The organism is Streptomyces platensis (assembly GCF_008704855.1).
Taxonomy (GTDB): domain Bacteria; phylum Actinomycetota; class Actinomycetes; order Streptomycetales; family Streptomycetaceae; genus Streptomyces; species Streptomyces platensis.
Genome location: NZ_CP023691.1, coordinates 3,553,978 through 3,609,979, shown reverse-complemented (window position 1 = coordinate 3,609,979; position 56,002 = coordinate 3,553,978). Strand labels below are relative to the sequence as shown.

Here is a 56,002-nt window from a genome sequence, read left to right as displayed (position 1 = left end):
GGGCCGGCACCACGCCGACGAGGTGCACCCGGTGGCCCCGCTCGCTGAACAGCCGCGCCATCTGGTGCGACCAACTGGTGATGCCACCCAGCTCGTTGACGCTGTTGGACACGAAGAAGATGTCCCGCGGCTCGGCTGCGTTCGACTTGGTCATCAACGGCTCCACTGGGCGAAGAACTGATCGACGATGCTCCGGGCGGCGTCGCCCCGGTCGTATTCGCCGAACTTGGCGACGAATTCCCTGCGGCTCTTCGCGTATTCCAGTGCCTGCGACTCGAACGACTTGATCGTCTCGTGGAAATCGTCCTCGGTGCGGACCACCGGACCCGGTGCGTGCTCCAGCAGATCGAAGTAGGTGCCGCGGCCCTCGTGCACATACTCGTCGTAGTCGTAGGTGAAGAACACCAGGGGACGGTCGAGCAGCGCATAGTCGAACATCACTGACGAATAGTCGGTGATCAGCCCGTCCGCCAGCTCCAGCAGTGGCGTCACATCGTGGCGCGCCGATACGTCGATGACCCGGCCCTGCACGGTCGGTGGCAGCACCACATGATTGAGGTAGTGCGAACGCACCAGGAGGACATAGCGGTCGCCGAACTGATCGGCGAAACGCTCCACGTCGAAGGGCAATTCGAAGCGCCCGTGCCGGCCGCCCGCCTTGCGGAACGTCGGCGCGTAAAGGAGTACGGTCCGGTCCTCCGGAATGCCCAACTCCGCGGCCAGCGGCCCGCGTTCACGCACCCCTCGCTCGGCCTCCCGCTCCCGCGCGTGCACCAGTGCGTCATTGCGCGGGTATCCCGACCGCAGCAGCGTCTTCTCCTGGAGCCGGAAAGCCTTGGCCAGGGTGTGTACATCGTGCTCGGAGCGGACCAGGAAGCGGTCGAAGCGGTCCAGCGAGCGCTGCTGCTCCTCCTGCTGCCGGCGGGTCTGCGCCTTCAGCGCCGGCTGGTCGAAGCCCATGTTCTTCAGCGCCGAGCCGTGCCAGGTCTGGAGGTAGGTGGTCTCCGGGCGCTTGGTGAGCTTGAGCGGGTAGCTCTGGTTGTCCACCCAGAACTCGGCCTGCGCCAGCGCCTTGAGATACGGCAGCGACCAGCGCCGTACGAGCGTGACGTCCTTGGGGAAGTCCTGCGGGGACCCGGCGTACGACCAGATCGCCTCGAACTCCAGGCCCTGCCGCCGCATCTCCTCGTAGAGGGCGCGCGGGCTGTCGCTGTACTGCTTGCCCAGGTGGCTCTCGAAGACCACCGTGCGCTTCTTGATCGGCAGCCGGCAGAACACCTCGTGGTAGGCGCGGAGCTTGTTGTCGCCGGAGGTGACCTTCTGGCGCAGCGCCTTCGCCTTGCGGAAGCCGGTCTTGGCCAGCGTCCCCGGCTTGCCGCGCACCCCGCGGTTGATCAGCTCCTGGACGCGCTCGGCGTTGCGGCCTTCGCTGACCAGGCGGAACGCCAGATGCCCCTTGGCCGAGACATGCGGTGCGAGGTGGTCGGCGACCATCCGCGTCAGCCGCGGCCGCACCGGCAGCGGCTCGGACAGCCCGGTGTCGGCGACGGTGAGCCGGGTCGTGGTGCGCACCCCGTCCACGTCCAGCCGCAGCCGTACGTCCCAGATGGTGTCGACGATGCCCAGCGGGCGCAGCTTCGCGGTGAGGTCCGCGGTGGCCTCCCAGTGGACGGTGTCGCCCTCGTGGCGCAGCTCCCGCACCGGGAACTGGAAGGACTGGAGGCTGCGCCGCCGGGCGCTGAACTCCAGCTGGCCCTTGAGGCGGGCGCCGGGCGGGATGACGCCGAGCGGATTGGTGATCCGGCCGGCCAGCGAGACCGCCTTGCCGGACGCGCTGAAGCGGGTGAGCTGGTTGCGCAGGAACAGCTGGTTGACCGGCTTCTCGTGGTAGCCGATGTCGGTCACGTCCAGGATCTCGCGCCCGAAGGTGTCGTCGAGGTGGCCGTCGCACCAGTAGATCCGGCCGTCGTGCTCGGTGAGCGGCGAGGAGACCTTGTCGCGGTTGATGAGGGTGTCGACCGCCGGGATCAGGTTCTCCCAGTCACCCTGCTGGAGCAGGTAGGCGCAGATGGCCTGGATCGGCTGGACCCGTTCGTACGCCTCGGGGGCGATGCTCGCGAGGTATTCCCGGGAGAGCTCGGAGAATTCCTGCCGATAGGAATCGTCGCGGAACGGCAGATCCCGCAGGTGCAGCACCAGATCGTGCTTGAGGAATTTCACGTCCTTGGCGAGCTTCAGCTCGTCCAGCCCGCGTTCCGCCAGCAATGCGTCGATGCGCCGGTGGATCTCCAGCCGGTGCGTGTAGTTGGTCATTTCGTGGCGCCGGTTCGTCACCGACTTCACGGCGGCCCGTTCGTATACGTGCCAGAAATAGACCTGATTGGGAATCAGCGTGATGCGGCGCGCCGCCAGATATGCATCGGCGATAAACATCAGGTCCTCGTAGAACATCCCCTTGGGGAATCGGAGATTGTTCTCGACAAGGAAGTCCCGGCGATAGCACTTGTTGGTGGAAAGGGTGTCCCAGACGAACAGGTCCGGCAATTCCGTGACGGATTCCAGTGTGCGGGTCGTGGAGTACAGCCAGGCGTACCACTCGTCGCGCTTCTGATTGCGGGTGTCCTTGTGCAGCCGGACGCACAGACCGGAAACAATATCCGAGCCGGATTCCTCGGCGGCCTCCAGCATATTGCGGCACGCATTGACTTCCAGGACGTCATCGCTGTCCAGGAACATGACGTAGCGGCCTTCGGTGTGCTCGATGCCGACGTTCCGCGGCTCGCCTCCCGCACCGCTGTTCTCCGGCAGCTGGAAGGCTCTGACCCGTCCGGGGTGATCGGCCGCGAGCCGCTGCGCCACTTCGAAAGAACGGTCGGTGCTGCAATCGTCGACGATCACCACCTCGACGTCCCGGAGCGTTTGGTCCAGCACGGACTGAACCGCGGTCGGCAACCGGTCGGCGTCGTTGTAGACGATGACGACTACTGAGACGTCAGGCACAGGCACCTCAACCCTCTTTCGCTGCTGTTTCCCGCCAGAATAGCCCTATCTGTACCCTCGGATTACAACCGATCGCGCCCATAGCGCTACGGACAGTGAGGCGCGGGTGCATCGAGAAGGGGCACTCCGGGGTCGGATCTTGACCATGCGTCAGCCCTGCGGAACCAGCCACCAGGGCAAGCTCCGGCCGGCAGGGAAGACGGCCCCTCCCGCGAATCGGTTGCCTGCCGGTCCGGTGGCGTCCGTTGCGATCAGACATTTATCGGATTCCGTTCGGCGGCAGCGGGAAGAAGCCCCGGGCGGAGCAGAAGGAAAATCCCAGTTCGAACCGTCGGCAGCGGATGACGGCAACGGACGATGACAACAGGACGACAACAGGACGACAAGAGGACGACAACAAGACGGCAAGGTGGTGGCCGGAGATCGAATACCCGGAATGTCCGGGACGGGGCCGGGAGGTGTGACGGTGCGAGCGCGGTCCGCCGCGGCGGCGCGACGCGGTCCGCATCCTGCTCCGGGCACGTCTGCGCCCTCCCGCACGTCCTCCTCATGGCGGATGTGCCGTCCCGGGTTCAGGGAAAGATCCTGCTCAAGAACTAGCGACGCGCCTTTGCCAAGCCATTACGCTTGCCGTCAAGGCCGCGCAGGGCGGCCATGGAGGAGTGAGATGAGGAGCAGCAACCCGGTCTTCTCGCGACGGGGGTTCAGCCGCGACACCGGCTACGCGGGCTTCAACGCACCGCCGCAGGCCGGGGCCGCCGCGAACCCGTACGCCGGAGCGAACCCCTACGCGCAGGGCGGCAACCCCTACGCGGACCCGACCAACCCGTACGCCCAGGGCCAGGCCCCCACCCAGGCGCCGCCGCAGTACACCCCGCAGACCCGCCCGATGACGATGGACGATGTCGTCGCGCGCACGGGCATGACGCTCGGCACGGTCATCGCGGGCGCCACCGTCGGCTGGCTGTTCCTGACCCAGAGCCTCGGCTTCGCCATCGGGGCCGGTCTGGTCGCGATGGTGCTGGCGCTGGTGCAGTCCTTCAAGCGGAAGCCGTCGCCCGCGCTGATCCTGGGCTACGCGGCCCTGGAGGGCCTCTTCCTCGGTGCGCTGAGCGGCTACCTCAACGGCCTGCCGAACATGAACGGCGCCCCCATGCAGGCGGTGCTGGGCACGATGGCGGTGTTCGTCGCCATGCTGGTCGCCTACAAGACGCGGATCGTGCGGGTCACCGCGCGCTTCACCCGCTTCGTGATGATCGCGGCGCTGGGCTTCGTCCTGCTGTCGCTGGTCAATGTGCTGTTCATGGCGTTCGCCGGCGGTGAGGGTCTGGGCTTCCGCAGTGGCGGCCTGGGCATCGTTTTCGGCATCGTCGGTGTGGTCCTCGGCGCGCTCTTCCTGGCGCTGGACTTCAAGCAGGTCGAGGACGGCATCGCCTACGGCGCTCCGCGCGAGGAGTCCTGGCTGGCCGCGTTCGGTCTGACGCTGACCCTGGTGTGGATCTACATGGAGATGCTGCGGCTGATCTCGATCCTCCGGGGCGACTGACGCCCCACGACGCCGGTGCCCCGTGCGCCGGCGCAACCGTCGAAGGGCCCGCGGGCGAACTGCCCGCGGGCCCTTCGACGTGCGGAGTGCCGGATGAGGGGAATGTTCTGAGCCGGACCGGCACGGAGCCCGGCAGCGTGGATCAGAACTTGCGCGCGGCGCGCCTGAGATCGTATTCGTGGACGATTGCCTTGGCGTGGCCGTAGGCGAGGTTGTGCTCGCCGCGGAGCCAGCTGACCTTCTCATCGAAGCGGAAGAGGGCGGGGCCCTCGTCAACGGTACGGAGCCAGTCGGAGATTTCCCGGCCGGTGCAGTGCGGGATACGGGAGAGCATGTTCCGGTGGGTCTCTTCGGAGAAGAGCTGAGACATCGGCGCCTCCGGACGCGGTCGATGCTGGTTCTTGAGGCCACCGTGCCTGAGCGTTCGGGCGTTGGCAACCACCCGGGAGTGGCGCATAGGCTCACGACGTGCTTGACGTGACCCCCTTGCAGACCGCCGTGGATGCCCTCGCCGACCGCCTCCGATCGCTGCCCCAGAGCACGCTCGGCCAGGGCGCCGCAGCCGAAGCGCTCGCACTGGCGCGGCAGTTGGCGACCCGGGCGCAGCTGATCGAGCGGCCGGGGGAGCCGCCGTACGAGCTGCCGGACGCCGGGATGTTCGCGGCGGGCGACCAACTGGCGGTGGCTGGGCACGATCTTGTCGAGGCACTGCGGGCCGCGGCGGCGCACCCGGCCGACGGCACGGCGAACTCTGACGCGAAAGTGGCCCCCGCCGACGAACTGGCGGAGGCCGTGCGATGCGTGCGGGCGGTGGCGGACCGCTACTAGGCCTGTCGGCCGGGCCCGCCGTGCCCGGTCAGAGTGAGGCGATGACGCGGTCCGCGAGGATGTAGACGCTCTCCTCGCGGGTCTCGCCCCAGGAGAAGGTCAGCGCGTACGCCCCCGAGATGCCGGAGCCGCCCAGCAGTACGGGGGTGCGCCCCGCGTGCAGTGCGTCGGCCACGCGCTCCGCGGTCTCGCGCTGCCCGGGGGTCAGGCAGAGCGTGGTGCCGTCGGCGAAGACGTAGACGTCCAGGGTGCCCAGGGGGCCGGGGCGGACGTCCGCGAGCGGGGTGGCGTCCTGCGCCAGTTCCTCCAGGCGGGCCACCGTGCGCTCATGATCACTGATCACCGGGGACGGGGAGAAGTCCGGGTGCGAGGGGTGGCGCCGGCGCGCGGCGGCCAGCTCGGCGGACTCGGTCTCCTCGACCGGCTCCAACTCCGGCGCGTCCAGGGCTTCCAGCGCCTCCATGGACTCCAGGGAATCCATCGCCTCCAGGGCGTCCGGGCCCAGCAGCGGCTCCAGACCGGCCAGATCCGCCTGGCGGGGCAGGAACGGCTGGATGTCGAGCCGGTCGGACTCCGGGCGCTCGAACGGCTCGCGATGGTCCGCGCGGGGGTCCAGCAGTCCCTCGTCGCCGAGGCCGACGAGCCCGCCGAGCAGGGACGGGGCGTCGGCGGCGTCCCGGGCCTCCTGCGCGGCCCAGAAGGCGCGCGCCTCGGCCAGTTCGCGCTCCCGCTCCTCGGCCAGCGCGTCCGCGACGGCGGCACGTATGTCCGCGAGCGGTGTCTCGGCGGCCGGGACGGTGCGGGCGGCCGGGATGGCCGCGGTGGCCGGATGCGCCGCCGCGGCGCCGGCCGCGGTGTCCTGACGGGCGGCGAGGAGGTCGGCGCGCAGCTCGGCGATCTGGCGGCGCAGGGCGCGGGCGGTGTGCAGGGCGGCGGCGCCCAGCGCGACGGCGGCGGCCGCGGCCACCAGCACGACGAGGGTGTTCACGGTCATGCCGAAACCTCGCTTCGCTCGGCCCCGCATCCGCGGGGCGCGCCCCCTTCGTTGGTTTGCTCGCTGGGCTCGCTCACGCCGAAACCTCTCTGTTCGGTGCCGCATGGGCGAGACGCGCACCTCTCGACCCGCTCGGGGCGCTCGCTCATGCGTCCTCCCCACTTCGCTCGGCGGCCCTGTTCCCAGGGGCCGCGCATCGGTACCCGGACTTCCCCCGGCCGTCCGGCCGGGCGACCCCCTTGATGCGCTCGCTCGGGATCACGCCTGGTAGTGGCTCGGTCACCGGCGTACTCCCGTTAGCAGATTGTTCTCCGACTTCCTACATCAGCCTGCCGGTGGTCGGCGACCGCACCTCGTGCCCTATGTCCCGAAATGGAGGGGAGTCAGGGCGCTGTATGGGCCAGTGCCCCCCTGCTGACCTGCAAGAACGCTGCTCCCCCGGGGCGTTGGTCACAATCCTGGGGGAGATTGGGTCGCGATCTCGTTAACGAGTGGCGCAGGTCACGCCGTGTCGCCGCCCGTGTCCATACGAGCGCGAAGGGTGTGCGCGGGGCGGAAGTTGGTCCGTTTTCCCGCGCACACCCGTGGAGTGCCGTCGCGGTGGCAGCCGGGAGCCGGCCGCCACCGTCCGCTGAGGCTCAGCTCAGCCGCTCGTGCCTGTGGTCGCGCTGAGCTTCGCCTCCGCTGCGGGCGGATGCCGGGCGCTCGTTCCTCGCACCCGGCCTCCACCCTTCGCTACGACTCAGCTCAGCCGCTCGATGACCATCGCCATGCCCTGGCCGCCGCCCACGCACATCGTCTCCAGGCCGAACTGCTTGTCGTGCCACTGGAGGGAGTTGATCAGGGTGGTGGTGATGCGGGCGCCGGTCATGCCGAAGGGGTGGCCGACGGCGATCGCGCCGCCGTTGACGTTCAGCCGGTCCAGGTCGATGCCCAAGTCCCGGTAGGACGGGATGACCTGGGCGGCGAACGCCTCGTTGATCTCGACCAGGTCGATGTCGGAGACCGAGAGACCGGCCCGGCGCAGCGCCTGCTTGCTGGCCTCGACCGGGCCGTAGCCCATGATCTCGGGGGAGAGGCCGGAGACGCCGGTGGAGACGATCCGGGCCAGCGGGGTCAGGCCCAGCTCGCGCGCCTTGGTGTCGGACATGATCACCAGCGCCGCGGCGCCGTCGTTCAGCGGGCAGCAGTTGCCGGCGGTCACCAGGCCGTCGGGGCGGAAGACCGGCTTGAGGCCGGAGACGCCCTCGACGGTGACGCCCGCGCGCGGGCCGTCGTCCTTGGAGACGACTGTGCCGTCCGGCAGCGTCACCGGGGTGATCTCCCGCTCCCAGAAGCCGTCGTTGATCGCCTTCTCGGCGAGGTTCTGGGACCGGACGCCGAACTCGTCCATGTCCTGGCGGGTGATGCCCTTGAGGCGGGCGAGGTTCTCCGCGGTCTGGCCCATCGCGATGTAGGCGTCCGGGATCAGGCCGTCCTCGCGCGGGTCGTGCCAGTCGGCGCCCTCCTGCTCGGCGCGGGCCGCGGTACGGGCCTCGGCGTCGGCGAAGAGCGGGTTGTGGGTGTCCGGCAGGCCGTCGGAGCTGCCCTTGATGCTGCGCGAGACGGTCTCGACACCGGCCGAGATGAAGACATCGCCCTCACCGGCCTTGATGGCGTGCAGCGCCATGCGGGTCGTCTGGAGCGAGGAGGAACAGTAACGGGTGATGGTGCACCCCGGGAGGTGGTCCATCCCCATCTGGACGGCCACGATGCGGCCGAGGTTGTGGCCCTGCTCGCCGCCGGGAAGGCCACAGCCGAGCATCAGGTCGTCGATGTCCCTGGGGTCCAGCTCGGGGACCTTGGCGAGCGCGGTCTCGATGATCTTCGCGGTCAGGTCGTCCGGCCGCAGGTCCTTCAGTGAGCCCTTGAAGGCGCGGCCGATCGGGGAGCGGGCGGCTGAGACGATCACGGCTTCGGGCATCACACGGCTCCAGGTGCGCGGGAAATGGGCGGACTGTGAGGGAAGTTACCTGCACGTACTGCTGAGGTCACGGGGTGCGTGCTGTGATGCGGGCCTCTTTTCTAAGCGGGCGCTTATGGAAACGGGGCGGGGCCGCCGGGTATTCCCGTACGGCCCCGCCCCGTTCCCCCGCGCCCCGCTCACCGCCGCTCCGGCGCCCGCTCGCTCACGGGGTGACGGACGACGGTCCGGTCCTCTCCGCCGTGGGCAGCTGACGGCGCCTGCGGTGCTTGAGCAGCGCCCAGGGGGCGCGGGAGGCGGTGACCTCCGTGCCGCCCTCGGAAGCCGCCTCGGCGGCCGCCTGCTCGACCGGCAGCAGGCCCTCGCCCCGGGCGGGCTCCGGGCGCTCCTCCTCCGGCCACAGCCCCAGCGAGGCGCACAGCGTCGGCAGCACGGCCATCGCGGCGGTGGCGTAGCCCTCGGCCGACGGGTGGTAGTTGTCCGGCCCGAACAGCTCCCGCGGCCGCGCCTCGAACTCGGGGCCGAGCAGATCGCCGAGGGAGACCGTACGGCCGCCGCTCTCGATCACCCCGATGGTCTGGGCGGCGGCCAGCTGCCGGGAGAGCCGCCGGGCCACCCAGCGCAGCGGCTGGTAGACCGGCTCGACGCTGCCCAGATCAGGGCAGGTGCCGACGACCACCTCGCAGCCCGCCGCGCGCAGCCGGCGCACCGCCTCGGCGAGATGGCGCACGGACTGTGCGGGCGGCATCCGGTGGGTGACGTCATTGGCGCCGATCATGATGACGCAGACGTCCGGGACCTCGGTACCGACCGCCAGCATCAGCTCCACCTGGCGCTCCAGGTCGTCGGACTGCGCGCCGGGCAGCGCCACATTGCGGAAGTCGACCGGCAGCTCGGAGAGCGCGGCCAGACCGGAGGCGAGCAGGGCGCCGGGTGTCTGGGAGGCGCGGTGCACCCCCTGGCCCGCGGCGGTGGAGTCGCCGAGGAAGCCCAGGCGCAGCGGCGGGCGGTCGGTGCGGTGGCCGAAGGCGGCGCCGTAGCGGCCGTCGGCGCACGGCGGGATGTCGCTGGAGCCGCCGACCGTCCGGCGGGCCAGCCGCACCTCGGTCAGCAGCACCCCGACGGTGGCGACGCCGAGCAGCCCGACCCCGCCGCCGCCGAACGCGGCAGCGGTGGCGATCCGCCGGGCCACTCTCGCCCTGGACATCGTCATCGGCATGGGCCGAAGCACCTCCCCGTACAGTGCGGGCGCGCCGCGGCCCAGGGCCGGACGCGCTCTTGAAACGGCAAGAACTCCTACAACAGGGTGTTGCCCGTTCCCGCACGGAACGCAACGCGTCCTTCCTCTAACGGACCCGGGCAATAGGCTGGCCGCACCGGCGCAGGAGAGCGTGCCCCCGACCGCGGAGACCACCGTGCAGTTTTACGATTCGATGATTGAGCTTGTCGGCAACACCCCGCTCGTGCGGCTCAACAACGTCACCCGAGGAATCCAGGCCACCGTCCTGGCGAAGGTCGAGTACTTCAACCCCGGCGGGTCGGTCAAGGACCGGATCGCCGTGCGGATGATCGAGGCCGCCGAGCAGTCGGGTGAGCTGAAGCCCGGCGGCACCATCGTCGAGCCCACCTCCGGCAACACCGGTGTGGGCCTGGCGATCGTCGCCCAGCAAAAGGGCTACAAGTGCATCTTCGTCTGCCCGGACAAGGTGTCCACGGACAAGATCAATGTGCTGCGGGCCTACGGTGCCGAGGTGGTGGTCTGCCCGACCGCCGTGGACCCCGAGCACCCGGACTCGTACTACAACGTCTCGGACCGGCTGGTCCGTGAGACGCCCGGTGCCTGGAAGCCCGACCAGTACAGCAACCCGAACAACCCGCGCTCCCACTACGAGACCACCGGTCCCGAGCTGTGGGAGCAGACGGGCGGGCGGATCACCCACTTCGTGGCGGGTGTCGGCACCGGCGGCACGATCAGCGGCACCGGCCGCTATCTGAAGGACGCCAGCGAGGGCCGGGTCAGGGTCATCGGCGCCGACCCGGAGGGCTCGGTCTACAGCGGCGGCTCCGGGCGCCCGTATCTGATCGAGGGTGTCGGCGAGGACTTCTGGCCGACCGCCTACGACCGTACGGTCGCGGACGAGATCGTCGCGGTCTCGGACAAGGACGCCTTCCAGATGACCCGGCGGCTGGCCAAGGAGGAGGGCCTGCTGGTCGGCGGCTCCTGCGGAATGGCCGTCGTGGGTGCGCTGGAGGTCGCGGCGAAGCTCGGCCCGGACGATGTGGTCGTCGTGCTGCTGCCGGACAGCGGCCGCGGCTACCTTTCCAAGATCTTCAACGATGAGTGGATGGCCGACTACGGCTTCCTGGAGGAGGGCGGCGCCGCCGCCCGCGTCGGCGAGGTGCTCCAGCACAAGGAGGGCGCGCTGCCCTCGCTGGTGCACATGCACCCGGAGGAGACCGTCGGCGAGGCGATCGAGGTGCTGCGCGAGTACGGCGTCTCGCAGATGCCGATCGTCAAGCCGGGCGCCGGACACCCCGATGTGATGGCCGCCGAGGTCGTCGGCTCGGTCGTCGAGCGCGAGCTGCTGGACGCGCTGTTCACCCAGCGCGCCTCGCTGACCGACCCGCTGGAGAAGCACATGTGCCCGCCGCTGCCGCAGGTCGGCTCGGGCGAGCCGGTCGCCGACCTGATGGCGGTGCTGGAGACGGCGGACGCCGCGATCGTTCTCGTCGAGGGCAAGCCGAAGGGCGTGGTGAGCCGGCAGGACCTGCTGGCCTATCTGGCGCGCGAGGCCGGCAAGTAGCAGGAGGTCCCGGCGGCCGTCCCCTGTGGCGGGCGCCGGGTCGCCCGGCCGCGGACGGCCCTGGGCGCCTGTCGCGGCGTCAAGTGGCCGTCAGGAAACGGGCTGCAGCCGCAAGGTGTACGCAGGCGTCATGTGCTCGCAGCACGCGCTTAACACTCGTCGGGCAGATTGAAGATGTACGGCGAACGGACCTCCGGAGCGGCTCCCGGACCTCCACTCTCGCCGCCCGGACGCGACGGCCGGCCCTGACCCGGACGCGCGTCCCTTGCGGGGACCGCCGTCGTCCCGCCCCCGGCCCCGGCCGGGGTGCGGCGGTCCCCGCAACACTCCCCGGCCCGCCCTCCCAGGGCTCAGTTCCGCGCGCCGTCGCGACGGTCCGTACGCGCACGCAGCGCGGGCCACCGGACGGCGCCGTGCACCGCGTTGACGCCGACGATGCCGGCCCAGGTCACCAGCAGGCCCGGCAGCCCGGTGTGCACCGCCGCGACCGTGGACAGCGGGATGGCCAGCACCAGCGAGAAGGCGGCGACCCCGAACCGTTCCCAGAACTCCCGGCCGGGGCCCGCGCTGCGGGGCGGCAGGGTGCCGCGCGCCACCTGGATCTGCTGCTCGGCCAGTTGCCGCCGCACCCGCCGGTCGACGTTCGCGTCCAGCTTCTCCAGGAAGGACTCCAGCAGCTCCGACTCGTACTCCGGGCCCAGCTCCTTGCGCGTCTGGAGGGTCGCGTCGAGTTCTTTCCGCAGATCGGGGTCGTGTGTCGCCATGCTGCCGAGATTACGGGCCGCGGGCGGGCGGCGCGCTGGGGTTAACCCCCCGATCCGGCGGGGGAGGGCTCCTCTTGGAGCGGGCCGGGTGCCATCGTGCGCGCGGTGTCGCGGCGGGCGGCGAGCCAGTACAGGACGGCCGGTACGGCGAGGCCGACGAGCCAGGAGATGTCGGCGCCGCCGAGCGGTGCCACCAGCGGGCCGGTGTAGAAGTGCGTGGCCAGGAACGGGAGCTGGGCGAGCACCCCGAGGACATAGACCGTCAGGGCCCGGACGTTCCAGGCGCCGTAGCGGCCGGCCGGGTCGCTGAGCGCCGGGATGTCGTAACGCTCCTTGGAGATCAGGTAGTAGTCGACGAGGTTGATCGCCGACCAGGGCGTGAAGAACGTCAGCAGGAAGAGCAGGAAGTCCTTGAAGGACGTCAGGAAGGAGTCCTTGCCCAGGAGCGCGACGGCGGTGCCGGCCACCATGATCCCGGCGATGTAGGCGGAGCGGCCGCGGGGCGACAGGGTGCGCTGGCCGCGGAAGCCGCTGACGCTGGTGACCAGCGACATGAAGCCGCCGTAGGTGTTGAGGATGTTGATGGTGAGCTTGCCGAGGGCGATGACGAAGTAGAGGCACGAGGCGATCAGTCCGGCGCCGCCCAGGCCCACGATGTAGGTGACCTCGTGGCCCACGAACGCGGCCGGCGCGGCGGCGGCCGCCAGCGCGCCGAACGTCATCGACCACTGCGAGCCGAGCACCGAGCCGGACAGCGTCCACCAGAAGGTGGCGCGTGCCGAGGTGTGCCGCGGGAGGTAGCGCGAGTAGTCGGCGACGTACGGGCCGAACGCCAGCTGCCAGGAGGCCGAGAGCGAGACGGCGAGCAGGAAGACCGGCAGCCCGAAGCGGTGGTCGGCGAGCAGCGCGCCGAGGTCGGCGCGCTGCACCAGCCGGATGCCGAGGTAGACGAAGGCCAGCGCGCAGACCAGGCCGGCGATCTTGCCGAGGGTGTGGATGAGGCGGTAGCCGACGGCCGCGGCGACGGCGGTGACCGCGGCGAAGAGCACGATCCCCGGTGTCTCGCCGAGGTGGGTCAGCTCGCCGACCGCCTGCCCGGCCAGGACGCTGCCGCTGGCGAAGAAGCCGATGTACATCACGATGACCAGCGCCAGCGGGACCACCGCCCCGCGCACCCCGAACTGGGCCCGGGAGGTGATCATCTGCGGCAGTCCGAGCCGCGGCCCCTGCGCCGAGTGCAGGGCCATCACCGCCCCGCCCAGGAGGTTGCCGAGCAGCAGCCCGATCAGCGACCAGAAGGCGTTCGCCCCGAAGACGACGGCCAGCGCGCCGGTGATGACGGCGGTGATCTGGAGGTTGGCGCCCAGCCAGAGGGTGAACTGGCTGACCGCGCTGCCGTGCCGTTCGTCGTCGGGGACGACGTCGATGGAGCGCTGTTCGACCACACCTGCCATGAGTCCGCCTCGGGTCGTGCCTGTATGGATTCATGCAGGATCGACGCCGATGAATGGAAGGTCAATAGGTGGGATCGATTGCCGCGGTTAATTGCTGGTAACGGCCGGGGCGGCGGTCGGCTCAGGCGGCCGCCGCCGCGTCCATCGGCCGCAGCTCATCGGCGTACGAGACCGACACCCGCCGCATCAGCCCGTCCTCGGTGATGTCGTACTGGCCCAGGCGCCACAGCGGGGGCGAGTAGGCGTGCACCGACACCGCGTCGTCGGTCGCGCCGGTGAGGCGGTGGATGTGGTCCGGCCCGAAGCAGAACGAGGAGCCCGCGCCGACCGGGGTGGCCAGATGCTCGCCGCCGATCCGCGGGTTGGACTCGGTCAGGACACCCTGGACGACGCGCACCGCCCCCGAGGAGAGGTCGTGGTCGTGCCAGCCGGTGTCGTTCTGCCGGGTCCAGCACAGCAGCCAGACGTCCACGAACTCGTCGCGGTGCAGCGAGGCGTAGTGCCGCTCCGTGTCGGAGAAGGCGACCTCCTCGCGCCACAGCTCCGGGCGCGCGGCCAGCTCGTCGACCAGGGCCTGGAGCTCGCGTTTGTCGAGGTTGCGCTCGGGCAGTGCGGTGAACGGCTGCTCGCCGTCGGGGACCTCACGGGCAGTGTCGGCCTGGGAGGCGGTGTCCGTCATGGGCGGGCTCCTTTCGTCGGGCCCAGCAGGCGGGCCGGGTTGGCATGGCGCAGGGCGTGGACGGCGGCGTCCGCGCCGAGGTCGGGGAGGACGGGGGCGGCATACGGGCGGTCGCTGCCGCTGACCACCACGTCGATGCCGACGGCCCGTACGAGCGCGTCCACCGCGCGGGTTCCGTAGGACGAGGTCTCGTAGAAGGCGCGGTAGTCCACCCGGCCGCGGTCCCGGCCGCCGCCGCGGGCGACCAGCCGCTCCCCGTGCAGTGGCGCCAGACCGGCCAGCGCGGCGAAGCAGACTCGCAGATGCGGGTGGCGCGGCCGGCCGAAGGCGCGGAAGGCGAACCAGGAGGCGTGCATCTGCTGGACGTACGGGACCAGGGCGGGCCACCAGGCGGGCGCGGTGGGCTCGGCGGCCGAAAGGGGCCGCGCAGCGTCGGCCCGGGGCGGTGGCGGGCGATGGGCGGGCGCCGCCCCGGGGTGCACGAACAGCGGTTTGTCCTGCTCGGCGGCGACGTCCAGCAGCGGTGCGCAGCGGTCCCAGCCCGCGGCGTCGAGGAGTGCGGTGGCGGGGAGCTGGAGGCCCACGCAGCCGCGCGCCAGCTCGCGCCGCAGCGCCTCCGGGTCCGGCTCGGGGGCGGAGAGGCAGGCCGAGGCCCAGACTCCGAAGGGGGCGGGCAGGTCCAGCGCGCCGTCGTGGAACGCGCTGAGCAGCGGGGCGGCCTCCGTGGGCGGCAGATATTCGATGCCCAGCGGACTGGAGAGCGAGACCAGGGCGAGGTCCAGGCCGTCGGCGCGGGCGAGCCGGGTGCGGGCCGCGATGTCGTGGTCGGCGGGGTCGACGGCGTACGGCGGCTCACCGGGCAGATGCAGTGTCCAGCCGTCGAGCCGGGGTGGCGCGGTGCGGGACCGCAGCAGGGCGAGGAACTCGGGCGGCCAGATGTGCTGGTGGACGTCGGTGGCCACGGGCCTCCCTCCGGACGGCGCGGTCGGACGGACCGCCGGGCGGACGGTCGGGTGGGCGGACGGCGTACGCGGAACGACCGCCGGCCCCACCCCTGAACCGCTTCACTTAACCGATTAACTGATGCGCTTAAGTGAAGCGGTTAACAGCTTCCGCTGTCAAGGCCGTGCCTGAGCCGCCGGGCCGTGGGCCCCACCGGGAAGGCCGGATCGTGGCCGGGCGCGGCGCCCTCCTTGGGTAGGCTTCCGGACATGGCCAGGCCCAATAAGCGCACCACCCTCCGCGAGGTGGCCGAGGCCACCGGACTCTCCACCGCAGCCGTCTCCTACGCACTGCGCGGCAAGCATGTCTCCAAGGAGACCGAGGAGCGGGTGCGCAGGGCCGCCGCCGAGCTCGGCTATGAGGCCGACCCGATCGCCCGCGCCCTCGCCAGCGGCCGTACGAGCACCGTCGGGGTGCTCGCCGGTGACCTTCAGGACCTGTGGCAGCAGCAGCTGATGGCGGCCATAGGGCGCGAGCTGCTGGCCGGTGACCGCTATGCGCTGATCCTCGACGCGGGCGGCGACCCCGAGCGCGAACTGGCCCTCGCCAAGCAGCTGCGCGACCAGCGGGTGGACGGTCTGCTGGTCTCGCCCGTCGACCCTTCCGCCGAGGGCTGGTCGAAGATCGCCGACGCGGTGCCCGTGGTCTCCATCGGTGACGCGCTGAGCCGGGCCCGTACGGCGGGCGAGGTGCTCTTCGACAACCGGGCGGGCATCGACGCCGTCCTCGACTACCTCCGCGGGCTGGGCCACCGCCGGATCACCGTGCTGACCCCCACCGGCCCCTCCACCCCCGACCGCCCCGCCGACGTCTATGTCCGCGAGGCCGCCGACCGTCTCGGGATCGAGGCCGAAGTCCTGCCCTGCCCCCAGGAGTTGGACGCGGCGACCGCGATGGCCCGCCGTGTCCTGGCGAACAGTCCGGACGGCCGCCGCCCGGCCGGTGCGCTCGCCCCGCCCACCGCCGTCTTCTGCTTCTCCGACTCCATCGCCTACGGCGTCTACGCGGCCGCCGCCGAGGCCTCCCTCACCGTCGGCCGCGACCTCTCCGTCGTCGGCTTCGACGACCACCCCGTCTCCCGGGTCCTCACCCCGCCCCTGACCACCGTCGACTGGGGCCTGGCCGAGATCGCCAAGGAGGCCGCCCGCCTCGCCGTCGCCGCCATCGAGGGCCGCCGCGTCCGCCGCAAGCGCATCCTGTGCGCCCCCCGCCTCTCGGAACGGGGGTCGGCGGCGGAGCCGGGGCGGGGGTGAACAGGCGGGGTGGGCGCCCGTATTGCGCCCTGCTCATGCGCAGTGCGCCAACGACAAAATCAGTGATTACGTGGTGTCCGTTGGGATAGGCGGGTGCATAGCCGGTGCCGAGACGGGGTGTGCGCCAGGTGCAACGGCGGGGGCTTTCGGAGGTCTGGTCTCCGGCGCGGTGTGTCGCTTTCCGATTGCTGAGGCGAGCGGGAGGTATGGCCGGGCAGTGCGGGAAACGACGATGATCAAGAAGCGATGACCAGGAAGCGATGACGGGCAGGAAATGAGAAAGGCACTGATCGCCGGAATTCTCGCGGTCGTGGTCGTTTTTGCGCTCACGCACACCGTGTTCTCCGGATGGGCGGAACCCGCGCTGCTGCTGCTGAGCGTGCTGGCCGGTGCGGTCGTCGGAGGGGTGCTCCGGGGCGTGCAGCTGCGCAGATGACCGGAGGTGGGCCCGACGGGCCGGGGCGACGCGTCCCGGCCCGTCCGGAGCCCGCCCCCGGCCTCCCGTCTCCGGCTGCACGGTGCCGGGCCGGGGAGCAGACTGGTGCCGGGCGCTCCGGTACGGTCGGGGCGTGTGTACCGGTGGTCGGCCGATGGGCGGATGGGCGGGTCCTCGATGAAGCGGTCCTCGACGAGCGAAGCCGCGGCGGTGGGTGAAGCCGTGGCGGGCGACGGTGTCGCGGCGGCTGAGGGTGCCGGGCGGGGCGTGCCGCAGGGGGAGCCGGCGGACCGGCTGGAGGCGCACCGTACCGAACTGACCGGCTACTGCTACCGGATGCTGGGGTCGGCGTTCGAGGCCGAGGACGCCGTGCAGGAGACGATGGTGCGGGCCTGGCGGAGCTACGACCGGTTCGAGGGGCGCTCTTCACTGCGGTCCTGGCTCTACCGGATCGCCACGAATGTCTGCCTGGATCTGCTCAAGGGCAGCGGGCGCCGGGCCCGGCCGATGGATCTCGCCTCCCCGTCGAGCGTGGACGGCCCGATCGGTACGGGGCTGCCCGAGACGACTTGGATCGGGCCCGTCCCGGACCAGCGGGTGCTGGCGTCCGCCGGGGATCCGGCGGAGACCGCCGTCGCCCGGGAGTCGATCCGGCTCGCCTTCATCTCCGCGCTCCAGCGGCTGGCGCCCCGGCAGCGGGCGGTGCTGATCCTGCGGGAGGTGCTCAGCTGGTCGGCGAGCGAGGTCGCGGAGCTGCTGGGCAGTTCGGTCGCGTCGGTCAACAGCGCGCTGCAGCGGGCCCGGGCCACCCTCGCCGCGTCCGGTGACCACGCCGCCGACACCCCGCCGCCGTTGGACGACGCCCAGCAGGCGCTGCTGCGGCGCTATGTCGACGCCTTCGAGCGGTACGACATGGACGCGCTCACCGCCGTGCTGCACGAGGACTCCACGCTGTCCATGCCGCCGTACGCCCTGTGGCTGCGCGGCCGCGCCGACATCCTGAAGTGGCTGGGCGGGCCGGGCGAGGGCTGCGAGGGGTCGCATCTGGTGCCGGTCCGGGCGAACGGCGGGCCGGCGTTCGGGCAGTACCGCGCGGACGGTCTGCCCTGGGCGATCCAGGTCATCGAGATGGCGGACGGCCGGGTCACCGCACTCCAGTCCTTCCTGGACACCGAGCGGCTGTTCCCGCTGTTCGGCCTTCCGCCGCGTTACGGCGGCCCCGGGGTCAGTCCAGCTTCTGCTTCTTGAGCCAGGCCTCGGCCACCCGGTCCGGGTCCTGCTTCTCCTTGTCGACGAGGCGGTTGAGCTCGGTGAGGTGGGCGGTGGTGAGGGTGTTGCCCAGACGGGCCAGCGCCTTGCGGACCTTGGAGTCGGCCTTGCGGGCGGCGATCAGCGGCACGATGTGCTGGGCGGGGATGAGGTGCTTGGGGTCCTGGAGCAGCACCCAGCCGTTCTCCGCGGTGTCGACATCGGTGGTGAAGACATTGGCGACATCGATGTCGCCCTTCTTCAGGGCGCCCTTGACCAGCGGACCGGACGAGTCCAGCGCCTTGAACTCCTTGAATTCCACGCCGTACTGCTCCTTGAGGCCGACGAGCCCGACGACCCGCTTCTTCATCTCGGCGGCGGCGCCGAAGACCAGCTTGCCGTTGACCTTGCGCAGATCGGCGAGCGTCTTCAGCCCGTAGTGGTCGGCGGTCTCCCGGGTCACGGCGAAGGTGTCGCGGTCCTCGGCGGCGGCGTAGGGGAGGACTTCGAGGCCGTTCGGCAATACGGTGGCCAGCGCGTTCTGCATCGCGCCGGCCTCGGTCTCGGTGGCCTTCTTGTCGAGGTAGAGCAGCAGGCTGCCCTGGTATTCGGGGAGCAGGTCGATATCGCCGGAGCGCAGTGCGGGGACCACGATCTCGCGGGAGCCGAGGTTGGGCTTGACGGTGGTCTTGACCCCGGCGGCGTTCAGCACACCCGCGTAGAGGTAGCCGAGGATCTGGTTCTCGGTGAAGTTGGCGGTGCCGATGGTCAGGCCGCCGCTGCTGCTGCCGCTGTCGCCGCCGACGCCGTCCCCCTTGAGGGAGGTGATGCCGGAGGAGCAGGCGGCCAGCAGCGGGGCCGAGGCGCCGGCGAGGAGCGTGGTCAGGACGGTACGACGGTTCATGGGCGGGACTCCTCGGGACGTACGGAGGGGACGGGGCGGCGGATGCTCAGCGGGCGGCGGCGGGGCGGCCGCGGAACAGCAGCCGCGTCAGTCCGCCCAGCGCCAGGTCGGCGGCGACGGCGAGCACGGCCACCAGGACCGCACCCCCGAGGACCTGCACCAGGTCGCGCTGCGCCAGGCCGTCGAAGACATAGCGGCCCAGCCCGCCGAAGCTGACATAGGCGGCGATGGTGGCGGTGGCGACGACCTGCACGGTCGCCAGCCGTACGCCGGTCATGATCAGCGGGAGCGCGAGCGGGAGTTCGACCTGCCAGAGGACCTGGCGGCCGCGCAGCCCCACCCCCTTGGCCGCGTCCTTGACCTCGGGGTCGACGGCGGCCATGCCCGCGTACGTATTGGTGATGATCACGGGCACGGCGAGCGCGACCAGCGACACATACACCGGCCAGACGCTCAGCCCGCCCGCCAGGAACACCAGGGTGACCAGGCCGACGGTGGGCAGCGCCCGGCCGAAGGAGGAGAGGTTCACGGCGAGGAAGGCGCCGCGGCCGGTGTGCCCGATGAGCAGGCCGACCGGCAGCGCGATCACGGCCGCGGCGAGAGTGGCGAGGAGCGAGTACTCCAGGTGCTCCAGGACGCGGGTGGCGATGCCCTCGGGGCCGGACCACTGGGCCGGGCTGGTGAGCCAGGCGGCGAGGTTCTTCAGGAGTTCGAGCATCGGCGCGTCACGCTGCCTTCCGCCACTTGAAGGAGCGCTGCCGGGAGGTGGTGCCGCGCCGCCAGGGGGTGCACAGCCACTGGACGGTCACCAGCAGCGCGTCGGCGACCAGGGCGAGCAGCAGGGTCAGGGCCACACCGGCGATGACCGGGGTGGGGTAGTTGCGCTGGAAGCCGTCGGTGAAGAGCTGGCCGAGGCCGCCGTAGCCGATGTAACTGGCCACGCTGACCAGGGAGATCGACATGACGGTGGCGACCCGTACGCCCGCCATGATCACCGGGAGGGCGAGCGGCAGCTCGACGGTGAGCAGTGTGCGCAGCGGCCGGGTCCCCATCGCCTGGGATGCCTCGCGGGCCTTGGCCGGGACCGCGTCCAGGCCCTCGACGGTGTTCCGCACCAGCACGACCAGGGTGTACGCGGTCAGACCGACGATCGCGGTGGTGCGGGTCAGCCCGGTGACCGGCAGCAGCAGGACGAAGAAGGCCAGGGACGGGATGGTGTAGAGGATGTTGGACGCACCGAGGACGAAGCCGCGCAGCGGCCGTACCCGGTGTGCGAGGACCGCCAGCGGCAGTGCGATCAGCAGGCCGAGGAGGACCGCGGGGACGGCGGTGGCGAGGTGGTCCGCGGTGAGCCGGGCCATCTCGTCGGCGTGGTCGGGGAACCAGCCCCACTCGATGGTCATGCGGAGGGCTCCGGGGCGGAGGCGGTCTTGAGGGGCGCGGCGTCCTCGGAGGCGGGCGGCTCCGGGGCGGACTCCGTGGCGGCCGCCGCGCGGCCCGCCTCCGCGTGGCTGCGGCCGGCCCGTTCGTGGATGGCGTCGCGGGAGGTGAGGCCGGTCAGCACCCCGTCGGCGGTGACCCGGGCGACCGCGGCGGCGGGGGAGGAGACGGCCTCGTTGAGCGCGGAGAGGAGCGAGTCGGTGTCGCGCAGCGGCCGTACGGCCTCCAGGGGGGCCTCGCCGGCGGTGCCCCCGGCGGGCAGCGCGTCGGTGTCCAGCCAGCCCAGCGGTTCGCCGCGCGGGGAGGTCACCAGGCGCCAGCGGTCGCCGTCGCGGGATATGCCGCCGACCGGCTCGTCCGCGCGTATCGCCCCGCCGGGCGCGTACGGCACGTCCGCGAGGCCGGTGAGCGAGAGCAGTTTGAGACCGCGCTCGGCGCCCAGGAAGTCGGCGACGAAGTCATCGGCCGGACGGGCCAGCAGCTCGGCGGGCGCGGCGCACTGGACGAGCCGGCCGCCGGTGCGGAAGACCGCGATCCGGTCGCCCAGCCGGACCGCCTCGTCGATGTCGTGGGTGACGAAGACGACGGTCTTGCGCAGCTCCTCCTGGAGCCGCAGCAGCTCGTTCTGGAGCTGGGTGCGGACGACGGGGTCGACCGCGCCGAACGGCTCGTCCATCAACAGGACGGGCGGGTCCGCGGCGAGCGCACGGGCCACGCCGACGCGCTGCTGCTGGCCGCCGGAGAGCTGGTGCGGATAGCGCTTGCCGGCGTCGGTGGGCAGGCCGACCAGCTCCAGCAGTTCGGCGGCGCGGGCGCGGGCCTTGCGCCTGCCCCAGCCCAGCAGCAGCGGGACCGTCGCGATGTTGTCCAGGATCGTACGGTGAGGGAAGAGGCCGGACTGCTGGATGACGTAGCCGATGCCGCGGCGCAGCTCGGCGGCGTCCGCCTCCAGGATGTCGCGGCCGCCGACGCTGATCGTGCCGGAGGTGGGCTCGACCATGCGGTTGACCATCCGCAGGGTGGTCGTCTTGCCGCATCCCGACGAGCCGACGAGGACGGTGACGCCGCCCTCGGGCAGGTCCAGGGACAGCTCGTCCACGGCGGTGGTGCCATTCGGGTATCGCTTGCTGACTGCGTCGAACTTGATCATCCGCTGCCCCTTGCCCGGCCTGCATATGGTCATGCAGAGTCTTAGGCGCGTGAATAGAAGTCAATAGGTGGGAGCGCATCGCCTGTTACCCCGCCTTTTACTTCGGTCACCGTACGGAACGAGGTGTCGGACTTCCATTCATAAAAGGCATTAAAAGAGGGAGTTGAGCCCCTTGGTTTCTCACATGCTGGACAACGGCCGACGCATCACGCTCGACGGCAGCACTCTGCGCACCACCGATATCGCCGCCCTCGCCGAACGCACCGCACACCCCACGGCGCCCGACCCCAAGGCCTTCGCCCGCGCCGGGGAGTCCTGGGAAACCGCCCGCCGCCTCGCCGCCACCGGCCGGGTCTACGGGCGCAGCACCGGCGTCGGCGCCAACCGCACCCAGGACGTCGGGGCCGCCGACGCCGACCACGGACTGCGGCTGCTGCGCAGCCACGCCGGCGCGATCGGCGACCCGCTGCCCGGCCGCGAGGTCCGGGCCATGCTCGCGGTACGCGCCAACCAGCTGCTGGCGGGCGGCGCGGGCCTGAACCCCGCCGTCATCACCTCCCTGCTCGCCGCCCTGGACGCCGGCGCCCACCCCGTCGTCAACGAACACGGCGCCGTCGGCACCGGCGACCTGGCCGCGCTCGCCCAGACCGGCCTCGCGCTGGCCGGCGAACACCCCTGGCACTGCGAGCCCGGTGGCCGGGCCCCCGCCCCCATCGCCCTCGACAACAACGACGCCCTCGCCCTGATCAGCAGCAACGCACTCACCTTCGGCCAGTCCGCGCTCGCCCTCGACGAACTGCGCCGGCTGCTGGCCGCCTCGCTCCCGATCGCCGCGCTCTCCCTCCTCGCGGTCGGCGGCTCCTACGAACCCTTCGCCGAACCGGTCATGCTCGCCCGCCCGCACCCCGGCTCCACGGCCGCCGCCGCCCGGCTGCGCACCCTCTCCGGCATTCCGACCCGCCCCACCGCGCCCCTCGGCCGCATCCAGGACCCGTACGGCTTCCGCTGTCTGCCGCAGATCCACGGCCCGGCACTGGACGCCGCCGACACCCTGGACGGGGTGCTGACCGTCGAGGTGAACGCCGCCGCCGAGAACCCCCTGATCAGCATCGAGGACCAGGCCGCCTACCACCACGGCAACTTCTACGCCGCGCACGCCGCGCTCGCCCTGGACACCTTCCGGCTGGCCGTGCTCCAGACCGCCCGGCTGTCCACCGCCCGGCTCGCCGCGCTCTCCGAGCCCGACCTCACCCGGCTGCGGCCGTTCCTGGGCGACGCGGCGCCCGCCAGCTCCGGCGTGATGATCCTCGAATACGCGGCCGGCGCGGCGCTCGGCGAGATGCGCGCGGTCTCCCACCCGGCCTCCCTCGGCCACGCCGTCCTCTCCCGCGGCGTCGAGGAACAGGCCAGCTTCGCCTCCCTCGGCGCCCGCCAGGCCCTGCGCGCCTGCACCTACTACCGCCAGATCCTCGCCTGCGAACTGGTCGCCGCCATACGCGCCTTGCGCATGCGCTCCCTGGAACCCGACCCGGGCCTGCCCCTCGCCACCGCCTTCTCACTCGCCGCCGAGGCCCTCGACCCGCGGATGGAGGACCGCCCGCTGACTGATGATGTGGCGGTGGCGATGGGGTTGCTGGACGGGATGGCGGGGGTGTGAGGGGGCTTTGGCTGGAGCTGTGCGGGGTTGGCGTTTTCCGGAGAGGTGAGGGGGACGTGGGTGGGAGCTGTGCGGGGTCGGGTGGGGACGTGAGGGGCTCGGACGTGGTCCCGCACGGCCGGACCGCACCGCGGCCGCCGGCGCCCGGGGCGTCCCCGTACGGCCGGATCGCGTGGCGTAGCCCGGACCGGAGCGGGCCAGGAATTCCGTACAGTCGGTCGACACAGGACAAGGCCCCCGACCGGGCCGGGAAGAAGAGGCGATGAGCGGGGACGCGGACAACGGCGGCGGCATCGGCGGAGCGGCCGGCGACGGGCCGCGGGACCGGGCCGGTACGACGCGGGGCACGCGGGCCGTCGCGGGCACGGGCGCGGACGCCGGGCGGGAGAGTGGTGTGGGCGCCGGGAGGAACGCGGGTGCGGATGCCGGGCGGGATGCCGGTGCGGGCGCCGGGCGGGATGCCGGCGCGGCCCCTGGTGTGCAGGCCGGTGCGGATACCGGTACGGACACCGGCACCGCCGCCCGGCTCCAGAAGCTCTTCGAGGGCCACCGGCTGACCCCCACCCAGCGCCGGATCGCCCACTGCATGGTGCGCCGGGCCGCCGACGCGCCCTTCCTCTCCAGCGTCGAACTGGCCGAACTGGCCGGTGTCAGCCAGCCGTCCGTCACCCGCTTCGCCGTCGCCCTCGGCTTCGACGGCTATCCGGCGCTCCGCCGCCATCTGCGCGAGGTCGCCCCCACGGACAAGCCCGATGACACCGGCTCCTACAACGAGTACCAGCAGGCGGTGCAGGCCGAGATCGACAACCTCCGCCATCTCGCCGCCGCCCTCGCCGACCCGTCGCCGGTGATCGAGGCCGGCCGCCTCTTCGCCGCCTCCCGCCCGCTCCCCGTCCTCGGCCTGCGCGCCGCCACCGCCCAGGCCGCCGGCTTCAGCTATTTCGCCCGCAAGGTCCACCCCGACGTCCGGCTGCTCGACGAGGGCGGCACCATGCTCACCGACCGCATCGACGCCGCCGTACGCGCCGGGGCGAGCGCCCTCCTCTGCTTCGCGCTGCCCCGCCACCCCCGCGAGGTCGTCGACGCGCTGGAGTACGCCCGCACGGCCGGTCTGACCGTCGTCACTGTCGCCGACAGCGCCTTCGCCCCCGTCGCCCACCACACCGACCTGCTCCTCCCGGCCCCGGTCGGCACCGGCCTGGCCTTCGACACGGCCTGCGCCCCCATGCTCCTGGGCCGCGTCCTCCTGGAGGCCATGTGCGACGCCCTGCCCGACGCCCAGGCCCGCCTGGAACAGTTCGACGCGAGGGCGGCGGCCCGGGGGTTGTTCGTGGAGTGAGGCAAGGGGGTGGGCGGGGCGGGGCTCACCCGTTTCGGTGGCGTCCCGTGGGGTGTGGGTGTTTTCCCCGCTCCCTGACGTTGCCGGGTACGCCGCTTCCGGAAGCTGCTCCGGAACGCCGCTCCCGGACAACCGCTGCCGGTCGGCCTGTGCCCGGCGTCGGCCTCTGGCCTCGGTCCCCGGGCCCTCGCTCCCAGGCTCTCGGCTCTCGTTCCCGCCTCCCGGCGGCGGCCCTTGGCCGTGGCTCTCTACCGCCCCCCGCCGCCGGTGGCGGTTCGGCTACGGCCGGCCGAGGTCGTCGAGGGCTGCCGCGTGGTCCGAGCCGCTCTCCGTCGTGAGTTCCTCCAGCGTCTGCGGGGTGCGGATGGTCGCGAAGCGGATGGCGCCGTCGGAGTCCGGGGCGTAGCCGTAAATCCCGGGGCGGGGGAGGGAGTTGTAGGCGAAGTGGGTGGAGAAGTAGTACGCGCCGGTGTCGAGGAGGGCGGCGTGGTCGCCGGCCTCCAGGAGGGGGAGCGGCCGGTTCTCGGCGACCAGGTCACCCGCGAAGCAGCACGGCCCCGCGATGTCCTGGCCGACCGGAGCACCCGTCTTGGGGCGCCCCTCGGCGTCGTAGCCGGCGACCCGGATCGGCCAGGCCTCGGGGACGAAGACCGTACGGGTGGCGACCTGCGCGCCGGCATGGGTGACCGCGATCGGCCGGCCGCCGGCCGACTTCGCGTACTCGACGCGGGCGAGGACCGTGCCGTGCTTGGCCAGCAGTGAACGGCCGAACTCGGTGACCAGGCCGTAGCGTCCGGACAGCAGCCCGGGCACGGCTGCGTGCAGCAGCGCGGCGTACTCGCGGTAGGTCGGCGTCCGGGCGTCCGAGGAGAAATTCACCGGCAGACCGCCGCCGATGTCGAGGGTGTCGATCTGGCGCCGGCCGGCCTTCTCGTTGATCTCTTCGGCCAGCAGGTACAGGGCCCGTACGCCCGCGGCCATCAGCTCCAGCGGCATGCCCTGGGAGCCGACATGGGCGTGCAGCCGGGTCAGCCACGGGCGGGCGAGGAAGGCGTTGACGACCCACTCGCGGGCGCCCTCGTCGCGCAGTGCGACACCGAACTTGGAGGTGTCGGTGGCGGTACTCATCGCCCCGATGGTGCCGCCGCCGATCTGCGGATTGACCCGCACGCCGATGGGCGCGGAGCTCGGTGCGGAGGCCATCAGCGCGTCGATCCGCGCCAGTTCCTCGGGGTTGTCGGCGTTGACGGCGATCCCGAGGGCCAGCGCCTCCCGCAGCTCGGCGAGGGTCTTGGCGGGTGAGTCCAGGACGGTCCGCGCGACCGGCACCCCGGCGGCACGCGCCAGCGCCAGCTCACCGGGACTGGCCACCTCGCAGCCCAGCCCTTCCTGCGCGAGCAGCTTCAGTACGGGTACGAGCGAGGCCGCCTTCACCGCGAAGGCGTGCAGGACCGGGGTGCCCGGCGCGGTGAACTCCTCGAACGCCGCGCGGAGTTCACCCGCCGAACGCCGGATCCCGGCAATATCCAGCAGCCCGGCCACGGGCTCCCCCGCCCCCACCAGCCCCCGCGCAACGGCTGCCTCTACGGCTCGGTCCCGGTCCGTGAACGTCATGACTCAACTCCATCATTGGCTGGGGGTACGACGCCAACGCACACCGGTGGCATGGCAGCGGTGGCGGAGAAGGCGCTGGTCAGGCCACCTCCGGGTCCGATCGTGGGGCCGCTCTGACACCGGCTTCGGGCTTGGATCTGCCTCGCCAGGGCCCGCTCCCGGGCCGCCCGGCCCTCAGCCCGCCCGGCCTCGGGACCGCGCTGGGGCCGCCCCCGATCCCGGGCCTGGGCGGGCATCCCTCCCTCAGACCCCCCGCCCCCCGCTCAGCGACGCCTTGCGGTGGCGTTCGGCGAGGCGGGAGCCGGATTCGCGGCGGGCGGCGCGGCGGAGAAGGGGGATGGCGAGGAGGAAGCCGAGGACGGCCCAGGCGGTGAGTATCAGGGCCACGGTCGGGAGTTCCCAGGAGCCGGCTGGTTCCGCGGCGCGGGCGGCGTCCGGCAGGAGGGCCGAGCGCAGGCCCTGCGCCATCCACTTCAGCGGAAAGACGGAGGCGATCTTCTGGACCATCTCGGGCAGCGCGCTGAGCGGGAACATCGCCCCGGAGGTGATCAGCAGCGCCATGACGGGCAGCATGATCAGGGCAAGCGCCTCACGCGGGTTCGGGAGTACGGCGCCGATGGCCGCTCCCAGCGGCACGACGGCGAGCAGTCCGAGCACACTGACCCACAGCAGCGTCAGCCAGCCTCCCGGCCCGTGCGGCAGTGGGCCGTCCACCAGCAGTGCGGCCGTTCCCAGCAGCAGGACCAGCGTGCCGAACGCCATCGCGACCACCAGCAGCGACTTGGCGACGAGATAGGCCGGTATGCCGCCGGGCGTGGCACGCAGCCGCAGCAGTGCGCCCTCCTCGCGCTCGGTCACCAGGATCTGCGGGAGGTTGACCAGCCCGATCTGGAACAGCAGATAGGCGGCGAAGCCCGAGAGCGTCAGATGGGCCATCGGGACCTGGGTACCGGGCACCTTGTCGCCGAGGTAGCCGGCGAGCACCAGGGCCACGACGACGTTGACCAGATGGCCGCTCAACTCCTTGGGGTTGCGCAGGAGATGGCGCAGCTCGATGCCGCCGCGCAGGACGCCGGCGCGCCAGTAACGGCGGCGGGGGTGCGGGGCGGCGGCCTCCCGGGGCGCCGTCGCGGTCGGGCGGGCCGGGCCGGTAGCGCCCGCCGGGGGAGTGGTCCGCGTGGTGCCGGCCCCCTCGGTCGTGTCCGTCGTCGCTGTCGTGTCCGTCCCGGCTGTCACGTCGGTCCCCCTCATGCGGCTCGCTTCTCCCCGTCCGAGGCCCCGGCCTCGCTCGCGTCCGTGGTCCCGGCGCCGTCCCCGGCGTCCCGGTGGACCATGTGCAGATAGGTGTCCTCCAGCGTCGGCCGCCGGACCTCCAGGTCGGCGACCGGTCCCCCCGTCTCCCGGTGGAGTTCCCAGACCAGCTGGGACGGGTCCTCGGTACGTTCGCGCCGGGCCGTACCGTCGGGTGCCGTCCAGCGGACCTCGGCCTGGGCGGCGGCCCTGCGGGCCAGTTCCGACGGGGTGCCGTGGGCCCGGATCCGGCCGTTGACCAGCATCGCTATACGGTCGGCCAGCCGCTCGGCCTCGGCCAGATCGTGCGTGGTGAGCAGGATCGTGACGCCCTCGTCGCGGGCGAGCCGTTCGACCAGATCGTGGAAGTCGCGCCGGGCCTCGGGGTCGAAGCCGGTCGTCGGCTCGTCCAGGAAGAGGAGTTCGGGGCGGCCGACGATGGCGAGTGCGACGTCCAGACGGCGGCGCTGGCCGCCGGAGAGCCGGTCGACCTGCTGGCGGGCCTGCTCGGTGAGGCCCACCAGGGCGAGGAGTTCGGCCGGGTCGCGCGGCCGCGGGTAGTACGTGGCGAAGTGCGTCAGCAGCTCGGCGACCTGCCAGCGGCGGTGGTCGCGCCAGGACTGGAGCACCAGCCCGATGCGCGCCCGCCAGGCGTCGTCGCCGCGTGCCGGGTCCGTGCCCAGGACGGCGACCTCGCCGGCGGAGCGCTGCCGGAAGCCCTCCAGGATCTCGACGGTGGTGGTCTTCCCGGCACCGTTGGGGCCGAGCAGCGCGAAGATCTCGCCGCGGTGGATGTCCAGGTCGATGCCGTGCAGGACGTGTGCGCTGCCGTACGACATGCGCAAGTCGCGTACCCGGATGACGGGTTGGGGGGTGTCGGAGCCCGTAGGTGCCGGAGCCGTCACGGCCTGGCCTGCGGGCTGGTGGTCGGTCGTCGTCATCGGCCCGCCTTCGCGTGGTGTTGCCGTTGCTGGGTGGCTGATGCCGTCGTGCCGGCGTCTTCCGGCGTCTGCCCGGCAGCAGCGGCGGGCCCGGCGCCCTCGACGATGGCCCGGAGCGCGGCCACATGTCCCTCGAAGGCGGTCCGGCCGCGGCCCGTCAGCCGTACCTTGGTGCGGCGTTTGCGGCCGCCGCCCTCCTTGCGGATCTCCAGATATCCGGCCTCTTCCAGGGTGTGCAGCTGCTTGGAGAGCGCGGAGTCGCTGAGCGAGAGGCTGTCGCGGATGAAGGGGAAGTCGGCCCATTCCGTGGCGGCGAGCAGCGCCACCACGGACAGCCGGGTGGAGGGGTGGATCAGTTCGTCGAAGCCGCTCGGGGTGGTCATCGGACCGCCTTCTCGTGGCTGGCTCGCCCGGCCCGGTCGCGGAGCGTGCTGACCGCCCAGCGGTTCGCCGGGCCGACGAAGAGCAGGAAGGTGGCCGCCGAGAGGGTGGCCTGGATCAGGCTGCCGAACGGCAGCGCCAGCCACTCGACCAGACGGCCGGAGAGCAGGATGGCAACGAGAGTCACCACCATGCCCGCGAAGAAGGTCGCGAACGACCGCCAGCTGTGGCGTGAGCGGTGCAGCCGGATCCGCGTGCGGCGGTTGTAGACCACCGCCAGGGTGCCCAGTACGGCGATATAGGCGGTCAGCGTCAGCCAGAACGCCCACCTGGGCAGATCCAGGCCGGAGACGGCGAGGAACATCCACATGATGGCGGCGGTGGTGTACGTCGCCCCGGTGTCGCCCTGGGCGGTTCTCTCGATTTCGTCGTACACCCGCTCCTGCGGCACCCGGATGCGCTGTAGATCCTGCCAGGCCTGTTCGGCATCCACGGTCGTGGTCATGGTCATCGCCTCCCCAAGGCGGTCGAGCTTTCCCCGTTTACTTGCCCACTAGGAAAGTTAGCGCAGACTTTCCCAGTGGGCAAGTCAAAAATCGCGGACGGCTTGGCCGGTTCGCATGGCTCGCCGCGTGTGGCTCGCCGCGCCCTGTTGACTAGCGCTATTCATCGACCCCAGTATGTGAATAGCTCAATCCAATCGATGTCAGGGAGGCACGGCCCATGTCGGGACCGCGACCCGTGCGGGCACCGCGCGGTACGGAGCTGAGTGCTCGGGGATGGCAGCAGGAAGCCGCGCTGCGCATGCTGCAGAACAACCTCGATCCGGAGGTGGCCGAACACCCGGACCAGCTCGTCGTCTACGGCGGCACCGGCAAGGCCGCCCGTGACTGGCGCTCCTTCGACGCGATGGTGCGCACGCTCACCACGCTCAAGCAGGACGAGACGATGCTCGTCCAGTCCGGCCGGCCGGTCGGCGTGATGCAGACGCACGAATGGGCCCCGCGGGTGCTCATCGCCAACTCCAACCTCGTCGGCGACTGGGCCAACTGGGAGGAGTTCCGCCGCCTGGAGGCCCTCGGCCTGACCATGTACGGGCAGATGACCGCCGGTTCGTGGATCTACATCGGCACCCAGGGCATCCTCCAGGGCACCTACGAGACCTTCGCCGCCGTCGCCGCCAAGAAGTTCCACGGCACACTGGCCGGCACGATCACCCTCACCGCCGGCCTCGGCGGCATGGGCGGCGCCCAGCCGCTCGCCGTCACCATGAACGACGGCGTCGCCATCTGCATCGACGTCGACCCGCGCGCCATCGAGCGCCGGATCGAGCACCGCTACCTGGACGTGAAGGCGGACAGTCTCCAGCACGCGCTCCAGCTGGCCGTCGAGGCCCGTGACCAGCGCAAGCCGCTGTCCATCGGTCTGCTCGGCAACGCCGCCGAGCTGCTGCCGCAGATGCTCGCCGAGGGCGCGCCGATCGACATCGTCACCGACCAGACCAGCGCCCATGACCCGCTGGCCTACCTTCCGGTCGGCATCGACTTCGACGACATGGCCGCCTACGCGGCGGAGAAGCCCGCCGACTTCACCCAGCGGGCGCGCGAGTCGATGGCCCGGCATGTCGAGGCCATGGTCGGCTTCATGGACGCCGGCGCCGAGGTCTTCGACTACGGCAACTCGATCCGCGGCGAGGCCCAACTCGCCGGATACGGGCGGGCCTTCGACTTCCCCGGCTTCGTCCCCGCCTACATCCGGCCCCTGTTCGCCGAGGGCAAGGGGCCGTTCCGCTGGGCCGCGCTGTCCGGCGACGCCCGGGACATCGCCGCCACCGACAAGGCGATCCTGGACCTCTTCCCGGAGAACGAGTCGCTGGCCCGCTGGATGAAGATGGCCGGGGAGCGGGTCCACTTCCAGGGCCTGCCCGCCCGGATCTGCTGGCTCGGCTACGGCGAGCGCGACAAGGCCGGTGAGCGCTTCAACGAGATGGTCGCCGACGGCACCCTGCGCGCCCCGCTGGCCATCGGCCGCGACCACCTCGACTGCGGCTCCGTCGCCTCGCCCTACCGTGAGACCGAGGCCATGAAGGACGGCTCGGACGCGATCGCCGACTGGCCGCTGCTCAACGCCATGGTCAACGTCGCCTCCGGCGCCTCCTGGGTCTCGCTGCACCACGGCGGCGGTGTCGGCATGGGCCGCTCGATCCACGCCGGGCAGGTCACCGTCGCCGACGGCACCCCGCTGGCCGGCGAAAAGATCCGCCGGGTGCTCACCAACGACCCCGGCATGGGCGTCATCCGGCATGTCGACGCGGGCTACGAGCGCGCCGACGAGGTGGCCGCCGAGCGCGGCGTCCGCATCCCGATGCGCGAGGGCGAAGGCGAGGGCGCGTGACCTCCTCGTTCCACGAGATGTGGGAGGAGCTGCGGCCCCTCGGCCGCGACTCCTCCTCCGGGGGCTACCGCCGCTACGCCTGGACCGGCGCCGACGCCGACTGCCGCGCGTGGTTCCGGGCCCAGGCCGAGGCCCGCGGGCTCAGCTACGAACTGGACCGCAACGGCAACCAGTGGGCCTGGCTCGGCGCCACCGGCTACCAGGACGTGGCTCCCGGCGACGCCGTCGTCACCGGCTCCCACCTGGACTCCGTACCGGACGGCGGCGCCTACGACGGCCCGCTGGGTGTCGTCTCCTCCTTCGCTGCGCTGGACGAACTGCGCAGCCGGGGAGCGGAGTTCGGCAAGCCGCTGGCCATCGTCAACTTCGGCGACGAGGAAGGCGCCCGCTTCGGTCTGGCCTGCGTCGGCTCCCGGCTCGCCGCCGGGGCGCTGACCACCGAGGCCGCCCACCAGCTGCGGGACGGCGACGGCACCACCCTCCCGCAGGCCATGGAGCGCGCCGGATACGACCCCGAGGCCATCGGCCCGGACCCCGAACGGCTCGCGCGGATCGGCGCGTTCGTCGAACTCCACGTCGAGCAGGGCCGCGCCCTGGACCTGTCCGGCGATGCGGTCGGCATCGCCTCCGCCATCTGGCCGCACGGCCGCTGGCGGTTCGACTTCCACGGCGAGGCCAACCACGCCGGCACCACCCGTCTCGACGACCGCCGGGACCCGATGCTCAGCTATGCCGCGACCGTGCTCGCCGCCCGCGAACAGGCCCGGCTGGCCGGGGCCCTGGCCACCTTCGGGAAGATCAGCGTGGAGCCGAACGGCGTCAACGCCATCCCCTCGCTGGTCCGCGGCTGGCTGGACTCCCGCGCCGCCGACCAGGAGACCCTCGACACGGTGATCACCGGTATCGAGCGGGCGGCCGCCGAGCGCGCCGCCCGCGACGGGGTGGACCTGACCGTCGTCCGGGAATCCTTCACCCCCGTCGTGGAGTTCCAGCACGCCCTGAGGGACGAGCTGAGCGCGATCCTCGGCAAGACGGGGGAGCGGGCCGTGCCCGTCCTGGGCACCGGCGCCGGGCACGACGCCGGTATTTTGTCCGGCACCGTCCCCACCGCGATGCTCTTCGTCCGCAACCCCACCGGGGTCTCGCACTCGCCCGCCGAAGCGGCCGACGAGGACGACTGCGTCGCCGGGGTCACCGCACTCGCCGACGTACTGGAGGGGCTGGCGTGCCACTGACGCCGCAGGCAACACCGACGACGTACTGGCTCGAACACGCCTGGCTCGGCACCCATGTCGAGCCGGGCGTGGCCGTGGACACCGCGGACGGGCGGATCACCGCCGTCCGCACCGGCGTGGACACCCCGCCGCCCGGCGCCACCGCGCTGCGCGGCCTGACCCTCCCCGGCCTCGCCAACGCCCACTCGCACGCCTTCCACCGCGCCCTGCGCGGCACTGTCCAGGTCGGCACCGGGACCTTCTGGACCTGGCGCGAGATCATGTACAGCGTCGCCGACCGGCTGACCCCCGACACCTATTTCGCCCTCGCCCGCGCCGCCTACGCCGAGATGGCGCTGGCCGGCATCACCTGCGTCGGCGAATTCCACTATCTGCACCACGCGCCCGGCGGCACCCGCTACAGCGACCCCAACGCCATGGGTGAGGCGCTGCTCGCCGCCGCCGCCGAGGCCGGTATCCGCATCACCCTCCTCGACACCGCCTATCTCTCGGCCGGCTTCGGGGCCGCGCCCAACCACCACCAGCTGCGCTTCTCCGACGGCACCGCCGACCGCTGGGCCGAGCGCGCCGACGCACTCAAGGAGCGCCCGCACGCCCGCATCGGCGCCGCGATCCACTCCGTACGCGCCGTCCCCGCCGGGCAGCTCGGCACCGTCGCGGACTGGGCCCGCGCACGGCAGGCCCCCTTGCACGTCCACCTCTCGGAGCAGACCGCCGAGAACGACGCCTGCCGCGACGCCCACGGCGTCACCCCCACCCGGCTGCTGGCCGACCACGGCGCGCTGGGCCCCCGCACCACCGCCGTGCACGCCACCCACCTCACCGATGAGGACATCGCGCTCCTCGGCGGCTCCCACACGGGCGTGTGTATGTGCCCCACCACCGAACGCGACCTCGCCGACGGCATCGGCCCGGCCGTCCGCGTCCAGCAGCAGGGCAGCCCGCTCTCCCTCGGCAGCGACAGCCACGCCGTCATCGACCTGCTCGAAGAGGCCCGCGCCATGGAGCTCGACGAACGGCTGCGCACCCGCACCCGCGGGCACTGGACGGCCGCCGCCCTGCTGCGCGCCGCGACCGCCGACGGTCACGCCGCCCTGGGCTGGGACGACGCCGGAACGATCGAGGCCGGGTCGCTCGCCGACCTCACCACGATCGCACTGGACTCCGTACGCACCGCCGGGCCACCGCCCCGGCTGGCCGCCGAGACGGCAGTATTCGCCGCCTCCGCGGCGGACGTACGACACACCATCGTCGGCGGGCGGCAGATCGTCCGGGACGGTGTGCACACTCTTGTCCCCGACGTACCCACCGCCCTCGCCGCATCCATCGCCGCCGTACGCGGCTGAAGGAGAACACCCCCGCGATGACGACGACCTCCGCGCCCACCACCGCCATCACCCACATCGCCCAGCTCGTCACCAACGACCCCTCCCTCGGCGAAGGCCCCCTCGGTCTGATCCAGGACGCGGCGGTCGTCATCGACGGCGACCGCATCGCCTGGGTCGGTCCCTCCAGCAAAGCACCCGCCACCGACAACGCCGTCGACGCCGGCGGCCGGGCAGGCATCCCCGGTTTCGTCGACTCCCACTCCCACCTGGTCTTCGCCGGTGACCGTACCGCGGAGTTCAACGCCCGGATGTCCGGCCGCCCTTACTCCGCCGGCGGCATCCGCACCACCGTCGCCGCCACCCGCGCCGCCACCGACGAGGCCCTGCACGCGAACATCGCCCGCTACCTCGCCGAGGCGCTCCGCCAGGGCACCACCACCCAGGAGACCAAGTCCGGCTACGGGCTCACCGTCGACGACGAGGCACGCGCACTGCGCATCGCCGCCGAGCACACCGACGAGGTCACCTTCCTCGGCGCGCACATCGTCCCGCCCGACTACGCCGACGACCCGGCCGGCTATGTCGACCTGGTCACCGGCCCGATGCTGGACGCCTGCGCCCCGCACGCCCGCTGGGTCGACGTCTTCTGCGAGAAGGGCGCCTTCGACGGCGACCAGGCCCGCGCCGTCCTCATGGCGGGCCAGGCCAAGGGCCTGGTGCCGCGGGTGCACGCCAACCAGCTCGGCCACGGCCCCGGCGTCCAGCTCGCCGTCGAACTCGGCGCCGCCTCCGCCGACCACTGCACCCACCTCAGCGCGGCCGACATCGACGCCCTCGCGCAGTCCGACACCGTCGCCACCCTGCTGCCGGGCGCCGAGTTCTCCACCCGCGCCCAGTGGCCCGACGCCCGCCCGCTCCTGGACGCCGGCGCCACCGTCGCGCTGTCCACGGACTGCAACCCCGGCTCGTCCTTCACGAGTTCGATGCCGTTCTGCATCGCGCTGGCCGTCCGCGACATGGGAATGACCCCCGACGAGGCCGTGTGGGCGGCGACCGCGGGCGGCGCCCGCGCACTGCGCCGCACGGACGTCGGCCGGATCACCCCCGGCGCCCGCGCCGACCTCGCCCTCCTGGACGCGCCCTCGCACGTCCACCTCGCCTACCGGCCGGGCGTCCCGCTCGTATCGGCCGTGTGGCGCAAGGGAGTTCGCGTCTGACGCCCGCACCGCCCGTATGACGTCCGCCCCGGCTCCACCGAGCCGGGGCGGACGTCGTGCAGGCACCAGCAAAGGAGGGCCCGTCCCGAGTACCCCGGGGCAGGCCCTCCTCTGCGCGGGCGACTGCCGGCCGCGTGGGCCGGCAGGGACCGCGGTCCCTCACTCGTCGATCATCAGCCCCTTGCGGAGCCGGACGAGGGTGCGGGAGAGCAGACGGGAGACGTGCATCTGGGAGATGCCCAGCTCCTCGCCGATCTCGGACTGCGTCATATTGGCGACGAAGCGCAGCGAGAGGATCTTGCGGTCACGCGGCGGCAGTTCGGCGATCAGCGGCTTGAGGGACTCCACGTACTCGATGCCCTCGAGCCCGTGGTCCTCGTAACCGATGCGGTCCGCCAGCGCGCCTTCGCTGTCGTCCTCCTCGGGCTGGGCGTCCAGCGAGCTCGCGGTGTACGCGTTGCTCGCGGCCATCCCCTCGACGACCTCGTCACGGCTGATGTCGAGGCGCGCGGCGAGTTCGTGCACCGTGGGGGCGCGGTCCAGCTTCTGCGCGAGTTCGTCGCCGGCCTTGGCGAGGTCCAGACGCAGTTCCTGAAGCCGCCTCGGTACCCGCACCGACCAGCTGGTGTCGCGGAAGAAGCGCTTGATCTCGCCGACGATGGTCGGCATCGCGAACGTCGGGAACTCGACGCCACGGCTGAGTTCGAAGCGGTCGATCGCCTTGATCAGGCCGATCGTGCCGACCTGGACGATGTCCTCCATGGGCTCGCTGCGGGAGCGGAACCGGGAGGCCGCGAACTTCACCAGCGCGAGGTTGAGCTCGACCAGGGTGTTGCGGACGTACGCGAATTCGTGGGTGCCTTCCTCGAGCGTTTCGAGTCGCTCGAAGAGGGTCTTGGACAGAGCCCTCGCGTCCACCGGGCCCACCTCGTCGAACGGCGGGATCTCGGGCAGATCATCGATCTCAGTCAGTCCTGCCAGATCTGATTCGGCAGGCAGCGGCTGGGAAGGGATCTGTCCGGTCGGGTCGGACGGGGGTGTCGACGATGCGGGCTGCCGGGTGTCGTCGGTGCGCAATTCGTCGAGCCGGGGTGACATGGTCTCCTCCATCGTTCTCGGCATATGGCTGCCGATGCCTCTACGCGAAGCTGCGGTGTGCGGCGCCTCCAAAGCCGGCCGTTTCGAATGTGTGCTTCTACGCCTACCTGGCTTTGGCTGAAGATGGCAAGTGCGTGTTGTCCGTATATTGAGCAATATGCGGATTGTTCGGCTACCGAGAGGCGTCGGGAAGGCGTAGGGTTCGACGGAGCGCAGTCGGTAAGCAAACAGTCGTCTAGACAGCAAGAGGGGTGCGCGCGCATGGACCGCGGGACGGTCGGCAGTGCAAGCCGGGGCCGGCTTCACGTCGAGATCCGCCATCACGGCGCCAGCGCGGTGGTGACGGTCTCCGGTGAGCTGGATCACCATACGGCTGATCTGTTGCGTGAGTCACTGGAAGGCTGTGTGGACGACGGCTATGCACGCCTGGTGGTGGACTGCTCACCCCTTGAGTTCATGGACTCCACCGGTCTCAACGTGCTCCTCGGCGCGCGCCTGAAGGCGGAGGCCGAGGGGGGCGGGGTGCATTTGGCGGGGATGCAGCCGGTGGTGGCCCGGGTCTTCGAGATCACGGGCGCGGAGGCGGTCTTCACGGTGCACGACTCGCTCGACGCGGCGCTGGCCGACTGACGTGACGGCGGAGCCCGGAACGTTGCATTCCGGGCACGTAGTACGTGTCACAACTTCCGTACCCAAGAAGTGGGTGTTCTCACCGCCCGGTCGGGCAGGAGACATCTGAATCCTTGAATCAGTCAGTATCTGTTTTCCGTGAACAGGCGAATCGGTGAGGTGAAGCGCTGATGAGCACCACCCGGCCGTACCCGCCGGGCGATCTCGGCCCGGAGCCGGGCGGCGCCGGCGCTTCCGCCGCCCCGGCAGCAGCCCCCCCGGCGGGCCAGATCCGCCGGCTGCGCCTGGCGGGCGCCCGAGGGGCCGTGGCGCGCGGCCGTGACTTCGCCCGGCAGGCCCTGCACGACTGGGGCTGGCTGCCGGCGGCCGGCGCGGACCGGCGGGCCGCGGCGGAGGATGTGCTGCTCGTCGTCTCGGAGCTGGTCACCAACGCCTGTCTGCATGCCGAGGGGCCCGAGGAGCTGCGGCTGCGCTGCACCGGCAAAGTGCTGCGCCTGGAGGTCAGTGACCTCGGGGCCGGCCAGCCCGCGCCGCGCAGCCCCCACCGTCCGGGCCGCCCGGGTGGTCACGGCATGTTCATCGTGCAGCGGCTGTGTCTGGACTGGGGCGTGGTGCGCCACGCCGACGGTGCGGGCAAGACCGTATGGGCGGAGCTCGCCGCGCCGTCCTGAAGGGGCGGCTTCGCCGGGGGAGAGTTGAGCGCGGGCCGGTGGGCCCGCGCTTCGTCGTGTGCGGAATCTTCCGTTCGGCGCCCCCGGGCCGCCGCGCTCCAGGCCGGATTTCCCCGCCGCCCCGGCTCCGGGCCGATCGGGGCTGCGCATTGCCTTCCCTCGGCAAGGTCCCCGGCGTACCTTGAGCGGCCAATCTGATGTGCCGTCAGTTGCATCCGGCGGTGCGCTCACGGGAGAAGGGGAACCGAGGTGGCCCGCTTCTACGAACAGCACGGCAGGCGCCCGGGCCGGGCGGCCGGTCTCGCGGTGGCCGTGGCGATGGCGGCGGGGTCCGCGGTGATGCTCACCGCACCGGCCGCCCATGCCCAGGTCGTCGACGTCAACTACCAGTGCAAAACGCCGATCGGCAACAAGGGCGCGGTCTCGCCCATCGACATCAAGAGCACTGCCACCAGCGGCGCGTACAAGCTCGTCATGTCCTTCCAGAAGGGCGTCTCCTCCAGCCCGGTCGAGCTGGGCAAGGGCGCCATGAAGCCGACCGCGCTGATCCAGCTGGGCGGGGCGGAGAGCGGTACGGTGCCGGTCTCCGGGCCGCCGAACGACCAGGCCATTCCAGCCAACACCCCCATCAAGATCAGTGACTTGAGCGGCACCTATACGCCCAAGGGCAGCGGCAAGGTCACTTTCACGGCGTCCACCCTCACCATCAAGGCGCTGGGCACCACCACGACCTGTACGCCCAGCAACCATCCCCGGCCCGCGCTGACCCTGGACGTGAAGGGGTCCGGCGGCGCCTCGGGGAGCACCGGCGGTTCCGCCACCGGCGGCGGCTCCGCCGGCGGGCAGCTGCCGCAGACCGGACCCGCGGACTCCGCCGTCGCGCTGGGCACCCTCGGCGGCACGGTGCTGCTGGCCGGTGCGGCCGGGGCGCTCTGGCTGACCCGCCGTCACCAGCGGGTGTGACCCGCCGCGCGGGAGGCCAGGACCCGCGCGGTGCCCCGCCGTGCCCCGTACGCCCCGCTTCCCCGGCCGGCACGGGGAGGCACCCCCTCGCACCAGGAGCCGCCGATGCCGTTCCGTACCCGCACAGCGGTCAGCGGTGCGATCCTCGCGACCGCCGCCGTGCTGCTGTGCCCCGCCGCGGCCGCGGCCCGGCCGGCCGCCGCACCGGGGGCGACGCCGGGCTGGTCCGCCGCGCCCGCGCCCGCCGACGGGGCCGCACCCAGCGCCCGGGACCGCCCGTACTTCTACCTGGCGGGCGCGCCGGGCACCGTCATGAACGACCGGGTGTCCCTGCGCAACCCCGGCGGCCGGGCCGTCACGGTACGGCTGCGCGGCTCCGGCGGATGGCTCGCGTTCGCCGCCAAGGAGGTGACGGTTCCGCCGCGCACCCGGGCGACCGTCCCGTTCACGGTGACCGTGCCGCCGGACGCGGCCCCCGGTGAGCACTCCGCCGCGCTGGTCGCGACCGCGGGCGGCACGGGGCGCGGGGCGGCCGGGCGGGACACCGTACCGGTGCATCTGCGGGTGACCGGGCCGGTGCTGGCCGCGCTGACCGTGGAGAACGTGGCGGTGCGCGGCCGGGGCGGGGCGGCGGTCATCCGGTACACGCTGGTCAACCGCGGCAACACGGTGCTCACCCCGCGGCTCGCGGTGCGCGCCGACGGGTTCTTCGGCCCGGTGCTGCGGCGGGCCGCCCGCACCCTGCCGGACCGGCTGGCCCCCGGGCAGAGTGCCGATCTGACAGAGACCTGGACCGATCCGCCCGGGCTGGACGCGGTGAAGGTGCGGCTCACGGTGACCGCGGACGGCGGTGCGCACGGGTCCGCCACCGCCTCGTACTCCGCGCTCCCCTGGGGCGTCGTCGCCGGGCCGGCGTTCCTCCTGGCGGGCGTGGGTGGCCTGGTGGCCGTCCGCCGCCGCCGCCGACGGCGTGCCAAGGGGACGGGCGAGGGACGGGGCGGCGAACCCGTGTGCAGCGGGGACGGCGCGGCGCGGCCGCCCGCAGGGGAAGCGGCGGGCCCGGCAGCGGAGTTGGCGAGCAGCGGATCAGGAGCGCGCGCGTGAACGGCGAGACGGGTACGGGCAGGTCGACGGGCAGCGGCGGGGCCCGTGCGGGGACGCTCCGGGCGGCGCGCGCGGCGGAGCGTGCCGTTCGGCGGGGGAGACGGCGGGCCGCGGCCGCGCTGGTGCTGTGTCTGGCCCTCGCGCCCGCCCTGCTGCCGGCCGCGGCCGCGCAGGCCGCTCCGTACGCCGCCGCCCACGCCCGGTATGCCTCAGCCCAAGTCCCGTATGCCTTTGCCCCGTACGTCACCGCCGCCGACGGCAAACCCACCGTCCGGCTCTCCGCCAAGGAGGCGGGCAAGGGCGGCAGCGTCACCGTCACCGGCCGCGGCTGGCGGCCCAAGGCGCTGCTCACGCTGCTGATCTGCGGACAGAACATGATCGGCGGCACCAACGCCTGTGCCAACGGCGACGGGCGTGCCGTCACCACGGATGCGCACGGAGCGTTCCGCCGGAAGCTTCCGGTCGCCGAACCGCCCAAGCCCTGTCCCTGTGTGGTGCATGTGGCGACCGTGACCGGTGCGGCGGCCGACGCGGAGGCGCCGTTCACCGTGGCCGGCCACCCGGTGGCGCCGCTGCCCAAGGAGCCCACCGGTGGCCGGCTGGCGGTCGTCGCCCAGCCCCGGCTGACGGGCAGCAGCAACCTGCTGACCTGGTTCGGCGCCCCGGCGCAGCGCGAGTTGCGGGTCACCGTCGGCAATCTCGGCCCGGTGCCGGCCAAGGACCCGGTCTTCCAGGTCGGCACCTCCCACGGCGTCTTCGCGCCCCGATGGGCGGAGCAGCAATGGCGGGGGACCGTCCCCGCCGGGAAGAAGGCCGAGGTCAGGCTGCCGGTCGAGCTGCCGGCCGGCGCGCACGGGGACTATCTGGTCTCCCTCAAATACGGCGGCAAGGTCCTGGTCGAGCAGCCCTGGGGGGTCGGCAGGCCCTGGGGCGTGACGCTGTTCTGGGTGCTGCTCTGCGTGGTGGTCCCGACGGCGGTGTTCCGCATCGGGATGGCCGTCGTGGACCGGGTCCGCCCGCACCTGCCGGGCCGGGACCACGGGCGCTCCGCGGGCCGGCCGCGGCCGGCCGGACGCACCCACGCCGCCGGCCGGCCGCCCGGCGCGGCCGGAAAACGCATCAGGAACCGAACCGCGCGGGAGCGCACCGGAGACGGCACCGGTACGCCGGACGACTCCGCCGCGCTGCCGTGGTTCACCCCGGACACCGCACCGTCCACCACCACATCAACCGAACGACCGACGTCGAAAGGTTCTGCGTGATGAGGCAACGGAGGAGAGCCGCGGTGGCCGCGACGGCCGCGCTGGTGCTCGCGGGTGCGGGCATCATGACCGCGGCCGGGACCGCCCAGGCCGCGGAGGTGTCGTACAAGACGGAGTGTCTGCCGCCGCCGATATCCGGGCTGCCGCCGATCCAGGGCACCACGAAGGTGGCGGTCAGCGCGCCGGCGACGGCGAAGGTCGGCGAGGAGATCGAGGTGGTCTGGAAGACCGTCGAGGGGGCCTCCAAGAACCCCGACATCCTCGATCTGGGGGAGAACACCGTCCAGCCGACCGGCACGATCAAGGTGGCCGGGGCCCAGACCGGCGATCTGGCGATGCAGGGGCCGCGGAAGAATCCGCCGATCCCCAAGGGCGGCGCGATGAAGCTGTCCGACATGAAGGGCAAGCTCAAGCTGGCGAAGCCGGGTGAGGTCACCCTGACGCCCGGCTTCTACAACATCAACGTCAACCAGCCGATCTCGACGGACACCAAGTGCTCGCCGAAGGAGACGGTGCAGCCCGCGGTGACCATCAAGGTGACCGACGGCGGGGGCGGTTCCGGCGGCACGACCGGCGGCGGCACGTCCGGGACCACGTCGGGCACCACCGGCGGCAGCACGACGGGGACGACCGGCGGCACCACCACGGGCGGCGGTTCGGCGGGGACGTCCTCCGGGGGCGGCACCGACGGCGGTACGTCCGCCGGCTCGTCCGGCGGTTCGACCTCCGGCGGCTCCGGCGGCGACCCCGACGGCACCGCCTACCAGGGCAAGGAGATCGAGGTCCCCTACGCCTGCAAGACGCCGATCGGGGACAAGAAGGCGACCTCGCCGGTCCGGATCAACGCCGTGAAGAAGGGCGGCGGTTACGACCTGACGGTCAAGTTCAGCAAGTCCGTCATGGACAGCCCGGCGGACATCCCCAAGGGCTCGGTCAAGCCGTCGATGGCCGTCAAGGTCGGCGGCGCGGACAAGGGGTCGGTGAAGGTCGAGGGGCCGACGAACGCCGGGCCCATCAAGTCGGGCCAGCCGATCGAGATCCCTGATCTGAAGGGCACCTACAAGCCGGGGGCCACCGGCAAGGCCACGCTCACCCCGGGCGTGCTCACCGTCAACGCCCTCGGGACGACCACCACCTGCACCCCGGAGAAGGACCCGGGCGTCTCGCTCGCCCTGGACACCTCGGCGCAGCCGGGCGGTACGTCCGGCGGTTCGGCGGGCGGTGCCGGCGGCGCGGCGGCCTCCGGCGGCAGCGCCGGACCGGCCGGTGTCTCGGGCGGCAGCAGCGGCGGCCTCGCCGAGACCGGTGCGAGCGACCACGGCGCGCTCACCGCGCTCGGCCTCGTCGCCGGCACCGTGATCCTGCTGGGCGGCGCGGTGTTCACGTTCCTGCCGCGGCGCCGGACGCAGGTCCGCTGACCCGGTACGTCCACGGCACACACGAAGGGGGCGTCGCACCGGTGGTGCGACGCCCCCTTCCGTTGTGCGGGGCCGGCAGGCGTCAGTTGACGCTGCCCATCATCTGCTTGACCCGCTTGCGGGACGTCCAGATGCCGACGCCGGCGAGGACCGCGAGGCAGGCCTCGACGGCGACCGAGAACGAGGTGTTCAGGTCGACGTTCAGCTGCGGCGAGGTCAGCAGACCCGCCACCGAGTCGCCCGCGGTGACCGCGAGGAACCAGACACCCATCATCTGGGAGCCGTACTTGGCGGGCGCCATCTTCGTGGTGACCGACAGGCCGACCGGGGAGAGGCACAGCTCACCGACGGTCTGGACGAAGTAGATCGCCACCAGCCACATCGGGCTGACCTTGCCGCCGTTGGCGGCGGTGTCGATCAGCGGGATGAGGAAGACGCCGAACGAGACGCCGATCAGCGCGAGGCTGGACGCGAACTTGACGGCGGTGCTCGGCTCCTTGCCGCGCTTGTTCAGCCACAGCCACGCCGAGGCCACCAGCGGGGCCAGCGCCATGATGAAGATCGGGTTCAGCGACTGGTACCAGGACGTCGGGAAGTGGAAGCCCAGCAGGTCGTTCGTGGTGGAGTTCTCACCGAAGATCGACAGCGTCGAGCCGTTCTGGTCGTAGATCATCCAGAAGATGGCGGCGACCACGAAGAACCAGATGTAGCCCGAGAGCTTGGACTGTTCGAGGTCCGTGAGCTCCTTGTCGCGCTTCATACGGGCCAGCACCGCGATCGGGATGACCAGACCGGCGATGGTGATCGGCATCAGCGCCCAGTTGGCGAAGTTCCCGGTCAGCGCGAGCACGGTGTAGAACACGGCCGCGACGATCAGCCAGATCAGGCCCTTGCGCAGTGCGGAAGCCCGCTCCTGGGGCGTCGCGGGCTGGGCGACGACGTTGCTCTCCGCGCTCAGATGGCGGGTGCCGAGCAGGAACTGGGCGAGGCCGAGCGCCATGCCGACGGCGGCAAGCGTGAACCCGAAGTGCCAGTTGACCTTCTCGCCGACGGTGCCGATGCTCAGCGGGGCCAGGAAGGCGCCGAGGTTGATGCCGATGTAGAAGAGCGTGAAGCCACCGTCACGGCGCGGGTCCTCCGGGCCGTCATAGAGGTGGCCGACCATCGTGGAGATGTTCGCCTTCAGCAGGCCGGAGCCCAGCGCGACCAGTATGAGACCGGCGAAGAAGCTCGCCGAGGTGGGCAGGGCCAGCGTGATGTGGCCCGCGATGACCACTCCGGCGCCGATGGCGACCGTCTTGCGCGGTCCCCAGAAGCGGTCGGCCATCCAACCGCCCGGCATGGCGAGCAGATAGACCATCGCCATGTACACGGAGTAGATCGCGGTGGCCGTGGTGGCCGGCATATGCATGCCGCCGGGCGCGATCAGATACAGCGGGAGGAGTGCTTTCATGCCGTAGAAGCTGAAGCGCTCCCACATCTCGGTCATGAAGAGAGTGGCCAGTCCGCGGGGGTGGCCGAAGAAGGTTTTGCCGCCCTGCGCAGGGTTCCCCTGCTGAGCAGCGTCCTTCGTCAGGCTGGACGCCATGGATGCTTCCTTGCTGCTACGGGACGCGTTCGCACGGCGATACGCGCCCGGGTGGGGGGGTGACCGGCACCGGGTAGTCCCGCCCGCCTCCACGTCCGGGAGGTTCGGCACCCTCAGGGCCGGCAGGACGGTCATACCCCAGAATCCACGCCCCCGTGGGGCAAGCGCGCCGGACCCGGTCGGCAGGTCGATCACTGTGTGACGGGGCCGTTGGTGGCGGTCCCGGACACAACGAGGGACCGATGACGTCAGTTGAGAGTCAAAGGTCCCGGAATGTGCGACGGACGTTCATCCACCATACGACTCGTTCTGTCAGGGAGGGGCTGCGTGAGACAACGGTCACACCGCCGAGGGGAACCATCTGCGCCGGCCGTTCGCTCACGCGCTCTCGCGCGCGCCCGAGGCTTGTGCAGCTCAGGGCCCTATCGGTGCAGGAACGGTCCGTCGTCGGCCATCCGCGCTGGTCCGCCCCTCGGCGCCGGTACATCGGACTACCATCGGGCCATGACCCGTGTACTGCTCGCCGAGGATGACGCGTCCATCTCGGAGCCGCTCGCCCGCGCACTGCGCCGCGAGGGTTACGAAGTCGAGGTGCGCGAGGACGGCCCGACCGCCCTCGACGCCGGTCTCCAGGGGAACATCGACCTCGTCGTCCTGGACCTGGGGCTGCCCGGGATGGACGGCCTGGAGGTCGCCCGTCGGCTGCGCAACGAAGGCCACTCCTTCCCCATCCTGGTGCTGACCGCCCGCGCCGACGAGGTGGACACCGTGGTGGGCCTGGACGCCGGCGCCGACGACTACGTCACCAAGCCCTTCCGGCTCGCCGAACTCCTCGCCCGCGTACGGGCCCTGCTGCGCCGCGGCTCCACCGCCGAGCCCCAGCAGCCGCCGGCCACCCACGGGGTGCGGATCGATGTCGAGTCGCACCGCGCCTGGATGGGCGAGGAGGAACTCCAGCTCACGGCGAAGGAGTTCGACCTGCTGCGGGTCCTGGTGCGGGACGCCGGCCGGGTCGTCACCCGTGACCAGCTGATGCGCGAGGTCTGGGACACCACCTGGTGGTCCTCCACCAAGACGCTCGACATGCATATCTCCTGGCTGCGCAAGAAGCTCGGGGACGATGCCGCCAACCCCCGCTACATCGCCACCGTCCGCGGTGTCGGCTTCCGCTTCGAAAAAAGCTGAAAAGAGCCGCTGACCCGTGCGCCGCCGCCTGATCAACTCCACGCTCGCCGTGGTGCTCGTCGTGATCGCCGTCTTCGGTGTCTCGCTCGTCATCGTCGAGACCCGCACCATCGAGGCCGGTGCGCAGGAGAGCGTCGCGTCCGAGGCGATCCGGCTCGTCGGGATAGTGGAGAGCCGGCTGGGCAGCGGCGAGAAGATCACCCCGGACATCCTCTCCGAGCAGATCACCGCCAAGCGGTACGCGCGGATCTCGGTGCCCGGCAAGACGCCGATCGAGATCGGGAAGCGGCCCTCGGGCGATGTCATCGAGTCCCGGGTGCGCGGCGACCGCGGTGAGTCCGTCGCGGTCCAGGAGTCCCGCTCCATGGTCAGCGCGGAGATCGGCCGGACGCTGCTGGTCATTCTCGCCGTGGCACTGCTGGCGATCATCGCGGCGGTGATCCTGGCCGTCCGCCAGGGCCGCCGGCTGACCGCGCCGCTCACCGACCTCGCGGAGACCGCCGAGCGGCTGGGCTCCGGCGACCCCCGCCCGCGCCACCGCCGCTACGGCGTCCAGGAACTGGACCGGGTCGCCGATGTGCTGGACGCCAGCGCGGAGCGGATCGCCCGGATGCTGACCGCCGAGCGGCGGCTGGCCGCGGACGCCTCCCACCAGCTGCGGACGCCGCTGACCGCGCTGTCCATGCGGCTGGAGGAGATCACCCTCACCGACGATCCGGACACCGTGAAGGAAGAGGCCACCATCGCGCTGGCGCAGGTGGAGCGGCTGACGGATGTGGTCCAGCGGCTGCTGACCAACTCCCGGGACCCGCGCAGCGGCTCGGCGGTCGCCTTCGACCTGGACGAGGTGGTCAAGCAGCAGATCGAGGAGTGGCGGCCGGCCTACCGCAGCGCGGGACGGGCCATCGTGCGCTCCGGCAAGAAGGGGCTGCGGGCCGTCGGCACCCCCGGCGCGGTCGCCCAGGTACTGGCCACCCTGATCGAGAACTCCCTGATGCACGGCGACGGGACGGTCGCGCTGCGGACCCGGGTCACCGGCAACCAGGCGGTCGTCGAGGTCACCGACGCCGGGCCCGGGGTGCCGGCGGACCTCGGCTCACGGGTCTTCGAGCGGACCGTGTCCGGCCGCAACTCCACCGGGCTGGGGCTGGCCGTCGCACGGGATCTGGCGGAGGCGGACGGCGGCCGGCTGGAGCTGCTCCAGCAGCATCCGCCGGTCTTCGCGCTGTTCCTGGCCCGGGAGGCGGAGCCCACCGAGGAGTGAGCGGCGGGCGCGCGCGGCCGGGCCGGAGCGCGCCGGGCTACTTGCGGGAGGAACTGCGCGGGCGCCGGGAGCCGTCGGCGAGGAAGGACTCGGCCGTCTCTATGGCCTCGCGCGCGGGCAGCGTACGGAAGACCCAGGTGCGGTAGGACCAGAAGCGGAAGAGCGTGGCGACGCCGATGCCGAGGAACTTGAAGACGTTGTTCTGGAGCGGGCTGTCCCAGTGGAAGCCGTAGGTCGCGACGTAGAGCAGGCCGTTCTCGATCACCAGGCCGATCGCGCTGAACAGCAGGAAGAGCGTCAGCTCCTTGGTGCGGCCCCGCTTGTCGCGGTCGCGGTAGGTGAAGTAGCGGTAGCCGAGGTAGTTGGTGCCGGTCGCCACGACCGTCGCGATGATGCTGGCCCGGACGACGGGCACCTCGGTCAGCTGCCGTACGAGGTTGAACACCGCGAAGTTGACCACGACCCCCGCGCCGCCGACCGCGCCGAACTTCACCAGTTCACGAGTGAGCGCCTCCAGCCGCGACCGCAGTGCGCTCCGTTCACTCATGGTGATCGTTCAGCTCCCCGTCGTATGCGGTCTCCGCGGGCCGTCAACCCGGGTCCGCTCCCTCATGCTAACCACGCCCCGAGGCGAGTGCCTGCCACACGACGGGGGCGCGGGCAACCCCAGAAGGGCCGGCCGGGTCAGCCGACGGTGACACGGAAATTGAGGCTCCGGGCGCCCGCTTCGTCGGCCGCGCCGGGGCCGCAGCGTCGGCAGCGCAGCAGCCGTAAGTCCGTACGGCCCGCGCGGACGGCCTCGAAGGCCAGGTAGCGGGCGGGCCCGGCGGGCGGCGGGCCGCCGGTGGCCAGGTGTCCGCCGGTGGCTTTGAGGACGGCCGGGTCGGGGCGCGGCTCGGCGATGATCCAGCGGTAGCCGCCGGCGGCGTCGTCGGTGACCCGCACGCTGAAGCGGTCACCGGGGGAGACCACGATCTCGGTGTCGTCCGCGTCATAGACCTCCGGCGCGGACAACTGGCTGAAAACGGAGTGCAGGGCGATCAGCAGCGCGGTGATCGCGACGACGATCACCAGCGTCCTGGTGCCCCTCGATATGCCGCTGTGCTCCATCCGGCCTCCCCTTGTGCCGGGCCCGCTCCGGGCGCCGGTCCCGCACCCCGGCACGGGCGCCGGGGCCGGTGTCGATCTTCCATCGGCCCGCTTCGAACGCGCGAACTCAGAGGATCATCCAAGCCGGTATCGGGGCAGCGGAGCCGGGCGGATACCCTGGGGGGCGTGACGTTCCCGGTAGTCGGCATGGTCGGCGGCGGTCAGCTCGCCCGTATGACCCACGAGGCGGGTATCCCCCTCGGCATCAAGTTCAAGCTCCTCAGCGACACTCCGCAGGATTCCGCGGCTCAGGTGGTCGGTGATGTCGTCATTGGCGACTACCGCGATCTGGACACGCTGCGCGCCTTCGCCCGTGGCTGCGATGTGATCACCTTCGATCACGAGCACGTTCCCGCCGAGCATTTGCGGGCTCTGGAGGCCGACGGCATCCCCGTCCGGCCCGGTCCCGACGCGCTGGTGCACGCCCAGGACAAGGGGGTGATGCGGGCGAAGCTGGACGCGATCGACGTGCCCTGCCCACGGCACCGCATCGTCTCCGACCCTGCGGACGTGGAGCGCTTCGCGGCCGAGGGGGACGGGTTTCCGGTGATCCTCAAGACCGTCCGCGGCGGCTATGACGGCAAGGGGGTCTGGGTCGTACGATCCTCCAAGGACGCCGCCGAGCCGTTCCGTGCCGGGGTGCCCGTCCTCGCGGAGGAAAAGGTCGATTTCGTCCGCGAGCTGGCGGCCAACATCGTCCGTTCCCCGCACGGCCAGGCCGTTGCCTACCCGGTCGTGGAGTCCATCCAGGTCGACGGCGTCTGCGACACCGTGATCGCGCCCGCCCCCGGCCTCGACTCGGAGCTGGCCGGCCAGGCCCAGGAGCTGGCGTTGCGCATCGCCCAGGAGCTGGGAGTCGTCGGTCATCTGGCCGTCGAGCTCTTCGAGACCGCCGACGGCCGGATCCTCGTCAACGAGCTCGCCATGCGCCCGCACAACTCCGGCCACTGGACCCAGGACGGCGCGATCACCTCGCAGTTCGCCAACCACGTCCGGGCCGTGCTCGACCTCCCGCTCGGCGATCCGCGCCCGCGCGCCCGCTGGACGGTGATGGCCAACGTCCTCGGCGGCGACTACCCCGACATGTATTACGCGTACCTGCATTGCATGGCGCGGGACCCGCAGTTGAAGATCCATATGTACGGCAAGGATGTGAAGCCCGGCCGCAAGGTCGGACACGTCAACACCTACGGCGACGACCTGGCCGACGTGCGCGAGCGCGCCGCTCATGCCGCCGGCTACCTGCGAGGAACGATCACCGAATGACCTCCAGCCCCTCGCCCGAGACCCGCCCCGCCGACCCGTCCCCCGTGGTCGGCATCGTCATGGGCTCCGACTCCGACTGGCCCGTCATGGAGGCCGCCGCCCAGGCCCTCGCCGAGTTCGAGATCCCCTACGAGGTCGATGTCGTCTCCGCGCACCGGATGCCGCGCGAGATGATCGCGTACGGCGAGGAGGCGGCCGAGCGCGGCCTGAAGGCGATCATCGCGGGCGCCGGGGGCGCGGCCCACCTCCCCGGGATGCTCGCCTCGGTCACCCCGCTGCCGGTCATCGGCGTCCCCGTCCCGCTGAAGTACCTGGACGGCATGGACTCCCTCCTCTCCATCGTCCAGATGCCGGCCGGCGTGCCGGTGGCCACCGTCTCGGTCGGCGGAGCCCGTAACGCCGGGCTGCTGGCCGCCCGGATCCTCGCCACCCAGGACGCCGAACTCATGGGCCGGATGCGGGAGTTCCAGCAGGAGCTGAACGACCAGGCCACCGAGAAGGGCAAGCGGCTGCGCAGCAAGGTCACCACCCCGAACGGGTTCGGCTTCGGCGGCGCCAAGTGAGCTCCTCCCAGGAGGCGGCACGGGACCTGCTCGCCCGCTGGCCCGTCGTCGACGGTCACAACGACCTGCCCTGGGCACTGCGCGAACAGGTCAGCTACGACCTCGACCAGCGCGATATCGCCACCGACCAGTCCGCGCATCTGCACACCGATCTGCCGCGGCTGCGGGCCGGCGGCGTCGGCGCACAGTTCTGGTCGGTCTACGTCCGCTCCGACTACGCGGGCGACAAGGCCGTCACCGCCACCCTCGAACAGATCGACGTGGTCCGGCAGCTGGTCGCCCGCTACCCCGACGCGCTGCGGCTCGCCCGCACCGCCGACGACATGGAGGCGGCCCGCGCGGAAGGCCGGATCGCCTCCCTCATGGGCGCCGAGGGCGGCCACTCCATCAACAACTCGCTGGGCACCCTGCGCGCGCTCTACGAGCTGGGCGTGCGCTACATGACGCTCACCCACAACGACACCATCGACTGGGCGGACTCCGCGACCGACGAGCCGCGCCACCACGGTCTCTCGCCCTTCGGCGAGGAGGTCGTCCGGGAGATGAACCGCTGCGGGATGCTGGTCGACCTCTCGCACGTCTCGGCCGACACGATGCGGGACGCGCTGCGCGTCAGCACCGCGCCGGTGATCTTCTCGCACTCCTCCGCGCGTGCGGTCTGCGACCATCCGCGCAACATCCCCGACGACGTGCTCGCCCAGCTGCCCGCCAACGGCGGGGTCGCGATGGCCACCTTCGTGCCGAAGTTCGTGCTGCCCGCGGCCGGCGAGTGGACGCTGCGCGCCGACGAGAACATGCGCGCGCACGGGCTGCATCACCTCGACACCACCGCGGCGGGCATGACCGTCCAGCGGGCCTTCGAGGCGGCCAATCCCCGCCCGAAGGCCACCGCGGCGACCGTCGCGGACCACCTCGACCACATGCGGGAGGTCGCCGGCGTCGACCACCTCGGCATCGGCGGCGACTTCGACGGCACGGCGTTCACGCCGGACGGCCTGGCGGATGTCGCGGGCTACCCGAACTTGATCGCCGAACTCTTGGACCGTAAGTGGTCCGAGGAGGACTTGGCCAAGCTGACTTGGCGCAACGCGGTGCGGGTGCTGCGGGCGGCGGAAGCGGTAGCCTTCGGCTGATTCCCACGTTTTCGGCTTTCCCGTCGTCTGGGACCTCGCCGTTGCGCCTGCGGCGGGCCAGGTGGTTTGTGGGTGCGGTGACGGACCTCCGGGGCCGGTGTGTGGGACTGCTTCGCTTTACGTCCCACACACCGGCCCCTCCGGCCCGTCCCCTCCCGTTGGGGGAGTGAGTGACGGTGGGTGGGGGCTGGCCATTCGTAGCCAGTTCACTGCGACCGACAAGGCGCACACCGGACCACCGACATGCACCCCCACCCGCGCAGGCCCGTCACCGCACCCCAACAGCCCCGCGCAGCGGCAACGCCCGCCGCAGGCGCAACGGCGAGCAAGCCGAAAACATCGACCGAGGCAAAGCGCAGCGAAACGCACCGCGCAAGCGGGCCACAAACGGCGAGCAACCACCACGGCGGGAAAGCCGAAAACGTGGGCCGAAGACAAAGCGCAGCGGAACGCCTACTTGAGGCAAAGGCAGAACGGGTGACCCGCCGGGTCCAGATACACCCGCCAGTCGCGACCCTCCGCGTCCCCCTGGACTCGCTTCGCCCCGAGGGCGAGCACCTTGCGCTCGGCCTCGTCGATGTCCGCGCGGCGGACGTCGAAGTCGAGATGGAACTGCTGCGGCATCTCCTGGCCGGGCCACTGCGGCGGACGGTAGTCCGCCTCCGGCACCTGCTGGAAGGCGAGGGTGCGGCCGGTGGGGCCGGCGATTTCGATCCACTCGTCGTCGCCCCCGGTCACCTGCCAGTCGAGCACCTGGGCGTAGAAGTTGGCGAGCCCCCGGGCGTCGGGGCAGTCCACTGCGACGACGCCTAGTTTGATCAAACCCATGGCGTTACCTCCTCATCCACTCAACCGGTAACTTCGTTACCGCATGATGGCCGGGTATCGGTAACGTGGCAAGGGTGGCATCCCGAACAGCTCCGGATTCCCTGCGGTGTGTGCAGGATCTGGTGAACACCCTCGACATCGAGACCGGTGCGGACGCGCTGAGCGCGGACGGCGGCCCCGGCGCCCTTCTGCGTGCGTACGGGGTGTCCGAACCCGGGCCGGGCGAAGGGGAGTTGGAGACGCTTCAGGCGCTGCGGGAGGCGCTCCGGGAGGTGTGTCTGGCGCATACCGCCGGCACCGGCGTACCGGAGGGGACGGCCCGGACGCTGGAGCGGCTGTTCGCCGCCGCGCCGCTGGTGCTGGCGGTGCGTCCCGAGGGGGGCGCCGCGCTGCGGCCGGCCCCGGGGCTCGGTGGCGCCGGGCAGTTCACCGCCAAGGTCGCGGCGGGCATCGCGGCCGCGGTCGCGGACGGCACCTGGACGCGGCTCAAGGCCTGTGAGGCCCATGACTGCCGCTGGGTCTTCTACGACCGGAGCCCGGCCGGCCGCAGCCGCTGGTGCACCATGGCGGTCTGCGGCAGCCGGGCGAAGATGCGGACCTACCGCGCCCGGCGCGCGGAGTCCGGATAGGCGGGGGCGCTTACGCCTGGGGGCGGCCCAGTGCGCGGTACGTCCAGCCGGCCTTGCGCCACAGCGCCGGGTCCAGGGCGTTCCGGCCGTCCAGGATGCGGCGCTCGGCGGCCACCTCGCCCAGGGCCGCCGGGTCCAGCTCCCGGAACTCGCGCCACTCCGTCAGATGCAGCACCACATCCGCGCCGCGCACCGCCTCCAGCGCGGTGTCCGCGTACGCCAGCGTCGGGAAGAGCCGCCGGGCGTTCTCCATGCCCTTGGGGTCGTAGACGGTGACCTGGCCGCCCTGGAGGTGGATCTGGCCGGCGACATTGAGCGCGGGGGAGTCGCGGACGTCGTCCGAGTCCGGCTTGAAGGTCGCGCCCAGTACGGCGACCCGCTTGCCGAGGAAGCCGCCGCCGACCGCGTCCCGGGTCAGCTCGACCATGTGGCCGCGGCGCCGCATGTTGATGGAGTCGATCTCGCGGAGGAAGGTCAGGGCCTGGTCGGCGCCCAGCTCCCCGGCGCGGGCCATGAACGCCCGCAGGTCCTTGGGCAGGCAGCCGCCGCCGAAGCCGATACCGGCCCGGAGGAACTTCTTGCCGATCCGGTCGTCGTGCCCGATGGCCTCGGCCAGCTTCACCACATCGCCGTCGGCCGCCTCGCAGACCTCCGCCATCGCGTTGATGAAGGAGATCTTGGTCGCCAGGAAGGAGTTGGCGGAGGTCTTCACCAGCTCGGACGTCGGGTAGTCCATGACGATGAACGGCGAGCCCTCGGAGATCGGCTTGGCGTACACCTCCCGCAGCAGTTCCTCGGCCCGCTCCCCGGCCACACCGGCGACGATCCGGTCGGGGTGCAGGGTGTCCTTGACGGCGAAGCCCTCGCGCAGGAACTCCGGGTTCCAGGCCAGCTCGGCGGCCTCGCCCGCGGGGGCGGCCGCGGCCAGCCGTACGGCGAGCCGGGCCGCGCTGCCCACCGGCACCGTGGACTTGCCGACCACCAGCGTGGGCCGGGTCAGATGCGGTGCCAGCGCGTCGAACGCGCTGTCCACGTACGACATGTCGCAGGCGTACTCACCGTGCTTCTGCGGGGTGTTCACACAGACGAAGTGCACATCGCCGAAGGCCCCGGCCTCCTCGTAGGAGGTGGTGAAGCGCAGCCGGCCGCTGGACCCCTCGATCCCGGCGACATGGCGGCGCAGCAGATCCTCCAGACCGGGCTCGTACATCGGGACCTCGCCCCGCTGCAGCATCTCGATCTTCTCGGGGACCACGTCGAGACCCAGCACCTCGAAGCCCAGCTCGGCCATGGCCGCGGCGTGGGTGGCGCCGAGGTAGCCGGTGCCGATCACGGTGATCTTGAGGGGCATGGATGCTCCAAACAGGCAGGTGTGGCGCGGAGCGCCGGCGTTGAGGGGCGGTGGTCGGCGACGGGTGGGCGGAAAACGGCGCTGACCGAGCATAGTCGGGAGGGGAATGGCCTACTCCAGCCGCTTCCGGGCTGCGTGGGTAACTGTCGGCAACCTCACGTATCCGCAGCCGGGATCGGCGCCTAGAATCCGGAGAGGAATACGGGTTACTTAACGGTAGTTAGCACTAGTAGTTCAGCTCACAGGGGAGTGAGAAACCTTGGCGGGAACCGCTGATTTCGATCTGTACCGGCCATCCGAGGAGCACGACATGCTCCGCGAGTCGGTGCGCTCGCTCGCCGAGGCGAAGATCGCGCCGTTCGCCGCCGCGGTGGACGAGGAGGCCCGCTTCCCGCAGGAGGCGCTCGACGCGCTGGTCGCCAACGACCTGCACGCCGTCCACGTACCGGAGACCTACGGCGGGGCCGGTGCCGACGCGCTGGCGACCGTCATCGTCATCGAGGAGGTCGCCCGCGTCTGTGCGTCGTCCTCCCTCATCCCGGCGGTCAACAAGCTCGGCTCGCTGCCGGTGATCCTCTCCGGCTCCGAGGAGCTGAAGGCGAAGTACCTGGGCCCGCTGGCCAAGGGCGACGCGATGTTCTCGTACTGCCTGAGCGAGCCGGACGCCGGTTCGGACGCGGCCGGGATGAAGACCAAGGCCGTCCGCGACGGTGACCACTACATCCTCAACGGCGTCAAGCGCTGGATCACCAACGCCGGCGTCAGCGAGTACTACACGGTGATGGCCGTCACCGACCCGGAGAAGCGCTCCAAGGGCATCTCGGCCTTCGTCGTCGAGAAGGGCGACGAGGGCGTCTCCTTCGGCGCCCCGGAGAAGAAGCTCGGCATCAAGGGCTCCCCGACCCGCGAGGTCTACCTCGACAACGTCCGGATCCCCGCCGACCGCATGATCGGCGCGGAGGGCACCGGCTTCGCCACCGCCATGAAGACCCTGGACCACACCCGCATCACCATCGCGGCCCAGGCGCTCGGCATCGCCCAGGGCGCCCTGGACTACGCCAAGGGCTACGTCCAGGAGCGCAAGCAGTTCGGCAAGCCGATCGGTGACTTCCAGGGCGTGCAGTTCATGCTCGCCGACATGGCCATGAAGGTGGAGGCGGCCCGCCAGCTGACCTACGCCGCGGCCGCCCGCTCCGAGCGGATATCGGCCGGCGGCAAGGGCGAGGACCTGACGTTCTTCGGCGCGGCGGCCAAGTGCTACGCCTCGGACGCGGCCATGGAGATCACCACGGACGCCGTCCAGCTGCTCGGCGGCTACGGCTACACCCGTGACTACCCGGTCGAGCGGATGATGCGGGACGCCAAGATCACCCAGATCTACGAGGGCACCAACCAGGTCCAGCGGATCGTGATGGCGCGCAACCTGCCGCAGTAGCCGCACGGACAAGCAGAGGGCCCCGGACCGCAACGGCGGTCCGGGGCCCCTTTGTCTTTGCAGTCTCCGCAGTCTCCGCGGTCGGCCGCGTCAGTTGCTGCTGACCGTGACCTTCTCGTCGTTGTTGAGCTGCTGCACCAGCTGGCGGAGCTTGGTCTTGTCCCAGACCAGGTTGCCGCCGTTGCTGCCGGAGACCGGCATGTTCATGGACTTGCCCTCGCCGCCGGTGACGCCCTTCATCGCGAAGAACATGTTGCCCAGGGACCACAGGCCCATGTCCTTGTCGACGACGAGCGTGTCCAGGCCGGCGCTCATCGTCGGGTAGAGCTTGAAGGGGTTGAGGACCGTGGCGGGGGTGGCGGTCTGGCTCGCCAGCGTCGCCAGGAACTTCTGCTGGTTCTTCGTCCGGTCCAGGTCCTGCTGGGCGAAGGCGTGCCGGGTGCGGACGTAGGCGAGCGCCTGCTGGCCGTTGAGGGTCTGCTTGCCGGCCGGGAAGTCGGCGCCGGAGTCCTTGTCCTTGATCGCCTTGGGGAGGTCCATCTCGACCCCGCCGATGGCGTCCACGATGTTGGCGAAGCCGGCGAAGCCGATCTCGACGTAGTGGTCGATGTGCAGCTTGGTGTTGTACTCGATGGTGCGCACCAGCAGCTCCGGGCCGTCCTCGGCATAGGCCGCGTTGAGCTTGGTGTGCCGCCCGGTGCCCGGGTACTTCTTGCCGGAGTCCGAGCCGATGTACGTGGGTATCTCCACGTCCGAGTCACGCGGCAGGGATATCAGCGTCGGGCCGTTGCTGCCGTCGTGCAGGATCATCATCGAGTCGGTGCGCTTGCCCTCGGCGGAGCCGGTGTGCAGCTTGCGCTTCTGCTCGGCGGTCATGCCCGCGCGGCTGTCCGAGCCGACGATCAGGTAGTTCGTGCCGTCGCCGGTCTCCGGGCGGTCGATGACCTTGCTCAGGTCGACCTTGCGGCGGAGCTTGCCGTCGGCCCAGAAGTAGGTGGCGACCGAGGTGACCGCCAGCACCGCGACCAGGGTGATGACCGTCCACTTGATGCGCTTGCCCCACTGCGGGCGCGGCCGGCCGGGGCGGCCCGGGCCGTAGCCGTCGTCGTGGCCGCCACCGCCGCCGCGGCCACCGCCGTAGACCTGGCCGGTGTTGTAGCCGTCGTCGTATGAATCGTCGTAGCCCTGGGACTGCTGCGGCGGTACGGACGCCCCCCTGCGCGGGGACATCGACGCCGGCATCGGAGGCTCGTGCCGCTGATAGCCGGGGCCTGCGTCACGCCGCACCTGGGGCATGGCGCGCGCACCCTCCGGCTCGGCACTGCCACTGCCGTATCCGTACCGGTTGCCGCTCTGGTCGCCGGACCACCCGTTGGGCCACTCATTCATACGGGGAAGTGTGCACGCCATAAGGGGGTGCTCCATAGGGCGGGTGCCGGATCGGGCCACTGCTGTTGCAGAGCTGATGCAAAGCTACGGCGGCCTTCCGCCGCATACCGCAAGCGGCCATGACCATTCCGACCTGCACTAATGGAAGCAACCATTCCGGATGGATTCCGGCGGCGGCCATGAGACCTGTGTCACGGACCTGCGCATATGGCGAG

51 protein-coding genes (1 of these 51 cut by a window edge) are annotated in these 56,002 nt (G+C 71.6%); 25 read left to right on the top strand and 26 right to left on the bottom strand.

The genetic code is table 11. The annotated features are described in order from the left end of the window. Both CP981_RS15730 and CP981_RS15725 read right to left on the bottom strand, forming a co-directional pair. Positions 1–154: the start of a glycosyltransferase gene (locus CP981_RS15730; protein WP_085926326.1), read on the bottom strand. 1,016 nt of this gene lie to the left of the window's left edge; only the first 154 of its 1,170 coding nucleotides appear in the window; its start codon is at positions 152–154; its stop codon lies off the left edge, out of view. Continuing rightward, on the bottom strand, positions 154–3,000 hold the full coding sequence (locus tag CP981_RS15725) for a bifunctional glycosyltransferase/CDP-glycerol:glycerophosphate glycerophosphotransferase (protein ID WP_085926327.1): 2,847 nt from the start codon (positions 2,998–3,000) through the stop codon (positions 154–156). The genes CP981_RS15730 and CP981_RS15725 overlap by 1 nt, the downstream gene beginning before the upstream one ends. Before the next feature lie 667 nt (positions 3,001–3,667). Between CP981_RS15725 and CP981_RS15720 the strand changes: the two genes are divergently transcribed. Then, the gene (locus CP981_RS15720) at positions 3,668–4,546 is read left to right on the top strand and encodes a Bax inhibitor-1/YccA family protein (protein ID WP_085926328.1); all 879 of its coding nucleotides are present in this window, start codon (positions 3,668–3,670) and stop codon (positions 4,544–4,546) included. A gap of 142 nt (positions 4,547–4,688) precedes the next feature. Here CP981_RS15720 and CP981_RS15715 read toward each other — a convergent pair whose 3' ends face one another. After that, entirely contained in the window at positions 4,689–4,916 is a 228-nt protein-coding gene (locus tag CP981_RS15715) for a DUF4287 domain-containing protein (RefSeq protein ID WP_042156435.1), read from the bottom strand. Between the two features lie 98 nt (positions 4,917–5,014). Here CP981_RS15715 and CP981_RS15710 point away from each other — a divergent pair, with 98 nt between their 5' ends. Then, positions 5,015–5,374, top strand: coding sequence for a hypothetical protein (locus tag CP981_RS15710; RefSeq protein WP_085926329.1), 360 nt, complete (start codon positions 5,015–5,017; stop codon positions 5,372–5,374). Positions 5,375–5,402: 28 nt separating this feature from the next. Here CP981_RS15710 and CP981_RS15705 read toward each other — a convergent pair whose 3' ends face one another. The 3 genes from CP981_RS15705 to CP981_RS15695 all read right to left on the bottom strand — a co-directional run bounded on the left by CP981_RS15705 (position 5,403) and on the right by CP981_RS15695 (position 9,550). Beyond that, positions 5,403–6,368, bottom strand: coding sequence for a hypothetical protein (locus CP981_RS15705; protein WP_085926330.1), 966 nt, complete (start codon positions 6,366–6,368; stop codon positions 5,403–5,405). Positions 6,369–7,110: 742 nt separating this feature from the next. Next, positions 7,111–8,331: an acetyl-CoA C-acetyltransferase gene (locus CP981_RS15700; RefSeq protein WP_085926331.1), complete on the bottom strand. Its 1,221-nt coding sequence runs from the start codon at positions 8,329–8,331 to the stop codon at positions 7,111–7,113. Between the two features lie 205 nt (positions 8,332–8,536). Then, complete coding sequence (locus CP981_RS15695) at positions 8,537–9,550, bottom strand: SGNH/GDSL hydrolase family protein (RefSeq protein ID WP_085926332.1); 1,014 nt, start codon at positions 9,548–9,550, stop codon at positions 8,537–8,539. A gap of 196 nt (positions 9,551–9,746) precedes the next feature. Between CP981_RS15695 and CP981_RS15690 the strand changes: the two genes are divergently transcribed. Beyond that, positions 9,747–11,135, top strand: a complete 1,389-nt coding sequence (locus tag CP981_RS15690) for a cystathionine beta-synthase (protein ID WP_085926367.1) — start codon at positions 9,747–9,749, stop codon at positions 11,133–11,135. A 350-nt stretch (positions 11,136–11,485) separates the two neighbouring features. Here CP981_RS15690 and CP981_RS15685 read toward each other — a convergent pair whose 3' ends face one another. The 4 genes from CP981_RS15685 to CP981_RS15670 all read right to left on the bottom strand — a co-directional run bounded on the left by CP981_RS15685 (position 11,486) and on the right by CP981_RS15670 (position 14,994). After that, entirely contained in the window at positions 11,486–11,899 is a 414-nt protein-coding gene (locus tag CP981_RS15685; RefSeq protein WP_085926333.1) for a hypothetical protein, read from the bottom strand. 41 nt (positions 11,900–11,940) lie between these two features. Next, entirely contained in the window at positions 11,941–13,353 is a 1,413-nt protein-coding gene (locus tag CP981_RS15680) for a purine-cytosine permease family protein (protein WP_085926334.1), read from the bottom strand. 121 nt (positions 13,354–13,474) lie between these two features. Next, positions 13,475–14,032 carry a cysteine dioxygenase gene (locus CP981_RS15675; protein ID WP_085926335.1) on the bottom strand — a complete coding sequence of 186 codons (558 nt, stop codon included), beginning with the start codon at positions 14,030–14,032 and terminating at the stop codon, positions 13,475–13,477. After that, a complete protein-coding gene (locus CP981_RS15670; RefSeq protein WP_085926336.1) occupies positions 14,029–14,994 on the bottom strand; it encodes an amidohydrolase family protein in 966 nt (321 codons plus the stop codon). Before CP981_RS15670 ends, CP981_RS15675 begins: the two co-directional genes overlap by 4 nt. A 249-nt stretch (positions 14,995–15,243) precedes the next feature. On the opposite strand from CP981_RS15670, the gene CP981_RS15665 reads away from it, so the two are divergent. The 3 genes from CP981_RS15665 to CP981_RS15660 all read left to right on the top strand — a co-directional run bounded on the left by CP981_RS15665 (position 15,244) and on the right by CP981_RS15660 (position 17,971). Beyond that, positions 15,244–16,287 carry a LacI family DNA-binding transcriptional regulator gene (locus tag CP981_RS15665; protein ID WP_085926337.1) on the top strand — a complete coding sequence of 348 codons (1,044 nt, stop codon included), beginning with the start codon at positions 15,244–15,246 and terminating at the stop codon, positions 16,285–16,287. Between the two features lie 274 nt (positions 16,288–16,561). After that, positions 16,562–16,723 (top strand): hypothetical protein, encoded by a 162-nt coding sequence (locus CP981_RS37720; RefSeq protein ID WP_158092666.1) that lies wholly within the window; start codon positions 16,562–16,564, stop codon positions 16,721–16,723. A 210-nt stretch (positions 16,724–16,933) separates the two neighbouring features. Beyond that, positions 16,934–17,971 carry a sigma-70 family RNA polymerase sigma factor gene (locus tag CP981_RS15660; protein WP_085926338.1) on the top strand — a complete coding sequence of 346 codons (1,038 nt, stop codon included), beginning with the start codon at positions 16,934–16,936 and terminating at the stop codon, positions 17,969–17,971. Here the strand turns inward: CP981_RS15660 and CP981_RS15655 are convergent. Genes CP981_RS15655 through CP981_RS15640 form a run of 4 tightly spaced genes read right to left on the bottom strand, consistent with a single transcriptional unit; the run spans position 17,949 to position 21,465 of the window. Then, positions 17,949–18,875: an ABC transporter substrate-binding protein gene (locus CP981_RS15655; RefSeq protein WP_085926339.1), complete on the bottom strand. Its 927-nt coding sequence runs from the start codon at positions 18,873–18,875 to the stop codon at positions 17,949–17,951. The two genes, CP981_RS15660 and CP981_RS15655, sit on opposite strands and share 23 nt — an antisense overlap. Positions 18,876–18,921: 46 nt before the next feature. Then, positions 18,922–19,593 (bottom strand): ABC transporter permease, encoded by a 672-nt coding sequence (locus tag CP981_RS15650; protein WP_085926340.1) that lies wholly within the window; start codon positions 19,591–19,593, stop codon positions 18,922–18,924. A 7-nt stretch (positions 19,594–19,600) separates the two neighbouring features. Continuing rightward, the gene (locus CP981_RS15645; protein WP_085926341.1) at positions 19,601–20,278 is read right to left on the bottom strand and encodes an ABC transporter permease; all 678 of its coding nucleotides are present in this window, start codon (positions 20,276–20,278) and stop codon (positions 19,601–19,603) included. After that, positions 20,275–21,465, bottom strand: a complete 1,191-nt coding sequence (locus tag CP981_RS15640) for an ABC transporter ATP-binding protein (RefSeq protein ID WP_085926342.1) — start codon at positions 21,463–21,465, stop codon at positions 20,275–20,277. The genes CP981_RS15645 and CP981_RS15640 overlap by 4 nt, the downstream gene beginning before the upstream one ends. 184 nt (positions 21,466–21,649) lie before the next feature. Between CP981_RS15640 and CP981_RS15635 the strand changes: the two genes are divergently transcribed. Then, on the top strand, positions 21,650–23,122 hold the full coding sequence (locus tag CP981_RS15635) for an aromatic amino acid ammonia-lyase (RefSeq protein ID WP_085926343.1): 1,473 nt from the start codon (positions 21,650–21,652) through the stop codon (positions 23,120–23,122). Between the two features lie 262 nt (positions 23,123–23,384). Continuing rightward, entirely contained in the window at positions 23,385–24,461 is a 1,077-nt protein-coding gene (locus CP981_RS15630) for a MurR/RpiR family transcriptional regulator (RefSeq protein WP_085926344.1), read from the top strand. A gap of 279 nt (positions 24,462–24,740) precedes the next feature. Here CP981_RS15630 and CP981_RS15625 read toward each other — a convergent pair whose 3' ends face one another. From CP981_RS15625 to CP981_RS15605, 5 genes are all read right to left on the bottom strand, one after another. Further along, on the bottom strand, positions 24,741–26,075 hold the full coding sequence (locus tag CP981_RS15625; protein WP_085926345.1) for a type III PLP-dependent enzyme domain-containing protein: 1,335 nt from the start codon (positions 26,073–26,075) through the stop codon (positions 24,741–24,743). A gap of 243 nt (positions 26,076–26,318) precedes the next feature. Continuing rightward, on the bottom strand, positions 26,319–27,311 hold the full coding sequence (locus CP981_RS15620; protein WP_425282132.1) for an ABC transporter permease: 993 nt from the start codon (positions 27,309–27,311) through the stop codon (positions 26,319–26,321). A gap of 11 nt (positions 27,312–27,322) precedes the next feature. Then, the gene (locus CP981_RS15615; protein WP_244329665.1) at positions 27,323–28,306 is read right to left on the bottom strand and encodes an ABC transporter ATP-binding protein; all 984 of its coding nucleotides are present in this window, start codon (positions 28,304–28,306) and stop codon (positions 27,323–27,325) included. Then, positions 28,303–28,689, bottom strand: a complete 387-nt coding sequence (locus tag CP981_RS15610) for a transcriptional regulator (protein ID WP_085926347.1) — start codon at positions 28,687–28,689, stop codon at positions 28,303–28,305. The genes CP981_RS15615 and CP981_RS15610 overlap by 4 nt, the downstream gene beginning before the upstream one ends. Further along, the gene (locus CP981_RS15605) at positions 28,686–29,192 is read right to left on the bottom strand and encodes a hypothetical protein (protein WP_167536104.1); all 507 of its coding nucleotides are present in this window, start codon (positions 29,190–29,192) and stop codon (positions 28,686–28,688) included. Before CP981_RS15605 ends, CP981_RS15610 begins: the two co-directional genes overlap by 4 nt. 218 nt (positions 29,193–29,410) lie before the next feature. On the opposite strand from CP981_RS15605, the gene hutU reads away from it, so the two are divergent. Genes hutU through hutI form a run of 4 tightly spaced genes read left to right on the top strand, consistent with a single transcriptional unit; the run spans position 29,411 to position 34,861 of the window. After that, entirely contained in the window at positions 29,411–31,081 is a 1,671-nt protein-coding gene (gene hutU / locus CP981_RS15600; RefSeq protein WP_085926349.1) for a urocanate hydratase, read from the top strand. 17 nt (positions 31,082–31,098) lie between these two features. Continuing rightward, positions 31,099–32,316, top strand: coding sequence for an allantoate amidohydrolase (locus tag CP981_RS15595; protein ID WP_244330044.1), 1,218 nt, complete (start codon positions 31,099–31,101; stop codon positions 32,314–32,316). After that, positions 32,307–33,662 (top strand): formimidoylglutamate deiminase, encoded by a 1,356-nt coding sequence (locus CP981_RS15590; RefSeq protein WP_085926351.1) that lies wholly within the window; start codon positions 32,307–32,309, stop codon positions 33,660–33,662. Before CP981_RS15595 ends, CP981_RS15590 begins: the two co-directional genes overlap by 10 nt. A gap of 17 nt (positions 33,663–33,679) precedes the next feature. After that, positions 33,680–34,861 (top strand): imidazolonepropionase, encoded by a 1,182-nt coding sequence (hutI, locus tag CP981_RS15585; protein ID WP_085926352.1) that lies wholly within the window; start codon positions 33,680–33,682, stop codon positions 34,859–34,861. A 159-nt stretch (positions 34,862–35,020) separates the two neighbouring features. On the opposite strand, the gene CP981_RS15580 is transcribed toward hutI, so the two are convergent. After that, positions 35,021–35,971, bottom strand: coding sequence for an RNA polymerase sigma factor SigF (locus tag CP981_RS15580; protein WP_425282131.1), 951 nt, complete (start codon positions 35,969–35,971; stop codon positions 35,021–35,023). Positions 35,972–36,220: 249 nt separating this feature from the next. Here CP981_RS15580 and CP981_RS15575 point away from each other — a divergent pair, with 249 nt between their 5' ends. The 6 genes from CP981_RS15575 to CP981_RS15550 all read left to right on the top strand — a co-directional run bounded on the left by CP981_RS15575 (position 36,221) and on the right by CP981_RS15550 (position 42,007). Continuing rightward, on the top strand, positions 36,221–36,589 hold the full coding sequence (locus tag CP981_RS15575) for an STAS domain-containing protein (protein ID WP_018093152.1): 369 nt from the start codon (positions 36,221–36,223) through the stop codon (positions 36,587–36,589). Positions 36,590–36,759: 170 nt separating this feature from the next. Then, positions 36,760–37,260, top strand: coding sequence for an ATP-binding protein (locus CP981_RS15570; RefSeq protein ID WP_085926354.1), 501 nt, complete (start codon positions 36,760–36,762; stop codon positions 37,258–37,260). 249 nt (positions 37,261–37,509) lie between these two features. After that, a complete protein-coding gene (locus CP981_RS15565) occupies positions 37,510–38,223 on the top strand; it encodes an LPXTG cell wall anchor domain-containing protein (protein ID WP_085926355.1) in 714 nt (237 codons plus the stop codon). Between the two features lie 105 nt (positions 38,224–38,328). Further along, on the top strand, positions 38,329–39,327 hold the full coding sequence (locus CP981_RS15560) for a COG1470 family protein (RefSeq protein WP_085926356.1): 999 nt from the start codon (positions 38,329–38,331) through the stop codon (positions 39,325–39,327). Next, positions 39,324–40,589 carry a hypothetical protein gene (locus tag CP981_RS15555; RefSeq protein WP_244329664.1) on the top strand — a complete coding sequence of 422 codons (1,266 nt, stop codon included), beginning with the start codon at positions 39,324–39,326 and terminating at the stop codon, positions 40,587–40,589. Before CP981_RS15560 ends, CP981_RS15555 begins: the two co-directional genes overlap by 4 nt. Further along, positions 40,589–42,007 carry a hypothetical protein gene (locus CP981_RS15550; RefSeq protein WP_085926357.1) on the top strand — a complete coding sequence of 473 codons (1,419 nt, stop codon included), beginning with the start codon at positions 40,589–40,591 and terminating at the stop codon, positions 42,005–42,007. Before CP981_RS15555 ends, CP981_RS15550 begins: the two co-directional genes overlap by 1 nt. 82 nt (positions 42,008–42,089) lie before the next feature. Here the strand turns inward: CP981_RS15550 and CP981_RS15545 are convergent, their stop codons facing one another. Continuing rightward, complete coding sequence (locus CP981_RS15545; protein WP_085926358.1) at positions 42,090–43,595, bottom strand: peptide MFS transporter; 1,506 nt, start codon at positions 43,593–43,595, stop codon at positions 42,090–42,092. 504 nt (positions 43,596–44,099) lie between these two features. Here CP981_RS15545 and CP981_RS15540 point away from each other — a divergent pair. Next, on the top strand, positions 44,100–44,780 hold the full coding sequence (locus CP981_RS15540) for a response regulator transcription factor (protein WP_033266590.1): 681 nt from the start codon (positions 44,100–44,102) through the stop codon (positions 44,778–44,780). A 16-nt stretch (positions 44,781–44,796) separates the two neighbouring features. Continuing rightward, complete coding sequence (locus CP981_RS15535) at positions 44,797–46,044, top strand: ATP-binding protein (RefSeq protein WP_085926359.1); 1,248 nt, start codon at positions 44,797–44,799, stop codon at positions 46,042–46,044. A gap of 37 nt (positions 46,045–46,081) precedes the next feature. Here the strand turns inward: CP981_RS15535 and CP981_RS15530 are convergent, their stop codons facing one another. Together CP981_RS15530 and CP981_RS15525 are read right to left on the bottom strand one after the other, a co-directional pair. Further along, positions 46,082–46,591, bottom strand: a complete 510-nt coding sequence (locus CP981_RS15530) for a GtrA family protein (RefSeq protein WP_085926360.1) — start codon at positions 46,589–46,591, stop codon at positions 46,082–46,084. 137 nt (positions 46,592–46,728) lie between these two features. Next, positions 46,729–47,154, bottom strand: coding sequence for a hypothetical protein (locus CP981_RS15525; protein WP_244329663.1), 426 nt, complete (start codon positions 47,152–47,154; stop codon positions 46,729–46,731). 186 nt (positions 47,155–47,340) lie between these two features. Between CP981_RS15525 and CP981_RS15520 the strand changes: the two genes are divergently transcribed. From CP981_RS15520 to CP981_RS15510, 3 genes are read left to right on the top strand one after another with little or no spacing between them, the layout of a single operon-like run. Then, positions 47,341–48,459, top strand: a complete 1,119-nt coding sequence (locus CP981_RS15520) for a 5-(carboxyamino)imidazole ribonucleotide synthase (protein WP_244330043.1) — start codon at positions 47,341–47,343, stop codon at positions 48,457–48,459. After that, positions 48,456–49,022 (top strand): 5-(carboxyamino)imidazole ribonucleotide mutase, encoded by a 567-nt coding sequence (gene purE, locus CP981_RS15515; RefSeq protein ID WP_085926363.1) that lies wholly within the window; start codon positions 48,456–48,458, stop codon positions 49,020–49,022. The genes CP981_RS15520 and purE overlap by 4 nt, the downstream gene beginning before the upstream one ends. Beyond that, positions 49,019–50,155 carry a dipeptidase gene (locus CP981_RS15510; RefSeq protein ID WP_085926364.1) on the top strand — a complete coding sequence of 379 codons (1,137 nt, stop codon included), beginning with the start codon at positions 49,019–49,021 and terminating at the stop codon, positions 50,153–50,155. The genes purE and CP981_RS15510 overlap by 4 nt, the downstream gene beginning before the upstream one ends. Positions 50,156–50,608: 453 nt before the next feature. Here the strand turns inward: CP981_RS15510 and CP981_RS15505 are convergent, their stop codons facing one another. Further along, the gene (locus CP981_RS15505) at positions 50,609–50,983 is read right to left on the bottom strand and encodes a VOC family protein (RefSeq protein WP_085927951.1); all 375 of its coding nucleotides are present in this window, start codon (positions 50,981–50,983) and stop codon (positions 50,609–50,611) included. Between the two features lie 74 nt (positions 50,984–51,057). Between CP981_RS15505 and CP981_RS15500 the strand changes: the two genes are divergently transcribed. Then, complete coding sequence (locus tag CP981_RS15500; RefSeq protein WP_167536103.1) at positions 51,058–51,612, top strand: CGNR zinc finger domain-containing protein; 555 nt, start codon at positions 51,058–51,060, stop codon at positions 51,610–51,612. A 10-nt stretch (positions 51,613–51,622) separates the two neighbouring features. Here CP981_RS15500 and CP981_RS15495 read toward each other — a convergent pair whose 3' ends face one another. Continuing rightward, positions 51,623–52,963: a UDP-glucose dehydrogenase family protein gene (locus tag CP981_RS15495; RefSeq protein WP_085927949.1), complete on the bottom strand. Its 1,341-nt coding sequence runs from the start codon at positions 52,961–52,963 to the stop codon at positions 51,623–51,625. A 259-nt stretch (positions 52,964–53,222) separates the two neighbouring features. On the opposite strand from CP981_RS15495, the gene CP981_RS15490 reads away from it, so the two are divergent. Next, on the top strand, positions 53,223–54,398 hold the full coding sequence (locus CP981_RS15490) for an acyl-CoA dehydrogenase family protein (RefSeq protein WP_085927948.1): 1,176 nt from the start codon (positions 53,223–53,225) through the stop codon (positions 54,396–54,398). Positions 54,399–54,488: 90 nt separating this feature from the next. Here CP981_RS15490 and CP981_RS15485 read toward each other — a convergent pair whose 3' ends face one another. Continuing rightward, positions 54,489–55,787 (bottom strand): LCP family protein, encoded by a 1,299-nt coding sequence (locus CP981_RS15485; RefSeq protein WP_085927947.1) that lies wholly within the window; start codon positions 55,785–55,787, stop codon positions 54,489–54,491. Positions 55,788–56,002 lie beyond the last annotated feature (215 nt).

What these genes read in the sequence shown, in the direction of transcription:
- purE (WP_085926363.1), top strand. Translation starts at nt 48,456, where the DNA reads ATGACCTCCAGCCCCTCGCCCGAGACCCGCCCCGCCGACCCGTCCCCC.
- CP981_RS15560 (WP_085926356.1), top strand. Translation starts at nt 38,329, where the DNA reads ATGCCGTTCCGTACCCGCACAGCGGTCAGCGGTGCGATCCTCGCGACC.
- CP981_RS15650 (WP_085926340.1), bottom strand. Translation starts at nt 19,593, where the DNA reads ATGCTCGAACTCCTGAAGAACCTCGCCGCCTGGCTCACCAGCCCGGCC.
- CP981_RS15495 (WP_085927949.1), bottom strand. Translation starts at nt 52,963, where the DNA reads ATGCCCCTCAAGATCACCGTGATCGGCACCGGCTACCTCGGCGCCACC.
- CP981_RS15580 (WP_425282131.1), bottom strand. Translation starts at nt 35,971, where the DNA reads ATGGAGGAGACCATGTCACCCCGGCTCGACGAATTGCGCACCGACGAC.
- CP981_RS15605 (WP_167536104.1), bottom strand. Translation starts at nt 29,192, where the DNA reads ATGACCACGACCGTGGATGCCGAACAGGCCTGGCAGGATCTACAGCGC.
- CP981_RS15485 (WP_085927947.1), bottom strand. Translation starts at nt 55,787, where the DNA reads ATGAATGAGTGGCCCAACGGGTGGTCCGGCGACCAGAGCGGCAACCGG.
- CP981_RS15610 (WP_085926347.1), bottom strand. Translation starts at nt 28,689, where the DNA reads ATGACCACCCCGAGCGGCTTCGACGAACTGATCCACCCCTCCACCCGG.
- CP981_RS15700 (WP_085926331.1), bottom strand. Translation starts at nt 8,331, where the DNA reads ATGCCCGAAGCCGTGATCGTCTCAGCCGCCCGCTCCCCGATCGGCCGC.
- CP981_RS15680 (WP_085926334.1), bottom strand. Translation starts at nt 13,353, where the DNA reads ATGGCAGGTGTGGTCGAACAGCGCTCCATCGACGTCGTCCCCGACGAC.
- CP981_RS15655 (WP_085926339.1), bottom strand. Translation starts at nt 18,875, where the DNA reads ATGAACCGTCGTACCGTCCTGACCACGCTCCTCGCCGGCGCCTCGGCC.
- CP981_RS15545 (WP_085926358.1), bottom strand. Translation starts at nt 43,595, where the DNA reads ATGGCGTCCAGCCTGACGAAGGACGCTGCTCAGCAGGGGAACCCTGCG.
- CP981_RS15705 (WP_085926330.1), bottom strand. Translation starts at nt 6,368, where the DNA reads ATGACCGTGAACACCCTCGTCGTGCTGGTGGCCGCGGCCGCCGCCGTC.
- CP981_RS15530 (WP_085926360.1), bottom strand. Translation starts at nt 46,591, where the DNA reads ATGAGTGAACGGAGCGCACTGCGGTCGCGGCTGGAGGCGCTCACTCGT.
- CP981_RS15685 (WP_085926333.1), bottom strand. Translation starts at nt 11,899, where the DNA reads ATGGCGACACACGACCCCGATCTGCGGAAAGAACTCGACGCGACCCTC.
- CP981_RS15575 (WP_018093152.1), top strand. Translation starts at nt 36,221, where the DNA reads ATGGACCGCGGGACGGTCGGCAGTGCAAGCCGGGGCCGGCTTCACGTC.
- CP981_RS15520 (WP_244330043.1), top strand. Translation starts at nt 47,341, where the DNA reads ATGGTCGGCGGCGGTCAGCTCGCCCGTATGACCCACGAGGCGGGTATC.
- CP981_RS15525 (WP_244329663.1), bottom strand. Translation starts at nt 47,154, where the DNA reads ATGGAGCACAGCGGCATATCGAGGGGCACCAGGACGCTGGTGATCGTC.
- CP981_RS15595 (WP_244330044.1), top strand. Translation starts at nt 31,099, where the DNA reads ATGTGGGAGGAGCTGCGGCCCCTCGGCCGCGACTCCTCCTCCGGGGGC.
- CP981_RS15645 (WP_085926341.1), bottom strand. Translation starts at nt 20,278, where the DNA reads ATGACCATCGAGTGGGGCTGGTTCCCCGACCACGCCGACGAGATGGCC.
- hutU (WP_085926349.1), top strand. Translation starts at nt 29,411, where the DNA reads ATGTCGGGACCGCGACCCGTGCGGGCACCGCGCGGTACGGAGCTGAGT.
- CP981_RS15665 (WP_085926337.1), top strand. Translation starts at nt 15,244, where the DNA reads ATGGCCAGGCCCAATAAGCGCACCACCCTCCGCGAGGTGGCCGAGGCC.
- CP981_RS15635 (WP_085926343.1), top strand. Translation starts at nt 21,650, where the DNA reads ATGCTGGACAACGGCCGACGCATCACGCTCGACGGCAGCACTCTGCGC.
- CP981_RS15675 (WP_085926335.1), bottom strand. Translation starts at nt 14,032, where the DNA reads ATGACGGACACCGCCTCCCAGGCCGACACTGCCCGTGAGGTCCCCGAC.
- CP981_RS15615 (WP_244329665.1), bottom strand. Translation starts at nt 28,306, where the DNA reads ATGACGACGACCGACCACCAGCCCGCAGGCCAGGCCGTGACGGCTCCG.
- CP981_RS15720 (WP_085926328.1), top strand. Translation starts at nt 3,668, where the DNA reads ATGAGGAGCAGCAACCCGGTCTTCTCGCGACGGGGGTTCAGCCGCGAC.
- CP981_RS15640 (WP_085926342.1), bottom strand. Translation starts at nt 21,465, where the DNA reads ATGATCAAGTTCGACGCAGTCAGCAAGCGATACCCGAATGGCACCACC.
- CP981_RS15550 (WP_085926357.1), top strand. Translation starts at nt 40,589, where the DNA reads ATGAGGCAACGGAGGAGAGCCGCGGTGGCCGCGACGGCCGCGCTGGTG.
- CP981_RS37720 (WP_158092666.1), top strand. Translation starts at nt 16,562, where the DNA reads ATGAGAAAGGCACTGATCGCCGGAATTCTCGCGGTCGTGGTCGTTTTT.
- CP981_RS15695 (WP_085926332.1), bottom strand. Translation starts at nt 9,550, where the DNA reads ATGCCGATGACGATGTCCAGGGCGAGAGTGGCCCGGCGGATCGCCACC.
- CP981_RS15630 (WP_085926344.1), top strand. Translation starts at nt 23,385, where the DNA reads ATGAGCGGGGACGCGGACAACGGCGGCGGCATCGGCGGAGCGGCCGGC.
- CP981_RS15715 (WP_042156435.1), bottom strand. Translation starts at nt 4,916, where the DNA reads ATGTCTCAGCTCTTCTCCGAAGAGACCCACCGGAACATGCTCTCCCGT.
- CP981_RS15540 (WP_033266590.1), top strand. Translation starts at nt 44,100, where the DNA reads ATGACCCGTGTACTGCTCGCCGAGGATGACGCGTCCATCTCGGAGCCG.
- CP981_RS15505 (WP_085927951.1), bottom strand. Translation starts at nt 50,983, where the DNA reads ATGGGTTTGATCAAACTAGGCGTCGTCGCAGTGGACTGCCCCGACGCC.
- hutI (WP_085926352.1), top strand. Translation starts at nt 33,680, where the DNA reads ATGACGACGACCTCCGCGCCCACCACCGCCATCACCCACATCGCCCAG.
- CP981_RS15625 (WP_085926345.1), bottom strand. Translation starts at nt 26,075, where the DNA reads ATGACGTTCACGGACCGGGACCGAGCCGTAGAGGCAGCCGTTGCGCGG.
- CP981_RS15570 (WP_085926354.1), top strand. Translation starts at nt 36,760, where the DNA reads ATGAGCACCACCCGGCCGTACCCGCCGGGCGATCTCGGCCCGGAGCCG.